The sequence below is a fragment of the Pantoea sp. RIT-PI-b genome, assembly GCF_001187905.1.
Taxonomy (GTDB): domain Bacteria; phylum Pseudomonadota; class Gammaproteobacteria; order Enterobacterales; family Enterobacteriaceae; genus Pantoea; species Pantoea nemavictus.
Window position 1 is genome coordinate 57,672 of sequence record NZ_LGIS01000013.1, and the last position, 41,110, is coordinate 98,781.

Sequence of the window (41,110 nt, forward strand, 5' to 3'; positions counted from 1 at the left end):
GGAGGAACCGTAATGTCAAAAGATCCTTTTCAGGATAGAGAAGCTGAAAAATACGAAAACCCTATTCCGAGCCGTGAGTTCATTCTGGCTCTGCTTGAGAAACGGGAAAAACCAACTAACCGCGACGACATCGCGCAGGAACTGAATATCACCAGCGAAGAGCAGCTGGAAGCGCTGCGCCGCCGTCTACGCGCCATGGAGCGCGATGGTCAGTTGGTGTTTACTCGCCGTCAATGTTACGCCTTACCAGAACGTCTGGATCTGATTCGTGGCAAAGTGATTGGCCATCGTGATGGCTATGGCTTCCTGCGCGTTGAAGGTCAGAAAGATGATTTCTATCTCTCCGCTGAGCAGATGAAGTTCTGCCTGCATGGCGATGTGATTCTGGCACAGCCGGGCAGCGCCGATCGTAAAGGTCGTCGCGAGGCGCGTGTGGTACGCGTGCTGGAGCCACGTAACAGCCAGATCGTTGGGCGCTACTTTACCGATGCGGGGACCGGCTTTGTGGTGCCTGATGACAGCCGTCTGAGCTTCGACATCCTGATCCCGCAAGAAGAGACGCTCAACGCGCGCATGGGCTCGGTAGTGGTGGTTGAGATCACTCAACGTGCCACGCGTCGCAACAAAGCGCTTGGCAAAATTACCGAACTGCTTGGCGATGATATGGGCACCAGCCTTGCCGTGGATATGGCCGTGCGTACCCATGAGATTCCGCATACCTGGCCGGAAGAAGTTGAAAAACAGGTCGCTAAGCTGAAAGAAGACGTGCCGGAAGAGGCGAAGAAAGGACGCGTTGATTTACGTAAGCTGCCGCTGGTTACCATTGATGGCGAAGATGCGCGCGACTTTGATGACGCCGTTTTCTGCGAGAAGAAGCGCGGTGGCGGCTGGCGTTTGTGGGTGGCGATTGCTGATGTAAGTTATTACGTGCGTCCGGGCACGCCGCTGGATGATGAAGCGCATCAGCGCGGCACCTCGGTGTATTTCCCATCGCAGGTTATCCCGATGCTGCCGGAGATTCTCTCCAACGGCTTGTGCTCGCTGAATCCGCAGGTTGATCGTTTGTGCATGGTGTGTGAGATGACCGTCTCCTCCAGCGGCAAGCTCACCGGTTTCAAACACTATGAAGCGGTGATGAATTCGCATGCGCGACTGACGTACAACAAAGTGTGGAACATCCTGCAAGGTGATGCCGATCTGTGTGAACAATACGCAGCGCAGGTTCCCCATCTGCATGAGCTACACAACATGTACCAGGTGCTGGAAACTGCACGTGAGCAGCGTGGCGGCATTTCGTTTGAGACCGACGAAGCCAAGTTTATCTTCAACGCGGAGCGTCGTATTGAGCGCGTCGAGCGCACCTCACGCAATGATGCGCACAAGCTGATTGAAGAGTGCATGATTCTCGCCAACATCGCCTCAGCGCGTTTTGTTGAGAAAAATGAAGAGCCTGCGTTGTTCCGCGATCACGATCGTCCAAGCGAAGACAGCATCAAGAGCTTCCGTACCGTGCTGAACGAGCTGGGCTTAAGCCTGCCGGGTGGTGCCAAGCCACATCCTACGGATTATGCCGATCTGCTGAAGCAAGTTGCCGATCGTCCAGACGCAGAAATGCTGCAGACCATGCTGCTGCGCTCGATGAAACAGGCGGTCTACGATCCGGAAAACCGCGGTCACTTCGGCCTTGCGCTGGCTTCATATGCGCACTTTACCTCGCCGATCCGTCGCTATCCGGATCTGCTGCTGCATCGCGCCATCAAATATCTGCTGGCGAAAGAGCGGGGCGAAGTGGATGGCATTACTACGCCAACTGGCGGTTATCACTATGATATGCAGCAAATGCTGCAGCTGGGCCAACACTGTTCGCTGACGGAACGTCGTGCTGATGAAGCCACGCGTGATGTTGCCGATTGGCTGAAGTGTGATTTCATGCAGGATCAGGTGGGCAACGTGTTCAGCGGCGTGATCTCCAGCGTGACTGGCTTTGGTTTCTTTGTGCGCCTCAACGATCTGTTTATCGATGGTTTGGTGCACGTTTCGTCGCTGGATAACGACTATTATCGCTTCGATGCGGTGGGCCAGCGCCTGATTGGTGAGTCTGGCGGCCGTACCTATCGCCTTGGCGATGCGGTTGAAGTGCGCGTTGATGCGGTACATATGGACGAGCGTAAAATCGACTTCGCGCTGATCTCCAGCAAGCGTGTTCCACGTGGCGAAGGCAAAACCGAGCGCGAGCGTGAGAAGCGTGGCGGTAAACCGCCAGCCAAACGTCGTCGCGATGCCGGCAAAAAGGGGACTTTCGAGCCTGATTCAGCTTTCCGCGGCGAGAAGAAAAAGCCTGCTGTGGCTGAAAAACCGGCCAAAACCGAGAAAAAAGGCAAAAATGTCTCGGAGAAAACCCGTAAAATCGCCGCCGCCACCAAGGCTAAGCGTGGGTCGAAGAAGAAACCTGGCGAAGCCTGATTGTTTGGTTGTCATTAAAGACGACCGTACAGACCATCGACGTGTTTGTGAAAGGTGCGCATTTATGCGCACCTGAAAAACGGCCTCTGTATTTATGATTCAAATCCAACCTTGAGCAAAGTAATGAGCGAAATAATTTTTGGTATTCATAGCGTGCAGGCGCTGCTGGAACGCGATCCTCAGCGTTTTCAGGAAGTCTTTATCCTTAAAGGCCGCGAAGATCGTCGCCTGCAGCCGCTGATCCTCGCATTGGAAGCTCAGGGAATTCCGGTGCAGGTTGCCAATCGTCAATGGCTGGATAGCCAGGTTGAAGGCGGCGTGCATCAGGGGATTGTGGCGCGCGTGAAACCGGGCAAGCAGTACCAGGAAGGTGATCTGCCGGATCTGCTGCAGAGCCTGGAGAAGCCGTTCCTGCTGGTGCTGGATGGTGTTACCGATCCGCACAATCTTGGCGCATGCCTGCGTAGCGCAGATGCTGCTGGCGTGCATGCCGTCATCGTGCCGAAAGACCGCGCAGCACCGCTGAACGCCACGGCGAAGAAAGTCGCCAGCGGCGCGGCAGAAAACGTACCGTTGATTCGTGTGACGAACCTGGCGCGTACCCTGCGTTTGCTGCAGGAATACAACGTCTGGGTGGTCGGCACTGCGGGTGAAGCCGATCACACCGTTTATCAAAGTAAAATGACCGGCCCGATGGCGCTGGTGATGGGCGCGGAAGGTGAAGGTATGCGTCGTCTCACGCGTGAACACTGTGATGAGCTAATTAGCATCCCAATGGCAGGTAGCGTCTCTTCGCTCAACGTATCTGTGGCCACCGGCGTTTGTCTGTTCGAGGCCGTTCGTCAGCGTCAGGCGTGATCCCCACCGCAAAATAGTTTTTGTACCCGACGTAACTGCACATCCTCTTCATACTTAAAAAATGAGTATGAGGAGGACGATGTATGAATTGGCACACCCACACCGTATTCAATCAGCCCCAGCCGCTCAGCAACAGCAACCTGTTTACCCGCGATAGCGCCTTGTGCGAGGCAGTGGTACGCGAAGGCGCCAGCTGGGACCGCGAATGGCTGGCTTCCGTTGGGCTGCAGCTGGGCAGCGCCGAATCCCTTGAATTAGGGCGATTGGCTAACGTAGAAGCGCCGGAGCTGCTGCGCTACAACGCGCGCGGGGAGCGTCTCGACGAAGTACGTTTTCATCCAGCATGGCATCTGCTGATGCAGGGACTGTGTGCCAGCCGGCTGCACAATCTCAGCTGGCAGCCCGATGTACAGCCGCAGGCGATGGTGGCGCGTGCCGCCAGATTTATCCTGCATGCCCAGGTCGAAGCGGGCTCGCTGTGCCCGGTGACCATGACGCACGCCGCGATTCCACTGCTGCAGAATCATCTGCCAGAACCTTATGCTGACTGGCGCGAAGCCTTGCTCAGCGATCGCTACGATGCGCATCATCTGCCGGGCAATAAGAAACGCGGCCTATTAATTGGCATGGGCATGACGGAAAAGCAGGGCGGTACCGATGTGTTGAGCAACACCACGCGCGCTGAACCGCTTGGCGTGCTCGGGCCGGGCGCAGCGTATCGCATCACCGGTCATAAATGGTTTTTCTCCGTGCCGCAAAGCGATGCGCATCTGATTTTGGCGCAAACCCCGCAAGGACTGAGCTGCTTCTTCCTGCCACGCCTGCTGCCGGACGGCACGCGCAACGCGATTCGCATTGAACGTCTCAAAGACAAACTCGGTAATCGCTCCAACGCCAGTGCTGAAGTGGAGTTTCAGGATGCGGTGGGTTGGCTGATGGGCGAAGAGGGCGAGGGCGTGCGGCTGATCCTGAAAATGGGCGGCATGACGCGCTTCGACTGCGCGTTAGGTAGCCATGGGCAGATGCGCCGGGCGCTATCGATTGCCATCCATCATGCGCAGCAGCGCCAGGTGATGGGCAAAAACCTTATTGATCAGCCGCTGATGCGCGCAGTGCTGGCGCAGCAGGCGCTGCAGCTGGAAGGGCAAACCGCGCTGCTAATGCGTCTGGCTCGCGCCTGGTCTACCCCCGCCAGCGAACATGAACGCTTATATGCCCGCTTGTTCACACCCGCCGCTAAGTTCGCCGTCTGCCAGGCGGGGATGCCCTTTGTGGCGGAAGCGATGGAAGCGCTGGGCGGCATCGGCTACTGCGAAGAGAGCGAACTGCCGCGGCTGTATCGTGAAATGCCGGTTAACAGCATCTGGGAAGGCTCTGGCAACGTCATGTGCCTTGATGTACTGCGCGTGATGGGGCGCCATTCTGAAGTGATAGCCATGCTGCATGATGAATTTGATGCGGTTAAAGGCAGCAATCGCCATTTCGATCGCCGCTGGCGCCAGCTGCGTTTGCAGCTCGCCCATGTGCGAGAAGAGCAGGCGCGAGACGTCACGCGTGAACTGTTTTTACTGGCCAGTGCTGCGATCCTGCTAAAAGTGGCCGAACCGCCGTTGGCTGATGGCTGGTGTCAGCAGCATCTCGATATGCGCGGCAAACGCGCCTTAACTGACGATCTCTGCGCGCGCTTACTGTTGCGCTCCAGTGCTGGCTGATGGCGCACCATACAGAATGGCGGTGGCGTACCAGAAGCTGGGAATAGTGGTCTCATCCAGCATCACAATTTGATAATAGACCGCGCCCGCCTGATTGGCTTTGGCGGCAATGGCACGCTGAGCATCATCCGGCGAACCACGCGTGGTGGCGGTGATGTTGCCCAGTTTTGGCAGACCGAAACTCTGCGCGCGCGAAATTTCCTGCGCCTGACTGCCCGGCGGCGGCGGCGCTTGTGGTGTGGTGGTGAAAGCAGCGCAGCCGCTGAGTAGCAGAGTCAACGTCAGAAAGAGAGTACGCATAGCAACTCCAGAAGGAGGAAGATGGCTCAAGTGTATGCCATCTTCCCCGTGCTTTTAGTCCTTCAGATGAAAAATGCTTACCAGCTGTGTCAGATGATGGCCTTTTTTGCTCAGATGATTAGCCGTGGTTTCCGATTGGTTAATCATATCGCTGCTTTGATGCGTTGCCTGGCTGATGTGATTCATCGCCAGATTAACCTGACCAATCCCCGCCGCCTGTTCCTGCGCAGCGATATTGATCTCACCCATCAACGTCTTGACCTGCTCGATATGATTGACGATATGACTCATCGCATCGCGCGTTTGCTCCGACAGCGTATGCCCGGCCGCCACTTTATCGATTGAGCTGGCAATCAAGCCATCGATCTCTTTAGCCGCCGTTGCACTGCGCTGCGCCAGCGCACGTACTTCTGCCGCCACTACCGCGAAGCCTTTGCCGTGTTCACCGGCGCGTGCGGCCTCAACGGCGGCATTCAACGCCAGAATGTTGGTCTGGAACGCAATCGACTCAATCACATGGGTGATATCGGCGATACTCTGCGACGCCACGCGAATCTCCGACATGGTTTCCACCGAACGTGCCACGGTGCTTCCGCCATGATTCACGGTATTGGCTGCTTCACCCACCAGCGCCATTGCCTGACGCACGTTGGCCGCGGTTTGCGCCACCGTAGCACCAAACTGCTCCATGCTGGCCGAGGTTTCCTCCACGCTGCTGGCCTGGCGACCAATCTGTTCGCTGATGCTAGAGCTGCTGGCGGCGATGGTGTCGGTGCCGCTGCTGATCTCGCGCGCGGCCGAGCGCACCTGGCTGACGACTTTCTCCAATCCATCGCCAATGCCATTAATCGCGCTAACCAGCTGACCGATTTCATCACGACGTGAGGAGTCGAGATGCGCCTGCAGATTACCGGCAGCATACTGTTCCGCCAGATGAATCACCTGCTGTAGCGGACGGGTAATGGCGCGGCGGCTGTACCACATAAAGCTAATGGCAAAGGCAATTACCAGCGCCAGACCCATCGCCATAAACAGGTTGCGGCTGTGGGTGATCGGCGCCAGCAGGCTGGCACGGCTCACTTCACCGGCAATAATCCAGTTCCAGCCCGGCAGCTGCTGCCATGCCAGCAGTTTGGTTTCGCCATCGAGTTCAACCGCCACCACACCTTTCGGCTGGCTGAGCAGTTGCTGCTGCGTAGCGCGATCCCAGCGCGGCAGTTTACCTTCAGCATGACGATCAAACAGATATTGGCCCTGGCTGCTGCCCGGCGCACCATTGAGTACCGAGAAGGTGCCGCTGTCGCCCAAGTGACGCGCCAGCACTTTATCCCGCATCAACGCGTACTGCGCGTCAATCTGTACGCCAACGAACAGGATAGCGATCACTGCGCCGCTGCTATCCTGCACCGGCTGATACTGCGTGATGTAACGGTGGCCAAACAGCGTCGCCAGGCCACGATACACCGTGCCCTGATTGACGCTGCGCCAGGCCGCGCTGCTGCGATCCAGTTTGGTACCAATCGCCCGGCTGCCATCCTCTTTTTTCAGCGAGGTGGAGATACGCACATAATCCTCACCGTCGCGCACGAAGATAGTGGAGACCGCGCCGGTGCGATCGAGGAAGTCATCAACCGCGATTTGATCGAGGTTGAGGGTTTTCAACCCGGCACGCAGCGTTGGCGTACTGAATTCGCCCACCTGAATGCGCTCGCTTTCGTCGCGACTAAAGCGTTTAGGCAAAAAGCTCTGGAACAGTTTGGTGTAATTCGCCACCTCTTCTGACAACGTGGCGTTGAACATGGTGGCCATTTCATTAATGCCTTGCACCTGATTCTGCATATCGTCGATTGCCAACTGTTCCAGCTGACGTGCGGCGTTATGGCTCAGGGTTAAGGTCAGAGTAAATAGCACAATTGCCACGCTCAAAGACGTCAATACAGACAGCTTAAATCCGAGACCCATGGCGCTGAGAGAAAGACGCTTCATAAAGTACCTTTTGAGATTATTGAAGGGGTACAAGATCAACGGCAAAAAGGGCTAAATGTTTAGGGCAGAAATTATTCAAACTTAATGTGAAGTGGCTCGCATTTTGTTCGGCAGCGCTTACACTGATTCCTGTGATAATCATTCTCAATGGAGGCGATATGATTGAGTTGGCGACGGAGAATCTGGCGGGCATCGAATGTATTCACGCAGCACCGGCCGGGCAGCGCCAGGCGCGCTTGCCGACGGTGTTGTTTTATCACGGGTTTACCTCATCGAAAGAGGTTTATAGCTACTTTGCCGTGGCGCTGGCGCAGGCGGGTTTTCGCGTGATCATGCCCGATGCTGATATGCACGGCGCGCGCTATAACGGCGATACCGAACTGCGTATGACGCACTTCTGGGACATTCTTAAAAAGAACATTGATGAAGTGGCGTTGCTGGAAGCGGCGCTGCGTGAGAATGACTGGGTTGCCGATGAGCGTTTTGCCGTGGCGGGTGCATCGATGGGCGGCATGACTGCGCTGGGGGCGATGGCGCGCTATCCGCAGATTCACAGCGTGGCGTGTTTGATGGGCTCCGGCTATTTCATGCAACTGAGTCATACGCTGTTCCCGCCGCTGGTGGCGCGTACGCCTGAGCAGAAAGAGACCTTTGCCGCGCGTTTAGCGCCGCTAGCCCCGTACGATCCCAGTGAACAGTTAGACAAACTGTCGAACCGGCCATTATTGCTGTGGCACGGGGAAGCGGATGAAGTGGTGCCGTTTGCCGAAACGGTACGGTTGGAGAAAGCGTTACGCGAGGCGGGGCTCGATCAGCAAATGACCTCACTTTCTGAAAAAAATATTGGCCACAAGATCACGCCTTCGGCCCTGACCGCGCTGGTCAGTTTCTTTAAACATCATTTATAAAAATGCGGGTTGGCGTGATTGGCGCCAGCCCGTTTAGCCGGACTATAGTTGCGATGACAACCGTTCGGCGGCGCTGGTATTGGCACTGACTGGGTTACTGCTGGCAGGCGCATCCAACCGATTAACGTAGACATAGCCTGACGCCGCGTTGCTGCTGTGACTTCTCATCTGCTGTGCAAAGTCAGCGGAGCTGGCAAGCGCGGGGGTAGACAGGAAGAGACCCAGTAAAGTGGCGATAATGATGGTTTTCATAATCGACTCCTCACTTCAGGGATTACACTCTCAGACGTTACGAAAAAGTTAAATCGTGGCGCCTGTAACTAGTGTAGTTCTTAACCAACTTGCCGCCAGATCGTCCTGTTGAACGCTTTCTTCAGAGAATTTGATGAAACACTCTCTAACTTACTGAAGCACATCACTAAGCACAAAAAGCCGTATTAACTGGCACGATAGTCGCCCTTTGATGAATTGTGCGCTTGAGTTTCCGCAAGGACGCCAGTATGATTACGCGTCAATTTTTCAGCTGCATTCAGAGGTGTGTTTCATTGGTTCAATGATTCGCAACCTATAACGTTCCTTGCTTCCGTGGGCCGCAGCTGACCCTGACAGGAGGCTGAATAATCCGTAAGGAGCTATCGATGCGTCATTACGAAATCGTATTTATGGTCCACCCTGACCAGAGCGAACAGGTTCCAGGTATGATCGAGCGTTACACTGGTGCTATCACCGGTGCACAGGGCACGATTCACCGTCTGGAAGACTGGGGCCGCCGTCAGCTGGCTTACCCAATCAACAAACTGCACAAAGCTCACTATGTTCTGCTGAACGTAGAAGCGCCGCAGGAAGTGATTGACGAGCTGGAAACTAACTTCCGCTTCAACGACGCCGTTATCCGCAGCATGGTTATGCGCGTTAAGCACGCGGTAACTGAAGCATCTCCGATGGTTAAAGCTAAAGACGAGCGTCGTGATCGCCGCGAAGACTTTGCTAACGAATCGGCTGATGACTCAGATGCTGGGGATTCTGAAGAGTAATCCGACATGACGGCAAATCGACTGCGCCTGTCTGGCACTGTGTGCAAGACGCCGGTTCGAAAAGTCAGTCCGTCAGGGATTCCTCATTGCCAGTTCGTGCTTGAGCATCGTTCTGTGCAAGAGGAAGCCGGTTTCCACCGGCAAGCCTGGTGTCAAATGCCGGTGATTATCAGCGGCAGCACCCATCAGGTGATTACTCAACATATAACGGTCGGCACGCAACTCACTCTCGAAGGCTTTATTAGCTGCCATCAGGCACGCAATGGTCAGAGTAGAATGGTGTTACATGCCGAGCAGATTGATTTGATAGATTCTGGAGACTAGCCAAATGGCACGTTATTTCCGTCGTCGCAAGTTCTGCCGTTTCACCGCGGAAGGCGTTGTAGAGATTGATTACAAAGATATCGCTACACTGAAAAACTACATTACCGAAAGCGGTAAAATTGTCCCGAGCCGTATTACCGGTACTCGTGCAAAATACCAGCGCCAGCTCGCTCGTTGCATCAAGCGCGCTCGCTACCTGTCCCTGCTTCCGTACACTGATCGTCATCAGTAATCGGTAGTTGTCCATTAACGACTTTAAGAGGATAAGGTAATGCAAGTTATTCTGCTTGATAAAGTAGCAAACCTGGGCAGCCTGGGTGATCAGGTTAACGTTAAAGCGGGCTACGCTCGTAACTTCCTGGTTCCACAGGGTAAAGCTGTTCCTGCTACCAAGAAAAACGTTGAGTTCTTCGAAACACGTCGCGCTGAACTGGAAGCCAAACTGGCTGACGTTCTGGCTGCTGCTAACGCACGTGCAGAGAAAATCAACGCACTGGGCAACGTAACCATCGCGTCTAAATCAGGCGACGCTGGTAAACTGTTCGGTTCCATCGGTACCCGTGACATCGCTGATGCAGTAACTGCAGCTGGCGTTGAAGTGGCTAAAAGCGAAGTTCGTCTTCCAGAAGGCGTACTGCGCACCACCGGTGAGCACGAAGTTGACTTCCAGATCCATAGCGAAGTCTTCGCTAAACTGGTTGTAACTGTAGTTGCTGAGTAATTGTTACTCTAAATAATTCAAGGTGCAGGAAGGCGGCAAGGGAATGAATCCCCTGAGCTTACTCCGGTAAGTGACTGGGGTGAATGAGCGTAGCCAACGCATCTGTAACCTGGATTATGACGAGTATACTCGGTAATGCGAAAGCGCCGGCCTTGTGCCGGCGTTTTTGTTTCTGCGTTTTACTGGGCGCGGATAAAACTGCCATCCGGCTGACGGGTAAACAGCACCGGACCGTTACTGCCATCCACCGTTAAGCCTGTCACCTCGCCTTGCGCATTCTGACGAATCTTCACCTGCTGGCCATTCTGCAACGCGCTCAACGGCTGTCCATCGCCTTCGACACGCGCCATGGCAAACACATCGTTCACCGGCAGATTATTATCGCGGAACAGCTGCGCTAGCGTCTGGCCTGACGCCACGTTATAGGTGCGCCATTCGCCCTGCGAATCGGTTTTCGGCGGCGTGTTCTGCGATTGATTATTATCGTAAATCTCCGCCTGCATCGGCACTTCTTTAGCGGTATTGTCTGCCGGACGCTCAACCGGATATTGCGGCGTACTGCTCGGCCAGAGAAATGCCAGCACCAGCACCAGCAGCGCAATCACAATGCCGCGACGATGCAGAGCGGGCAGCGGGTCCATCCAGCGCACATTGTCCAACAGATGCCAGACACGTTGCAGTGCGGCGGAAATGCGGGAAGGGTGTTCGGAAGCCATTCGTGAATCCTCCTCGCTGGCAGTTTGGCGCGTAATGCGCGGCAGCCAACGTTGCAACCAAGGTAATAAAGTACGCGGTGCGCGCGTCCTGCGACGTCGTGGGGCAATCTGGCCCATGTATTCTCTCTTGTTTCGACGGTGGCAGGTGAAAACCTCGCCACAGCTATAGTATGAGCAATGCAGACGGGAAGTGCCTGGCAGCATTGAAAAATTTGACCGGTGTATTGTTTCTCTTTCCCTGAGAAATGTCATCTGCGGCGCGCGAGATTTTACGCCAGCCGCCCGCGCTGGTATGCTGCCGGTTCTATTTTTCTCCGGGATTAAGGAATTAAGATGACGACCCCTTCATTCGACAGCGTCGAATCACAAGCAAGTTACGGTATCGGTTTACAGGTAGGCCAGCAGCTGCAAGAGTCTGGACTGCAGGGTCTGCAGCCGGAAGCACTGCTCGCCGGCCTGCGCGACGCGCTGGAAGGGAACTCACCGGCCGTCCCGGTTGACGTGGTACATCGCGCCCTGCGTGAAGTGCACGAGCGCGCTGAAGGTGTACGTCGTGAACGCGTAGAAGCGATGGCGGCAGAAGGTCAGACTTTCCTTGAGCAGAATGCGCAGCGCGAAGGCGTGAGCAGCACCGAAACCGGTCTGCAGTTCAGCGTCATCACCCAAGGCGATGGCCCGATCCCATCACGTCAGGATCGCGTCCGTGTGCATTACACCGGTAAACTGATCGATGGCACCGTATTTGACAGCTCGGTTGCACGTGGCGAACCGGCGGAATTCCCGGTGAGCGGTGTTATCGCGGGCTGGATTGAAGCGCTGACCCTGATGCCGGTTGGCTCCAAATGGGAACTGGCGATTCCACACAACCTCGCATACGGCGAGCGCGGTGCTGGCGCATCCATCCCGCCATTCAGCACTCTGGTGTTTGAAGTTGAGCTGCTGGAAATTCTGTAAGCACTCAAGGGCGGCACTCGCCGCCCTTGATCGTCACTTCTTCTGTAAATCTACCTGCCACAACGCAAAACCTATCTCATCGCTGCCCACCGCTTTCATCGGGTAATCGGCATGCTGTTCGATAAATTTCGTCGCTTTCGCGCCGGGCGCGGTCTCAAAACGGATATTCAGCGGCGTGGTGCTGCTAATCGGTGCCAGGCGCCAGTTGTGATCCGCCTGCGGTTTCACCTCGCCGTGCGCTTTGGTCTCACTGCTGATATAGGCGGCAACCACCGAGCGGTTCTCATCCGGTGATGCGAACGCGACATACTTATCGCCGGTGCCGGCAAACTTACCGCCGTACGCGCGATAGTTGTTGGTGGCGACAAGGAAGGTGGCGTTGGGATCAATCGGCTTGCCTTGCCAACTGAGGTCCTTGATACGTGAGGCCTCTTTATTGATTAATGTGCATTCCGCATCGTAGCGTGCCGGTTGCGTCACATCGATTTGGTAATGCACGCCATCGATCACATCGAAGTTATAGGTGCGGAAGTCCCAGTTGATCAGTGATTGCGGCTTGCTGCTGTGCGCATCGATCTGATTAAACTGCGCGGCAGAACACTCCAGCCACTCCTTCACCTGCGCACCGCTGACTTTCATCACCACCAACGTATTGGGATAGAGATAGAGATCGGCAGCGTTACGGAAGGTGAGATTACCTTTCTCCACCTCGACATAGCTGGCGGGATCGTTCTTACGGCCACCGGCTTTGAACGGTGCGGCAGCAGAGAGCACCGGCAGGCGGCCAAGATCGGGATCGCCCTGAATAAAGTGCTCTACGTAAGCGCGCTGCGCGTTATTAACGATCTGTACTGTAGGATCGTCCTGCACCAGCGACAAATAGCTGTACATCACGTCGGCGGATTTGCCGATCGGCTTAGCAACAAACTCACGCGTAGCGCGATGATCCTGCGCCAGTACTTTCACCAGATTGGCATCTTCAGCCGCCAGTGATTTTTTCGCCGCGCTGTCATAAATCGGACGTGCTTCAGCTTTGCCCTGCGCTACCTGCCATTTGCCGCCGTCATTATTCAGCACTAAATCCACCACGCCGAGATGATCGCCCCACATGCCGGGCATGACGGCGGGAACCCCATTCAATGTGCCTTGTGCAATATCAGCCCCTTTTATGGCGGCGAACTCTTTGCTCGGAAACACGGCATGGGCATGGCCGAACATAATGGCGTTGATGCCTGGAACCTGGCTGAGGTAATAAACCGAGTTCTCCGCCATAGCGTGATAGGGTTCGCTGCTTAATCCGGAGTGTGGAATAGCGACGATTATTTCAGCACCTTTTGCGCGCATTTCCGGCACATAGCGCTTCGCTGTTTCAGTGATGTCATCAACCCGCACTTTTCCCTGCAGATTGTTGCGATCCCACACCATAATCTGGGGGGGAACGAAGCCGATGTAACCAATTTTTAAGCGGTGCGGCGTACCGTCGCGGTCGGTAACCGTGGTTTCCTTAATTAAGTAGGGAGTAAACAGCGGTTTGCCGCTCTTTTCATCGATAATATTGGCATTGACGTAAGGGAAGCGCGCACCGGCCAGCGCGCTTTGCAGATACGGCAAACCATAATTGAATTCGTGATTGCCAAGGTTACCAACCGCGTAATCCAGCGTATTCATCGCTTTATAAACCGGATGTACCTCACCCGGTTTTAGCCCTTTCGCCGCCATGTAATCACCCAGTGGACTGCCCTGAATGATATCGCCGTTATCGACCAGCACGCTGTTCTTCGCTTCGGCGCGTGATTGCTGGATCAAGGTGGCGGTGCGCACCAGGCCAAACTTCTCGGTTGGCGTATCTTTGTAATAATCGAAATCCATCATATTGCTGTGCAGATCGGTCGTTTCCAGAATACGCAGATCTACCGTGGCAGCCTGTACCGTGGCGGCTGTAATACCGAGTGCCAATAACGACATGCTCGCTTTGAACATCGCTTGCTCCTTGTTCAGTCCAATGGGCCTCTCAAAATAATGTAAAACCATGACGAATTATCATTTCAATTTGTGATGGGACTCGGACTTTCATCTAATTTTTGCCAACTGTCCTTCGCATAAACCTATTCAGCATCCCGCCATAGCCGATGCCTTTGAACTATGATATTGATAATCATATACATTGCCGTAGCAGATCGCGCAGTCGCAGGCTGTCGAAACACAACTGCTAAAATGAATACAGATTGGCTGTTGGTGTCTGACAGGCAGAATCAGCGGAAAAGAGGTAAATAATGTTAGATAAAATTTGTCAGCTGGCGCGCGAAGCGGGTGATGCCATTATGCAGGTGTATAACGGCGCCGAGCCGGTGGACGTGGCCCGCAAGTCAGATGATTCGCCAGTCACGGCGGCCGATCTCGCCGCGCATCGCGTGATTTTACAGGGGCTGGCGACGCTTTCTCCGGATGTGCCGGTGCTGTCTGAAGAGGATCCACCGAGCTGGGGCGTGCGCCAGCATTGGCAGAAATACTGGCTGGTCGATCCGCTGGATGGCACCAAGGAGTTCATCAAACGCAACGGTGAATTTACGGTGAATATTGCGCTGATCGACAAGGGTAAGCCGGTGTTGGGCGTAGTTTATGCGCCGGTGTTGGGCGTCATGTATTCCGCTGCAGATAACAAAGCGTGGAAAGAGGAGAAGGGTGAGCGAACGCAGATTCATGCACGTGAAGCGCGTCCGCCGTTAGTGGTGGTGAGTCGCTCGCATTTTGATAGTGATAAAGAGCTGCAAGAGTATCTGCATCAGCTGGGTGAGCATCAAACTACCGCGATCGGCTCTTCGCTCAAGTTCTGCCTGGTAGCCGAAGGTGCCGCACAGCTCTATCCGCGCTTTGGGCCAACCAACATTTGGGATACCGGCGCAGGACACGCGGTGGCGATTGCGGCCGGTGCGCATGTGCACGATTGGCAGGGCAAAACCCTTGATTACACGCCGCGCGAATCGTTTCTCAATCCCGGCTTCCGCGTTTCGCTGTTTTAATATTTGTAGCGGCGCGATAAATCGCGCCGCTACGGAATGTGCAATGATTTGATGCGCTGCTTATCTGATCGACTTTACGTCACTCACTTCTGCAATAACTCATGAATCAGCTTCATCGCCTGCTGCACTTCATCCTGCGTGAGCGGACCATCTTTGACGTAGCGCACGTGTGCGGTGTTATCCAACACCACAATGGCTGAACCGCCTTTCTCCAGCTGCCAGGCCTGACGCGCGCTGCCGTTGCTATCGACGATAAACTGCGACCACGGATACTGCTGCTTGTTGCTCTCAATACTGCTGCGCACAAACATGCTGGTGCCGGGAATGGCATCGTCGGTATTAACGATGGTGGTGGTTTGATAACGATCGTGCGGCAGATGGGCGGCTTTAATGGCTTCAATCAGCGCGGCATTCTGCTCCTTAGCGGAAGATCGGCCAGCAATATGCAAGATGACGCGAACTTTTCCACTCAGCTGCGCGCTATTCCAGGATTTGTAGCTAAACTTATCTTTATCTTGTTGATAAACCAGCTCTCCTCTGTCGTTAACGCCAACGGCGGGTACGCGTTCACCCAGTTTGAATGCCTGTGCTGATGCCAGGACAGGGAGGAGTGCCAGTGCTATCACAGAGTGTACCAAACGCATTTTTCAAACTCCTTGGTGATCCGACCAGTTGTTCATGTTCCTGCAATATTAGGCGTGGATGATGCGTCTGTCGCAATGAGTTAACAGGTTTGCAACCTATGCCACAATTCCATAATGAGTGAAGGTTTATACTGGGTTTCGTGAGGCTGATAACAGAGTATTCTGTAATGATGTGTCAATTCAGTAAAAAATTCACCTTTTCGGAACATTGGTAAGAAAGGATGCTCTATAGTTATGCCTCATTTGCGCTTCATGGGTTCGTACCAAATTTGGTTACGACGGAGCGTATTAAACATTTTAGGAGTTAAACAGCATGAAGATCTTCCAGCGCTATAATCCGCTGCAAATTGCGAAATATGTAAAAACGCTATTTAGAGGAAGGTTGTACATCAAGGATGTGGGCGCGTTCGAGTTCGATAAAGGCAAAGTGATGTTGCCACGCGTCAAAGACAAACAGCATCTCAGCGTGATGTCAGAAATCAATCGCCAGGTGCTGCGACTGCAAGCCGAGTACAACTAAGTAAGCATAAGAAAGGGCGCCGATGGCGCCCTCAGTTTTTGTGCGATTGGTGTGTTAGATGCCATGAATGGCGACCCTACGACGACTCCGATTCATCCAGCGCACTCTTCGTCACATTCAGCACCGGCGGACGTTCATCAATGCGTGTCACCAGCAGCTGGTCGATGCGATAGCTATCAATATCCACCACTTCGAATTTATAGCCGGAAAACTTCACAAAATCGGTACGCTTCGGAATCTTGCGCAGCATATACATCATGAAGCCGCCGATGGTTTCGTAGTTGCCTGACTGCGGGAAGTCATCGATATCCAGCACGCGCATCACGTCATCGATAGGCGTACCGCCTTCCACCAGCCATGAATTCTCATCACGCGCCACAATCTGCTCTTCCTGACCTTGCCCTACCAGGTCGCCCATCAGCGTGGTCATCACGTCATTCAGCGTAATAATACCCACCACCAGCGCATATTCGTTCATGATCACCGCGAAGTCTTCACCGGCGGTTTTGAAGCTCTCCAGTGCTTCGGAGAGCGTCAAGGTGTCCGGAACAATCAGTGCGGAGCGAATCTGCACGCCGCTGTTGAGCGTCAGGCTCTGATTGCCGAGCACGCGCAGCAGCAGTTCTTTGGAATCGACATAACCGACGATATGGTCGATATCGCCATCACACACGATAAATTTGGAGTGCGGATGCTGCGCGATTTTGGTTTTGAGGGTGGTTTCATCTTCGTGTAAATCGAACCACACCACGTTCTCACGCGACGTCATGGATGACGGCACGGTACGTGATTCCAGCTCGAACACGTTTTCAATCAGCTCATGTTCCTGCTTACGCAGCACACCCGCCAACGCGCCGGCTTCCACCACCGCATAAATATCGTCGGAGGTGATGTCGTCTTTACGCACCATTGGCAGTTTGAACATGCGGAAGAACACGTTAGCCAGACCGTTAAACAGCCACACCAGCGGACGTAACACCACTAAACAGAAGCGCATCGGATTGATAATACGCAGCGCGACGGCTTCAGGCGCAATCATGCCGACGCGTTTTGGCGTCAGGTCAGCGAACAGGATGAACAGGCTGGTAACAATGGTGAAGGAGCAGATAAAGCTGAGCTGTTCCGCTAATTCGGGTGCCACGATGCGGCTGAACAGGCTATTAAAGGCGGGAGAGAAGGCAGCATCGCCCACAATACCGCCGAGAATGGCGACGGCATTCAGGCCAATCTGCACCACGGTGAAGAACATGCCGGGTTGTTCCTGCATTTTCAGCACGCGTTGTGCGTTGATGTTGCCTTCGTCAGCCAGCAGCTTCAACTTGATCTTGCGGGCAGCCGCCAGCGAGATCTCCGAAAGAGAAAAAAATGAACTGATTACGATCAGTAAAAGGATGACAAGCAAGCTATCGAGCATAAAAGGTCCGTTGGGTTAATCACTTGTCATTTTTGGCCTGGGCAGCGCGGGAGTGGGCGTACATCCGGTATTTGCCAGTCAAACAGGCTATCCGTGCCAAAAATGTCTGCGCCATATCGACAAGATAAGCTTAACGTCGGGGCAGAAAAAGATGCAGGCGAGGCCTGCTGGTCGCTGATTATAGCAGCAGCGCTTATCATGCCGCCAGCGGCGCGCGCGGTGTGCTCGGATTAATCCGAGTGCGCTGCTCTCTGGCGCGGAACAAGCGCATGCCTGTTGTATCGTTTCCCCCATTTACCGACAATAGCTCACTATTTGGCTTAGTCGCCGTATTTCCGCCGTTGCGGCAAAAAAGAGCGGCTATGCTGATGGGTACACGAGCGGTGGTGATACCCTTCTACAGAATAAACGCCCCTGCGGAATAGGGGCCGGCATTATTAACAGGAGTACGTGTGCCACGATTTCATATTTATTGTCTGGCCAGCCTGTTGCTTGCTGCACCTGCCGTTGAGGCGGCCAAAGTGCGCTTGCAGCTGGACGGATTGACCGGGGATTTGCAGAAGAATGTCAGGGCACGCCTGTCGACGATTGGCAGTGACGAGGTGTCCAATGACGGGCGTTTCCAGGCGCGCGTAGCGGAGGCCATTAAAGAGGGCCTGCGCGCGCTCGGCTATTACGAACCTGAGATCAATTTTGAATCGCGCCCGGCACCGCCACAAGGTGGTCGTCCGGTGCTGATCGCCCACGTAAAACCCGGTGAGCCGGTAAAGATTGGTGGCAGCACCATTGTCATCCAGGGCGAAGCGAGAACCGACAAAGATTATCAAGCCTGGGTTAAGCAGGGCACGCCAAAAGTCGGCACCCAGCTGAATCACGGTGCCTACGACAAATTCAAAAATGGTTTTTCCAGCCTGGCACTGCGTAATGGTTACTTCGACGGTGACTTTAAGCAAAGCCAGCTTGGTGTGTCGGTGGAACGACGTGAAGCGTTTTGGGATATCGATTACGACAGCGGCCCACGCTACCGTTTTGGCGACGTCAGTTTCCAGGGTTCGCAAATCGACGAAGCCTATCTGCAAAATCTGGTGCCCTTCAAAAAAGGCGATCACTACAGCTCGCGCGATCTGGCTGAACTCAACCGCCGCTTGTCAGCGACCGGCTGGTTTAACTCGGTGGTGGTGGCGCCGGAGTTTGATAAAGGTCGTCAAACCAAAGTATTGCCGCTCAATGCTGTTGTCTCACCACGGGTGGAAAACACCATTGAAACCGGTGTCGGTTACTCTACTGATGTGGGTCCGCGCCTGAAAGGCACATGGAAAAAACCGTGGATTAACAGCAGCGGTCACAGCCTGGCCGCCAGCGCCTACGTCTCGGCGCCGGAGCAGCAGCTCGATCTCAGCTACAAAGTCCCGCTGCTGAAAAGCCCGCTGGAGCAGTACTACACCTTCTCCGGCGGCGTGAAGCGTACCGATCTCAATGACACCAAAGCCGATACCACCACGCTGGCGATGTCGCGTAACTGGGACAGCAGCAGCGGCTGGCAGAAGGCGATTAATCTGCGCTGGAGCCTCGATCACTTTACCCAAGCGAGCGTCACCAACACCACCATGCTGCTCTATCCGGGCGTCAGCCTGAACCGCACTCGCTCGCGCGGCGGTTTAATGCCGACGTGGGGCGATTCGCAGCGCTACTCGGTGGATGTGTCGGATACCACCTGGGGATCGGACGTTGATTTCATGATCCTGCAGGCGCAAAACGTCTGGATCCGTACCCTCGCCGATAAGCATCGCTTTGTGGCGCGCGGTAATGTGGGTTGGATCGAAACCAATGATTTCGACAAAGTGCCGCCGGATCTGCGCTTCTTCGCCGGTGGTGACCGCAGTATTCGCGGCTACAAATACAAAGATGTGTCGCCGCGTGATGACAACGGCAAGCTGACCGGCGCCTCAAAAATGGCCACCGGCTCGCTCGAGTATCAATACAACGTGACCGGCAAATGGTGGGGCGCGGTGTTTGTCGATTCCGGTGAAGCGGTCAACGACATCAAACAGAGTAACTTGAAAACCGGCGCCGGCTTTGGCGTGCGCTGGTCTTCTCCGGTAGGGCCGATCAAGTTCGATATCGCGCGGCCAATTGGCGATGACAAGGAGCATGGATTGCAATTTTACGTAGGATTGGGGCCTGAACTATGAAGCTGTGGAAAAAGGTCCTGATTGGCATGGGTATTTTTTTGCTGCTGCTGGTCGGCAGCATCGCCTTTTTGGTTGGCACCACGCCGGGTTTGCATCTGCTGCTGAAAGGCGCCGATCGCTGGGTGCCAGGCTTGTCGATCAAACAGGTTGATGGCGGCTGGCGCGATCTCACGCTTAGCGGCGTGAAGTATGAGATGCCAGGCGTAAGCGTGGATGCAGGACGCTTCCATCTGGCGCTGAATCTGAATTGCCTGCTGCACTCGTCGGTATGCGTTAACGACATTGCGCTGCAGGACGTTAGCGTGGTGGTGGATAGCAAAAAAATGGCGCCCGCCAGCGCACCGCCGCCAGAAGAGGAGAGCGGCAGCACCAATCTCAGCACGCCGTATCCGATCACGCTGAGTAAAGTGGGTCTGCATAACATCAACGTAAAAGTGGATGATACGGCAATTTCCCTGCTGGATTTCAGCACCGGTCTACAGTGGCAAGATCGCGCGCTAACGCTGACACCGACTCACATCCAAAGCTTGCTGATCGCGCTGCCTAAAGCGGCGAAAGTGGTTGATGAGCAAGTGGTACAGCCCAAAGTGCAGCAGCCGCAGCCGGCAGAAAAGCCGCTGGGCGAAACGCTGCAGGCGATGTTTGCCCAGCCGCTGCTTCCGGCACTGCCAGACTTCCAGCTACCGCTGGATATTACCGTGCAGGAGTTGCTGGGAGAGCAGCTGCGCATTACCGGCGATACCGATGTGTCGATTACGCGTCTGCTGCTGAAAGCCAAAACCGCCGATCGCCATCTGCAGCTGGAAACCTTCGATGTTGATTCGCCGCAAGGGCAGCTCAACGCCAGCGGAGAAGCGACCTTAGCCGATAACTGGCCGGTGAATTTTGCGCTGAACGGCACGCTCAATGTTGATCCGATCAAGGGCGAGAAGATCAAAATGAACCTCGGCGGCGCGATGCGTGACGAGCTGAAGCTGGGGCTGAATCTCTCCGGCCCGGTACGCGCGCAGCTGGATGCCACCGCGCAGCCCGCCGTTGCCGGCTTACCGCTGGCGCTGCAGCTGACCAGCCCACAGCTGCGCTGGCCGCTTACCGGAGCGGTGCAGTATCAGGCGGATAATCTCGATTACCAGTTCAAAGGCAAAGCCACCGATTACGTGATGTCGCTGCGCACCGCTGTAAAAGGCGAAGGTGTGCCGCCGGCGACGATTGCGCTGGACGGCAAAGGCAACGAGCAGCAGTTCAATCTCGACAAGCTGCGCGTCGCGGCGCTGCAGGGCAATATCGATCTCACGGCGCTGGTGGACTGGAGCAAGGCCATTAGCTGGCGCAGCGAGCTGACGCTGTCGGGCATCAACACCGCCAAACAGTATCCGGATTGGCCAGCGAAGCTGGACGGTAAAATCGCCACGCGCGGCAGCCTGTACGGCGGCAGCTGGCAGCTCAGCGTGCCGCAGCTGGAGCTGAAAGGTAACGTCAAACAGAATGCGGTGAGCGCGAAGGGCACGTTGACTGGCAACAGCTACAACCAGTGGAAAGTTCCCGGCCTCAACATTGCGCTGGGCCGTAACCATCTGGATGTAAAAGGCGAGCTGGGCGATACGCTCAATCTTGACGCGACGATTGATGCCCCCAATCTGGATAACGCGCTGCCGGGCCTGGGCGGCGTCGCCAAAGGAACCATCAAAGCGCGCGGAACCTTGCAGGCACCGCAGCTGCTGGCCGATCTTACGGCAACCGGTTTACGCTGGCAGCAGCTGCAAATTCGCCGTGTGGCGCTGCAGGGCGATGTGAAATCCAGCGATCAAATCGCCGGTAAGCTACAACTGCGGGTGGAACAGCTGCAGCAGGATGCGCTGAAAGTGAACCTGCTGACGCTGAACGCTGACGGCAACGAAAAGCAGCATCAGCTGAAGCTCGACGTGCAGGGTGAACCGGTTTCTGGCCAGCTGGCGCTGAATGGCAGCTTCGATCGCAAAACCGAGCGCTGGCAGGGTAATCTCAACAATACCCGTTTTGATACGCCGGTGGGTGAATGGCGCCTGACGCGCGCGATGGCGATTGATTACCTCAACAGCAAGCAAACCGCGACCATTGGACCGCACTGCTGGCAGAATCCGAACGCGCAGCTATGCGTGCCGGAACCGATTGAAGCGGGCGCCAGCGGACATGCGCATGTGGTGCTCAATCGTTTCGATCTGGCGATGCTCAAACCGTTCCTCACCGATGCCACCAAACTGAACGGCGTGTTCAGCGGTGATGCACGCGTTAACTGGACCGCTGACGGCGCGCTGCCGACTGGCACCGTGGCGCTGAAAGGCAACGGCGTAAAAGTGGAGCAGGATGTGCAGGGCAACACCTTGCCAATCGCCTTCGACACGCTGAATCTGAATGCGGCGCTGCAAAATGGGCGTGCCCAACTGAATTGGCTGATCCACATCGTTAACAACGGCCAGCTCAGCGGCAACGTGCAAATTGCCGATCCTGAGAACCGTCGTCAGCTGTCGGGTAACATCGGAATCAGCAATATCTCGCTGGCGATGCTCAATCCGGCGCTGATGCAGGGTGAGAAGATCAAAGGCAACCTCAACAGCAATCTGCGTCTGGCCGGTTCGCTGCAGCAGCCGCAGGTATTTGGCCAGCTGGGGCTGAGCGATGTGGATGTCGACGGCAGCTTTATGCCGGTCGATCTCACCGCCGCCAATCTCAACATGGTGTTCAATGGCATGAGCTCAACGCTCAACGGCATGATTCAAACGGCGCAAGGCAATCTTAACCTGAGCGGAAACGCCGACTGGAGCCAGCTGGACAACTGGCGTGCGCGCGTCGCCGCCCAGGGCAGCCGTATACGCGTCACCGTGCCGCCGATGGTGCGCATGGATGTCTCGCCGGATCTGGTGTTCGAAGCCACGCCAGCCGCGTTCAACCTCGACGGCAAAGTGGATATTCCGTGGGCGCGCATCACCGTGCAGGAAGTGCCGGAAAGCGCGACCGGCGTCTCGTCTGATGAAGTGATGCTGGATCAAAATCTCAAGCCGATTGCGCCGAAAACTGCGGCGATCCCGATCAACAGCAATCTGGTGATCCACGTCGGCAACGACGTGCGCCTCTCGGCATTTGGCCTGAAAGCCAAGCTGAATGGCGATCTCAAACTGGCGCAGGATAAAAATGGTCTTGGCCTAAATGGCCAAATCAACATTCCATCTGGCCGTTTCCACGCTTATGGTCAGGATCTGGTGGTGCGCAAAGGTGAGCTGCAATTTGCCGGTCCGCCGGATCAGCCTTACGTCAACCTTGAAGCCATCCGTAATCCGGAGGCAACCGAAGACGATGTTACCGCCGGATTGCGTGTCACCGGATTGGCGGATGAGCCGAAAGTGGAAGTGTTCTCCGACCCGGCCATGTCGCAACAGGAAGCGCTTTCTTACCTGTTACGCGGTCAGGGACTCAACAGCGATGGTGACAGCAACGCATTAACTTCCGCGCTGGTGGGATTGGGGGTTGCGCAAAGTGGTCAGGTTGTGGGTAAAATCGGCGAGACATTCGGTGTCAGTAACCTCGCGGTTGATACCGCTGGCGTAGGTGATAGTCAGCAGGTGCAGGTGAGTGGTTACGTGTTGCCGGGTCTACAAGTAAAATACGGTGTTGGCATATTTGATTCACTGGCGACGTTAACCTTGCGTTATCGCCTGATGCCCAAACTCTATTTAGAAGCCGTGTCGGGTCTCGACCAGGCACTGGATCTGCTCTATCAGTTTGAGTTTTAGCAATGCGAATAATTGTCTATGGCAGTTTACGGCGCAAACAGGGAAACAGTCATTGGATGACGAATGCGCAGTGGCTCGGCGACCACCAGATTGTAGGGTTTGATCTCTACAATCTCGGTCACTATCCGGGTGTGGTGGAAGGAGAAGGCAGCGTCTATTGCGAGGTGTACCGCATTGACGCCAGCACGCTCGGCGAGCTTGATGCCCTGCGTACCAAGAATGGCGAATACAAACGCCAGCTTATTCAGACGCCTTACGGCAGTGCCTGGCTGTATGTCTATCAGCGTTCGATAACCGGGCGCACGCGTATCGCGAGCGGCGACTGGCTAAGGCGCGATGGCGATAGTTAACAAATAAAAACACCGTCCATAGGACGGTGTTTTTTTATGCGTGACAGAAAAAAGCTTATTTCTTCTGGGCGCGCTCGTAGGAAGCAATGATTTCAGCTTTCGCCGCTTCTGCATTGTCCCAGCCGTCAACTTTCACCCATTTGCCTTTTTCCAGATCTTTGTAGTGCTCGAAGAAGTGGGTGATCTGCGCTTTCAGCAGTTCTGGCAGGTCGTTCACATCTTTGATGTGATCGTACTCTTTGCTCAGCTTGGTGTGCGGAACCGCAACCAGTTTGGCATCTTCGCCAGACTCGTCGGTCATTTTCAGCACGCCAACGGGACGGCAGCGGATCACTGAGCCCGGCACCAGCGGATACGGGGTTGGCACCAGCACGTCAACCGGGTCACCGTCCAGAGACAGGGTGTGGTTGATGTAGCCGTAGTTGCACGGGTAGAACATGGCGGTAGACATGAAACGGTCTACAAACAGGGCGCCAGACTCTTTGTCGACTTCATATTTGATCGGATCGGCGTTAGCCGGGATCTCAATGACAACGTAGATATCTTCTGGCAACTCTTTACCTGCAGGCACCTGGTTCAAACTCATCTGGCTTTCCTTCATTAGTCATATGTTGAGTGACGGCTATTATAGCCAACTGACTCTGAAAGTATGCCCCCTTTTTGGCGTTTCGGAATGCTCCACCCCGCTACTTCGCGGTGACAAACAGCGAGACGATGCCGGCAGCAATCAGCGGTCCAACCGGCACGCCACGGAAGAAGGCGACGCCAATCACCGTACCAATCAGCAGTCCACCAATTACCGACGGCTGCACGCTCATAAAGTTCACACCGCGACCGCCCAGCCAGGCAACAAAAATGCCCACCACAATCGCCACGATGGATTGCCAGTTGGCGAAGGATTTCAGCAGCGAAGAGGCCGGCAGCGTGCCGCTGGCCAGCGGTGCCATCACGGCGACGGTAAGGATAATAATGCCGATCTGAATGCCCTGCTTCTCCACATAGGGGAAGAACTGAGACAACGGCGTAAGCTTGATCGCCAGCAGGATCAGTATCGAAATGGTAACGGCGCTGTTATGCACGAAATAGCTGAGGACGGCGAGGCAAACAAGAATGATGGTGGAGGCATAGGCAGCCATGGTTTCTCCCTGAAGATCGATGGGCGCGCTGACAAGTGCCAGCGCTCAGCGTTTTTTTAACGCCCCCATTAATCAACAATCGTCGGGGTTGGCGCAACTGCCTTTGTTAATTGATTGCAACATCAGCGCTTGATTGCGTACCAGGCTGACGCCCTGCGCGCCGACGGAAAGTGCCGCCATGGTGCCCTGGCTGCTGAGGAAATAGCTGCGGCTGGCATCCAGCCAGCTATCGCGATAAGCCAGCCATGCACGCTGGGCGCTACGCAATTTGTCTTTTGGTTCACCGGTTAATTTTTTCATCACTTGGGTGTACTGCGCGTTCATCTCCTTATCCCACGCTTTATTGGCCGTGTCATAGCATTGCGACATGGCGAGCGTGGTGGATTCCCGGTTCATACACTGGTCTAGCTGCTGGTCGATGGGGGAGGTTTGTTGTGCCGTGGCAAAACCACTGACCAGTAAACACGCGATCGGAAGCCATGTTTTCATCGTTTCAATCCTTAAATTTTGTGGCAGCGGACTTCAGTAAAAATGAAGCGTAAGTGATCGTCAGCAGATTGACCATCAACAATGGATAAAGTTTCTGCGATCAACTGCCGATAATCTCTCCGTTTTAGGGCCAGCGGATTTCTGCCTTTTCTTGCAAACGGGGATAATCATGATTAAACAGCTATCAATTCGTACTGCATTACTCACGCTCCTGGCATTTATGACGCTGCTGCTGCTGGCGGTGAGCGCTATGGGCATCTCTGCGATTAACTCAGGCAATCAATCACTGGATGCACTCAACCGCATTCAAGGGGTTGAGCTCAACAGTTTGTATCAAAGCCGTTCGGAGCTGATGCGCGCTCGCGCCAACGCCGCGCTGGCGGTGCGTAAAATTGAAATTGGTTTACTGGATGAGGGTGATGTCGTCACCAAACAAACTCAGGCGGCGGTAGAGAGTTCACACCAGTATTTAAAAGCGTTTGTCGATGCCGGAACGGTGACGGCACATGGAAAAACGCTGGCCGATGCGGTGGTCACAACCTATGGCGCGTATGAGAAAGAGGGCATCACGCCAATGATTGATGCCCTGAAGAAGCAGTACACCGACGAATACTATCAAGTGCTGGAAGGCAAACAATCGGCGCTGGCAGCCACCTACTCTAAAGCCGTCAATGATTTCAGCGTTTATGCCAATGAAGTCTCTGCAGCGCGTCTGGCGCAGGCGGCACGCAATGAACTGCAGCTGAAGATCCTGATTGGTGTTTCAGTGGCGTTGACATTGCTGCTGATTGCGCTGGCCTGGCAGCTGCTGCGTCGTCTGCTGCTGCGTCCTCTCGATAGCGCGATTCTGCATCTGGAGCAAATTGCCGCGGGTGATTTGTCGCAGCCGCTGCCTGCTGCCGGAAAGAACGAGTTGGGCCGTCTCAATCAGGCGCTGGCCAACATGCAGCTGGCACTGAGCAGTTCAGTGAGCCAGGTACGCGAAGCCAGCTTGCAAATTGATGTCGGCAGCCGCGAACTGGCGGCGGGCACCGTGCATCTTTCACAGCGTACCGAAGAGTCGGCCGCCTCGCTGGAGCAAACCGCCGCCAGCATGGAGCAACTGACCGCCACCGTGCGCCTCAACGCCAGCAATGCCAAAGAGGCCAATCAACTCGCCAGCAATGTTTCCGACAGCGCCGATCGCGGTGCCGAAGTCGTCGGCTACGTGATGGAGAAGATGCAGGAGATTACCCAAAGCTCTAACCGCATCGGTGACATCCTCAGCGTGATTGACGGTATTGCCTTCCAGACCAATATTCTTGCACTGAACGCCTCGGTTGAAGCGGCGCGAGCGGGCGAGCAAGGGCGCGGTTTTGCCGTGGTCGCCAATGAAGTGCGCACGCTGGCGGGCCGAAGCGCGACCGCGGCTAAAGAGATCCGTGAGCTGATTGCGGAATCACAAACGCGGGTGAAAGAGGGCAGCGACATGGCCACGCGCGCCGGTGAAACCATGGATGAGATCTCCAGTGAAGTGATGCGCGTCACCACGCTGATGAAAGAGATCTCCATCGCGTCGGAAGAGCAGAGTCGTGGCATCGAACAGGTGAATCAGGCGGTAACGCAGATGGATGAGGCTGCGCAGCAGAACGCCGCGTTAGTTGAAGAAGCCAGCGCCGCGACACAATCACTGGAAGCGCAGTCGCAGCAGTTGCAGGAATCAATGGCACAATTCCGCGTGGTTGCGGCGTAATAAAACAATGAGGTCGCTAGAAATAGCGACCTAATAATCAACTTATTGCCGCGCATATTAATACGCGGCACATTAATAAGCCTTTATTTATTCTTTTGATGCGTGCGAATCTTTTCCGCTAGCTCATCATCTTCTTCATAAAAATAGGAGGGTGAGACGTCAAGCACCTCTGCCAATCGCTGCGCTGTATCCAAATCAGCCTGATGAATTCCTTTCTCGTAACGATTAATTCGCGTACTGGCAACAAACTCATCAATTCCTGCGGCAATTCCCAATCTTTTCTGCGACAAGCCTTTAGCCAGACGCGCTTGTTTCAGGCGTTTCTGGAAGGTTTGATTGAGAGGGCAGGTCGATTTCATGACTACGAGAATCGTAGATTTACTGCTTGTCAGATACTACGAGTAACGTAGTATCGTTAATTGAACAGATAAGCGGACTAAGGAGAGTGACGTGAATAATTCAAAACAAGACTGGCACCCCGCCGATATTATTGCTGCCCTGCGAAAGAAAGGAACTTCAATGGCGGCAGTATCACGACAATCCGGTTTATGCTCCACCACACTCGCCAATGCATTAGTGCGGCCGTGGCCCAAAGGGGAATTATTAATTGCCGAAGCGATTGGTATTCCGCCCGCCGAAATCTGGCCAAGTCGATATTATGCGGAGGACGGCGCGCTTATTAATCGGCAGGCAAAGATCAGAAATATGAAAACAAAAAGCCCGCACTAAGGCGGGCTTTGCACGGCGTGACGATGGCTTACGCTGAATGATCGTCCGGGTATTCACGGATGAAACGTTCAACGTCACCGACCATTGAGTCGTTGCCGCAGAAGAACGGGCAGCGCTGGTGCAGGGTTTCTGGCTGAATATCCAGAATGCGATTGGCGCCATCGCTGGCTTTACCACCCGCTTGCTCTGCCAGGAATGCCATTGGGTTGCATTCATACAGTAGGCGCAGCTTACCTTGCGGATGGCTGGCAGTGCTTGGGTAAAGATAGATGCCGCCTTTCAGCAGGTTACGGTGGAAATCGGCCACCAGTGAACCAATGTAGCGCGAGGTATATGGGCGCTTAGTAGCGATATCTTCTTCCTGACAGAACTTCAGGTATTTCTTCACGCCCTGTGGGAAGCGAATGTAGTTACCTTCGTTGATGGAGTAAGTGTAACCCTTCTCCGGGAAGGTCATACGCTCGTGGCTCAGGCAGAACACACCGAGCGACGGATCGTAGGTAAACGCATGCACGCCCACGCCGGTGGTATACACCATCATGGTTGAAGAACCGTAAACCACGTAACCCGCAGCAACTTGTTTGTTGCCTGGCTGCATGAAATCGGCTTCGGTGATTGGCGTGCCGGGCTCACTGATACGGTGATAGATGGAGAAAATGGTCCCGACGGAAACGTTAACGTCGATGTTCGAAGAGCCATCCAGCGGATCCATCAACACCACGTATTTGCCATTCTCTGAGCCTTCAAAGATGACGAACTCGTCTTCTTCTTCAGACGCGATACCGGCCACCACTCCGCGCGCTTTCAAAGCGGCTTTCAGCTTTTCGTTAGCGAACAGGTCGAGCTTCATCTGCTGCTCGCCCTGCACGTTTTCCACGCCGCTGGCACCCAGAATATCCACCAGACCCGCTTTATTGATGTCGCGGTGGATAATTTTAGCGCCAAGCTTAATGGAAGAAATCAGCGCCGTCAGTTCACCTGTGGCGTGTGGAAAGTCGTGTTGCTTCTCGACGATAAATTCGCCTAACGTTTTCATAACACATTCCCTGCATCTACGATGGAGTGGCAGCAGCTGTAACAAGCTACCAACGTATGAGCGCAGTTTAGCCGATTGAACTTTAAAAACCATAGTCCTAATCCGTTTCTTCCCTTTCAACTCGGCGTTACACTGTGCGCCGAACTTTTGAGTAATGGATCTCTTTATGCGTATTCACATCCTCGGGATTTGTGGCACTTTCATGGGCGGACTGGCGATGCTGGCACGCTCGCTGGGACACGAAGTGACCGGCTCAGACGCCAATGTCTATCCGCCGATGAGCACATTGCTGGAGCAGCAAGGCATTGAATTGACAGAAGGTTACGATGCCAGCCAGCTTGACCATCAACCGGATCTGGTGATCATTGGTAACGCGATGACGCGCGGCAATCCCTGTGTCGAAGCGGTGCTGGAGCGCAACATTCCTTACCTCTCTGGCCCGCAGTGGCTGCACGATTTCGTCTTGCGCGATCGTTGGGTGCTGGCGGTAGCCGGAACGCACGGTAAAACCACCACAGCCGGCATGGCAGCGTGGATTCTCGAGGCTTGCGGCCTTGAACCCGGCTTCATCATCGGTGGGGTGCCAGGAAACTTCGACGTTTCGGCAAAATTAGGAAAAAGTCCATTCTTCGTCATCGAAGCGGATGAGTACGACAGCGCGTTCTTTGATAAGCGTTCCAAGTTTGTGCATTACTGCCCGCGCACGCTGATCCTCAACAACCTCGAATTCGATCACGCGGATATTTTTGACGATCTGCGTGCGATCCAGAAGCAGTTCCATCACCTGATCCGCATCGTGCCGGGCCAGGGAAAAATCCTGCTGCCGGAACACGATAACAACCTCAAGCAAGTGATGGCGATGGGCTGCTGGAGCGAGCAGGAAACCGTTGGCGATAACGGTCACTGGCAGGCGAAAAAGCTGACGCCCGACTCCTCACATTGGGAAATCTGGCTCGACGGCGAGAAAGTCGGCGAAGTGAACTGGGCGTTGGTGGGCGAACACAACATGCATAACGGGCTGATGGCGATTGCGGCCGCACGTCATGTCGGTGTGAAACCGGTGGATGCCGGTGAAGCGCTGAGCAGCTTTATTAATGCCCGGCGTCGTCTTGAGCTGCGTGGTGAAGTGAATGCCATCAAGGTGTATGACGATTTTGCTCACCATCCAACCGCGATTCTCGCCACGCTGGCGGCGCTGCGCAGTAAAGTGGGCGGCACGGCGCGCATTCTGGCGGTACTCGAACCGCGCTCCAATACCATGAAGATGGGTGTGAGCAAGAATGAGCTAGCGCCTTCGCTGGGCCGTGCAGATGAAGTGTTCCTGTTCCAGCCGCACCATATTCCGTGGCAGGTTTCCGATGTGGCAGAAGCATGCATCCAACCGGCGCAGTGGAGTGCGGATATCGATACGCTGGTCGAGATGGTGGCGAAAAAAGCCCAGCCAGGCGATTCAATTCTGGTGATGAGTAACGGCGGGTTTGGTGGTATTCACCAGAAACTGCTGGAGCGGTTAGGGCGGTAATTGTGTGGGTTTCCCCTCATCCCAACCTTCTCCCGCCTGCGGGAGAAGGGGCCGATCGAGCTCCGATGTGACAATGAAGTTCCACCTAAACATTCCCTCGCCCGCTTGCGGGAGAGGGTTAGGGTGAGGGGAAAAGCGCAGAGAACTTAAGCTTCTGCCAGCTCGCGCAGATACTGGAAAATCAGGCGGGCGGATTTTGGTGGTTTGTTCGCGGCTTTCTCTTTCTGCGCATTACGGATCATGCTGCGCAGTTGCTGACGATCGGCATGCGGATAGAGGTTAAACACCTCAGCTACGGCATCATCACCCTTCTCGATCAAACGATCGCGCAATATCTCAAGTTTGTGGAACAGCGCAACCTGTTGGTTGTGACGGTTCTTCAGCTTATCCAGCGCCTGACGAATCGGATCTTCATCGCGGGAGCGCAGCATCTTACCGATCAGCTGCAGCTGACGGCGACGGCCTTCTTTCTTAATACGCTGCGCCAGTTCAATCGCGTCGCGCAGCTGTTCGTCGAGCGGGATTTTGTCGAGCGAGTTTTTCCCCAGGTCAACGAGCTCGGCGCCAAGGCGTTTTAGCTCTTCGGCATCGCGTTTGATTTCGCTTTTGCTGACCCAGATAATCTCTTCATCTTCTTCGTCATTATTATCCGGCACATCGTCGAGCCAGTCTTCGGGCTGCTTGGTCATCTCATGGCTCCCTAAAAAAAAGAGGCTAATCCTACCAGTTTATCGGGCGACTGCGAAATTGTTCTCTGAGTCTGATAGACTCAATTCATTCATACTTAAGATTAGACGGCAGGTCGATGAACGTATCTACTCAGGTTGCAGAACAACGTAAAGTGTTGGAACAGGCTGTCGCGCAGGCGTTGGAATTGGCAAAGGCCAGCACCGATGGCGCTGAAGTGGCGGTCACGAAAACCACCGGCATCGGCGTCAGTACCCGCTATGGCGAAGTGGAAAACGTCGAATTCAACAGCGATGGTGCGCTTGGCATCACCGTCTACCATCAAAATCGTAAAGGCAGCGCCTCCTCAACCGACCTCAGCCCGGATGCCATCAAACGCACCGTGCAGGCGGCGATCGATATTGCGCGCTACACCTCGGTGGATCCATTCGGCGCACCGGCCGATCCGGATCTGCTGGCATTTGACGCGCCGGATCTTGATCTCTACCACCCGTGGGAGATCGATGCCGATCGCGCGATCGAACTGGCGGCGCAGGCGGAGCAAGCTTCACTGCAGGCCGACAAGCGCATCACCAATACCGAAGGCGGCAGCTTCAACAGCCACGTCGGTATCAAAGTCTTTGGTAACAGCCACGGCATGCTGCAGAGCTACTGCTCGAGCCGCCATTCGCTCTCCAGCTGCGTCATTGCTGAGCAGGACGGCAATATGGAGCGCGATTACGCGTACACCATTGGCCGCTCGTTTGACGATCTGAAAAGCGCAGATTGGGTCGGTGCAGAGTGCGCCCGTCGTGTGCTGGCACGTCTGGCACCGCGCAAGCTCTCCACCATGAAGGCGCCGGTGATTTTCGCGCCGGAAGTAGCGACCGGCCTGTTTGGCCATCTGGTTGGCATGATCAGCGGCAGCAGCGTCTATCGTAAATCCACCTTCCTGCTCGATTCACTCGGTAAGCAGATTCTGCCAGAGTGGCTGACGATTGAAGAGCACCCACATCTGCTGAAAGGATTGGCTTCCACGCCGTTCGACAGCGAAGGTGTGCGCACCCAATCGCGTGACATCATTAAAGATGGCGTGCTGCAAAACTGGCTACTGACCAGCTACTCGGCGCGTAAGCTGGGCTTGCAAAGCACCGGTCATGCTGGCGGCATCCACAACTGGCGCATTGCCGGTCAGGGCCATAGCTTTGACGACATGCTGAAGCAGATGGGCACCGGTTTAGTGGTCACCGAGATGATGGGTTCCAGCATCAACGGCATGACCGGTGACTATTCACGCGGCGCGTCAGGCTTCTGGGTCGAAAACGGTGAGATTCAATACCCTGTGAGCGAGATCACAATCGCCGGTAACCTCAGGGATATGTGGCTCAATATGGTAACTGTCGGTAACGACATTGAAACCCGCAGCAATATACAATGCGGTTCGGTGCTGCTGCCGGAGATGAAAATCGCCGGACAATAAGAGTCATCGCTTCCTGAAAGCAGCCCAAGAGGCTGCTTTTTTTTGGCCCGACAATAATAAAAGGAAATACCAATGCGTAATAAGCATGTGATTGCAATGTTGTCTTTGTCGCTGTTGTTCTCCTCGGCTAGTGTGTTTGCGGCCGATTTAGAAAAAGATATGGACGCGCTTAAGGATGGTCTGAGCGTGGTAAAGAAAACCTCTGACGCGCAGGAGATGCATACCGCGCTGGGCAAAATGCGCCAGGCGGCAACGGATGCAAAACAGTCTACGCCAGAGAAACTGGAAGGAAAGGCTGCCGATAGCGCGGAGATCAAGGATTATCATGCCGGCCTGGATTCGCTGATTGCACAGATCGATGTGGTCGATCAGCTGGCGCAAGCTAACAAGCTGGATGAAGCCAAAACCGAAGCGAAGAAACTGGAAGATATTCGCAACGCCAACCATAAGAAATTCCGCTGATAACCCGGCCAGCCCAGTGGCTGGCCTTATTTCTTCCCACCGTCCCTGTCCGTTTCACCGCTTTAGTCGCTATAAATCCCTCACATCCTGCATTTTGTGACCGATCTCGCACACTCTGTGCGTCCTGAGATCTGGCGCACACTCGCCCGTGGGATTTCCACTTTGAGGTGGAAAAGATGCGTCTCAACAGCCTGTAGTGGAAAGCGTAATTTCTTTTCAACGCGAATTATCTGTAATTGTCCGCTGTAAACAGGAGTAACAAGGTGAGGAGTGAAGCTGTCCCGCTGAAACAGAGCACGCCGGAAGCGATTCAGGCGCTGGCGGATAAGGTGTTAAGCCAAATTGCAGCAATCTACGCCACGCACCATATCGAAGCCAACGCCGTACAACAGCAGATGCTGGCTTCACATGTCCGTGCGATGGCATCGCGCTCCCTGACGGGAGAAGCGTTGCCAGAGGTGGAAGCTGAACTGTTTGAAGATATCTCGCCGGAAACCATGGCGCTGGCGCAGCAGGTCGTTGATCTGTTTGGCAATCTGCCAAAAGAGGAAGCCTGGCTGTTATCGGTCCATATCGAAGTGGCGAAATCCAACGAAGCATAATTTAAGCGAATGACGCGCTTACCGCGCGAATGAAGCGTGAATCGAGAGGAATTGAACATGGTAACTGTAGTGATTGGCGATCGTCTGGGTAAAGGTCAGAAAGTAGCGGCGGGTATCGAAAAAGCCGGTGGTCGTGCGGTAGTCGTCCCAGGCGTGGCAGCCGACATGAAGCTGGGTGACGTGATGAAAGCCGAAAACGCCGATTTCGGCATCTCCTTTTGCGGCAGCGGCGGTGCCGGTGCGATTACCGCGCAGAACAAATATGGCTACAAAGCCAAACACGGTATGCGTTCGATTGACGAAGGCGTCACCGCCATCAACGAAGGTGCCACCGTGCTGGGCTTCGGCTTTATGGATAAAGAAGAGCTGGGTGAGCGTCTGGTGCTGGCCTGGAACAAAAAATACGGCAGCTAAGTATGAAACAGCAATACGAGACCCAGGTAACGGTGCAGGGCAAAGGCGACAGTAAAGCAAAAGCCTTTGCCGATGCGCTGAGTAAGGTGCAGCAGCAAGTGCTGCGCACCAGCCAAAAGATTCTGTTGCGCATTGAACCCATGGATGTGCGGGTGCTGCGCGCGCAGGAGAGCGTGCGAAAGGAGAAGTTTCTGTTCTTCTTCCTCGCGCGCGAGCGACGGAATTACAGCGTTGAGCTGGAGATTACCGTTAGCGTCACCGTGATCGACACCGAGAAGGTTGAATTTACGGCGACCTAAAAGAACCGCCCGACATCGCATGTGTAGGGTAAAAACGACAACAAAGGGTCAACAATATGTTTTTAATCATTTTGTTTAAGTCGTTAATCATTGGTGGATTGGTTGGCGTCGGAGTAGGAGCGGGCGCAGCGCGCATGTTCCACGCACCGACCACCCAAGGTATGGGCGCATTCCGTACCCTGGGTGAACTCAATTCCTGTGAAGGCGATCCGGCATCGCACTTCTCCTTTGGTCTCGGCTTCTTCTTTAACGCCTGGGCATCATCTGTAGCAGCAGGCTCCTTCACGCAGGACGTCGATCACCGCATTCTGCCGAACTGGGGCGCGGCGGCATTGATGGTGAAAAATCGCAACGTGGCAGAAACCCTGCACAACCCGAAACGCATGGCAATCGCCTGCGGCATCATCGGCATGATTGTGGTGGCCTTCCTGAATAGCACCGCATCAGCGGTTCCGGCGGCGCTGCAGGTTACGGCAGTCAAAGTGCTGGTGCCCGCGGCTAACCTGCTGGTGAACACCGTGATGCCGGTCATCTTCTGGCTGGCGGCCATTGATGCCGGTAAAAAATCAGGCTTCTGGGCGACCATTTTTGGTGGTCTGGCGCAGCTGATCATGGGTAACGCAGTGCCAGGTTTGGTGCTTGGCATCCTGATTGGTAAAGGCGTGGAAGAGAGCGGCTGGAACAAAGTCACCAAAGTAATGATGTTCGCCATCGTGCTGCTGTTTGCTTTGAGCGGCTTCTTCCGCGGTTTCGACATGAAACTGCTGCAATCCTTCCAGCTGGGTATTCCGGGCTGGCTGGATATGATCCACAACAGCGTCAGCGGCAAATAAGGAGCCATCAGCATGAACGAGAACGAAAACAAAGGGTTCTGGTACGCCGACTGGTCTTTCCCGATTTTTGTTGGCCTGCTCTCATCCGGCGTGTTTGCCGGTACGCATATGTATTACCTGTACGGCATCGGTGCGTTTAACGAAGTGGCGTTTGTGTCGATGCTGCGTTCCGGTATGGAAACCGGCGTGTATGGCGCGGTCGCGGCATTTGGCGCCAGCTTCCTGTTCGCGCGCATTATCGAAGGTTCGCTGGTGGGGATTCTCGATATTGGCGGCGCGATCCAGACCGGCGTCGGCCTTGGCGTGCCGGCACTGCTGCTCGGTGCCGGTATCGTGTTTCCGGTAGCGAACTTTGCCGCCTCACTGGCAACCGGTTTGGTGGTGGGTTTAGCGATTGGTTATCTGATCATCCTGGCGCGTAAGTTCACCATCAACCAGAGCGATTCAACCTACGGCGCGGACGTAATGATGGGCGCGGGTAACGCGTCAGGTCGCTTCCTTGGGCCATTGATTATCCTCTCCGCAATGGCCGCGTCGATCCCCATCGGTCTCGGTTCGCTGGTGGGTGCGCTGTTGTTCTACCTGTGGAATAAGCCAATTACCGGCGGCGCGATTCTTGGCGCGATGGCGCTGGGTGCGATGTTCCCGATTTCGCTGTAATGCGGCTGATTGGACGGTCGCCATAAATGGCGACCCTACATGTTGGGTGCGCATTTGTAGTTATGTAGGGTGCGCATTCATGCGCACCTGGCAACAATCGCAGTAAAGGAGTGAGCATGTTTGATCTGATTCTGCGCCGCGCACGACTGTGCGACGAACAGCTGGTGGATATCGCCATTCAGCACGGCAAAATTGCCGCCGTCGGCGAAGTGAGCGGCGCGGCACAGCAGGAGCGCGATCTTGCGGGACGCTACTACGTCAGCGCTGGCTGGATTGACAGCCACGTGCACTGTTATCCCAAATCCCCGATTTATCACGACGATGCCGATACCATTGGCGTAGCGCAAGGCGTTACCACCGTAGTCGACGCCGGCAGCACCGGCGCCGGTGACATCGACGACTTTTACCAGCTCACGCGTTCGGCGACCACCCAAGTACGCGCGCTGATCAACATTTCCCGCACCGGCATTGTGACGCAAAACGAGCTGGCCGATATGGCGCAGATCGATGGCGATGCGGTGGTACAGGCGGTGAAACGTCGCCCCGACTTTATCGTCGGCCTGAAAGCGCGCATGAGCAGTAGCGTGGTAGGCGAAAACGGTATTCAGCCGCTGGTGCGCGCCAAAGCCATTCAGCAGGCGGCGGGTAATCTGCCGTTGATGGTGCACATCGGCAACAATCCGCCGGTGCTGGAGGAGATCGCCGATCTGCTGACGTCTGGTGACATCATTACCCACTGCTTCAACGGCAAACCAAACCGCATCTTATCGCCGCAGGGTGAGCTGAAAGCAGCGGTGAAAAACGCGATGGCGCGCGGCGTGAAGCTGGATATCGGCCACGGCGGAGCCAGCTTCAGTTTCGACGTCGCGCGTCAGGCGATCGCGCAGGGCATTCTGCCCGACACCATCAGCTCCGACATTTACTGCCGCAACCGCATTAACGGCCCGGTGCATAGCCTGGCGCACGTGATGTCGAAATTCTTCAGCATTGGCATGACGCTGCCGCAAATTATCGCGTGCGTTACCGCGAATGCTGCCGTGGGCCTGCGCCTGGCGGGCAAAGGGCGCTTAACCGCAGGTTATGACGCCGACCTGACCATTTTTACCGTCAAAGAGGAAATCCGCCCGTTCGTTGATGCTGAAGGCGAACAGGTTTTGGGTGAGCAACATGTGCTGCCGCTGGCCGTGGTTGTCGCGGGTCACTGGCATTTGACTGACGAAGGGAAAGCCAATCATGTCTTCGATTTATGAAAAATATGACCTGAAACAGGTCATCAATGCGTCTGGCCGTATGACGATTCTTGGCGTTTCCACGCCGTCTGCTGATGTGGTTGATACCGTTAGCTATGGCTTGAATCACTACTTTGAGATGAAAGATCTGGTCAACAAGACCGGCGCTTACATCGCCAAACTGCTGGAGGTGGAAAACGCGGTGGTGGTGTCGTGCGCCTCGGCGGGCATCGCGCAGAGCGTGGCGGCGGTGATCGTTAAGGACAACGACTGGCTGCTGGAGAATCTGCACGCCGCGCCGCTCAGCGTACCGCACGATATCGTGGTGCCAAAAGGGCACAACGTGAACTTTGGCGCACCGGTTGGCACCATGGTGGCCCTGGGCGGCGGTCGCCTGATCGAAGCCGGTTACAGCAACGAATGTTCGCCAGAGCAGCTGGCGGCAGCGATCACGCCGACCACGGCGGCGCTGATGTATATCAAATCGCACCACTGTGTGCAGAAAAGCCATCTCAGCGTGGAGCAGGCGGCGGTCGTGGCGCGCCAACATGGCATCCCATTGATCGTCGATGCGGCAGCTGAGGAAGATTTGCAGTGCTACTACCAAATGGGCGCTGACTTGGTGATTTACAGCGGTGCCAAGGCGATTGAAGGGCCAACCAGCGGTTTGGTGATTGGCCGCACGCAATACGTTGAGTGGGTGAAGCGTCAAAGCAACGGCATTGGCCGCGCGATGAAAGTCGGCAAAGAGGGCATTCTCGGTCTGACACAAGCGATTGAAAACTATCTGGTGCAGCCGAAAACCACCGGTGCCGAGATGGTGGCTAACATGACGCCCTTTATCGATAACCTCAACACCCTGAACGGCGTAAGCGCACGCGTGGTGTGGGATGCGGCGGGACGCGATATCGCGCGTGCCGAAATTAAGTTCGATGAAGCGGTCACCGGTTGGCCAACCGGCGAACTGGTGCAGGCGCTGAAAACCGGCGACATCGCCATCTATTTCCGTGGCTACAAAGCCAATGAAGGCATTATCGAAGCCGATGTGCGCAGCGTCAGCGCCGATCAGCTACACATCATCTTTAGCGCTATCCAGGCGTTGATCAACGGAGGAGCGCGCGCATGAGTCTCAACCCAAATTTCTATCAGGGCCGCCTGTGCCTTAACGTGCTGGCCGGTTCGAAACAGAATGCGCATGAAATCTGGCAGGCTGCCGAAGGCCATGTGTTGGTTGGCGTGCTGTCAAAAAACTACGCCAGCAATGAAGAAGCGATTGCCGACATGCGTGAGTACGCGGCGCTGATCGACAATGCGCTGTCAGTGGGCTTAGGCGCGGGCGATCCGAATCAGTCGGCGATGGTGAGTGAAATCTCGGCAGTTTTGCAGCCGCAGCACGTTAATCAGGTGTTCACCGGCGTGGCGACCAGCCGTGCGCTGCTCGGCCAGAGCCAAACCGTGGTGAATGGCTTGATTTCACCTACCGGCACGCCGGGCTTGGTAAAAATCTCCACCGGTCCGCGCAGCTCGCAGGGCACCGACGCGATTGTGCCGATTGACAGCGCCATCGCCATGCTGCAGGACATGGGCGGCAGCTCGGTGAAGTACTTCCCGATGGGCGGCCTGAAAGCGGTGAATGAGTATCGCGCGGTGGCGGAAGCCTGTGCGCGTCACGACTTCTGGCTGGAGCCAACCGGCGGCATCGACCTCGCTAATTTCGAAGAGATTGTGCGTATCGCGCTCGACGCGGGCGTCAGCAAAGTGATCCCGCACGTCTACAGTTCGATTATCGATAGCGCAACGGGCGACACGCGCATTGACGATGTGCGTCAGCTTCTGGCAACGTGCAAGAAACTGCTGTAACAAATGAGTAACAGGTGAGCTCCGTGAGATTTCCCAATCAGCGTCTGACCCAGCTTTTCGCTGCGCTGCAAAATGAAACGCTGCCGCAGGATGAGCTGGCACGCCGCTTTTCCGTTTCAACGCGCACGGTGCGCACCGATATCACCGCGCTAAACGCGCTGCTGGAGCAGCACGGCGCCCAGTTTGTGCTGGCGCGCGGCGCGGGATATCAGCTCAAAATTGACGATGCGGCGCGTTTTGGCCGGCTGCAGGAGGAGAGCGCCACGCCGCTGCGGGTGCCGCGCACCTCACAGGAGCGGGTGCGCTATCTGCTGACACGCTTTCTCACCGCCGCTTATTCCATCAAGCTGGAAGATCTGTCGGAAGAGTGGTTTGTCAGCCGCGCCACGCTGCAAAGCGACATGGCGGAAGTACGCGAATGGCTGGGCCGCTATCACCTCAATATTGAAACCAAACCGCATTACGGCATGAAGCTGTTTGGCAGCGAGGCGGCAATCCGCACCTGCTTAACTGATTTGCTGTGGCAAATCGACCAGGAGACGCCAGACAGTCCGCTGCTGACGGTGGAAGCGCTGCACAGCGGCATTCTGGCTCAGCTTGAGCCATTGCTGCAGCAGTGCTTTGCCCAACATGCCATTCGCCTCAGTGATGAGGGCGATCGCTATCTGCAAATCTACTGCGCGGTGGCGGTGCGACGCATCAGCGAAGGCTTCCCGCTCAACGATCCGGGCGCGGAAGATGTGGGCGACGAAGTGCGCGAAGCGGCGCAGGATCTGATCAATCTGATGCGTCCGTTGGTCGGCAAGCCGATTTCACAGGCGGAAGAGAACTGGCTGCGAGTCAACATCGCCGCGCGTCAGATTCAGGCGCTGGCACCCAGCACCATCAACGCCGATGATGCTGATGCGCTGGTCGATTACCTGCTGAATTACATCAATACCCATTACAACTATCGGCTGCAGCACGATGAGCAGCTACGCGCCGATCTGCTCACTCATATCAAAACCATGATCACCCGGGTGCGTTATCAGATTCATATTCCCAATCCGCTGCTGAGCAACATTAAACAGCACTATCCAATGGCCTACGATGTGACGTTGGCAGCAGTGACCAGCTGGGGAAAATACACGCCTTACACCATCAGTGAGAACGAGATCGGTTTCCTGGTGCTGCATATCGGCGTCGGGCTGGAGCGGCATTATGACGTCGGCTATCAGCGCCATCCGCAGGTGCTGCTGGTGTGCGACAGCGGCAACTCGACGCTGCGTATGATTGAAGCGCTACTGTTGCGTAAGTATCCGCAGCTGGTGGTGACAGCGCGGCTATCACAGCGCGACTATGAGCTGCGCCAGCATATCGATGAAGACTTTGTGATCTCTACCGCGCGGCTGACGGAGAAGAACAAGCCGATTGCCGTGATGTCGCCATTCCCCACTGAATACCAGCTTGAGCAGCTTGGCAAGCTGGTATTGGTGGATCGTACGCGTCCTTACATGCTGGAGAAGTACTTCGACGCGCAGCACTTTATGGTGCTGGATAAGCCGATGGCGCAGTCGGATCTGTTCCGTCTGCTGTGCGATCAGCTGCAAGCTGAAGGCTATGTCGATGCGGATTTCTTTCCATCGGTTGAGGAGCGTGAAGCGATCGTCAGTACCATGCTGGGCGAAGGCATTGCGCTGCCGCACTCGTTGGGTTTACTGGCGCAGAAAACCGTGGTGTATACGGTACTGGCCCCGCACGGCGTAAGCTGGGGCGAGGAGACGGCATCGGTGATTTTCCTGCTGGCGATCAGCAAGAGCGAATATGAAGAGGCGATGGCGATTTACGATCTGTTCGTCACCTTCCTGCGCGAAAGGGCGATGGCGCGTCTGCGTGATTGCGCCGATTTTGTCAGTTTTAAAGCGGTGGCGATCGATTGTTTGAGCCGGTTGTGAGGGATTGTGCCCGCCGTCCCCCATCCCGGCCTTCCCCCGCAAGCGGGGGAAGGAGACGCTGCCACATGCAGCTTCAGCACTGACATATGGCAGTATCTTCCTCCCCCATTTATGGGGGAGGAAGATACTGCCATATGTCAGAAC

At 55.3% G+C, this 41,110-nt stretch carries 41 protein-coding genes; 28 read left to right on the plus strand and 13 right to left on the minus strand.

Annotation, left to right across the window (positions count from 1 at the left end):
• Nucleotides 1–12 precede the first annotated feature (12 nt).
• The 3 genes from rnr (at nt 13) to AC790_RS06235 (ending at nt 5,033) form a co-directional block, all read left to right on the plus strand.
• The gene (gene rnr / locus AC790_RS06225; protein ID WP_007892017.1) at nt 13–2,463 is read left to right on the plus strand and encodes a ribonuclease R; all 2,451 of its coding nucleotides are present in this window, start codon (nt 13–15) and stop codon (nt 2,461–2,463) included.
• Between the two features lie 123 nt (nt 2,464–2,586).
• On the plus strand, nt 2,587–3,321 hold the full coding sequence (gene rlmB, locus AC790_RS06230) for a 23S rRNA (guanosine(2251)-2'-O)-methyltransferase RlmB (protein WP_007892019.1): 735 nt from the start codon (nt 2,587–2,589) through the stop codon (nt 3,319–3,321).
• Nucleotides 3,322–3,404: 83 nt separating this feature from the next.
• Entirely contained in the window at nt 3,405–5,033 is a 1,629-nt protein-coding gene (locus tag AC790_RS06235) for an isovaleryl-CoA dehydrogenase (protein WP_049851243.1), read from the plus strand.
• Here AC790_RS06235 and bsmA read toward each other — a convergent pair.
• Complete coding sequence (gene bsmA, locus AC790_RS06240; RefSeq protein ID WP_049851244.1) at nt 5,007–5,333, minus strand: biofilm peroxide resistance protein BsmA; 327 nt, start codon at nt 5,331–5,333, stop codon at nt 5,007–5,009. The two genes, AC790_RS06235 and bsmA, sit on opposite strands and share 27 nt — an antisense overlap.
• 54 nt (nt 5,334–5,387) lie before the next feature.
• Nucleotides 5,388–7,319 carry a methyl-accepting chemotaxis protein gene (locus AC790_RS06245; protein WP_049851245.1) on the minus strand — a complete coding sequence of 644 codons (1,932 nt, stop codon included), beginning with the start codon at nt 7,317–7,319 and terminating at the stop codon, nt 5,388–5,390.
• A gap of 158 nt (nt 7,320–7,477) precedes the next feature.
• On the opposite strand from AC790_RS06245, the gene yjfP reads away from it, so the two are divergent.
• Nucleotides 7,478–8,227, plus strand: coding sequence for an esterase (yjfP, locus tag AC790_RS06250; protein ID WP_049851246.1), 750 nt, complete (start codon nt 7,478–7,480; stop codon nt 8,225–8,227).
• A gap of 42 nt (nt 8,228–8,269) precedes the next feature.
• On the opposite strand, the gene AC790_RS06255 is transcribed toward yjfP, so the two are convergent.
• Nucleotides 8,270–8,479: a hypothetical protein gene (locus AC790_RS06255; RefSeq protein WP_049851247.1), complete on the minus strand. Its 210-nt coding sequence runs from the start codon at nt 8,477–8,479 to the stop codon at nt 8,270–8,272.
• A gap of 386 nt (nt 8,480–8,865) precedes the next feature.
• Here AC790_RS06255 and rpsF point away from each other — a divergent pair, with 386 nt between their 5' ends.
• The 4 genes from rpsF to rplI are packed head-to-tail and all read left to right on the plus strand — an operon-like array spanning nt 8,866 to nt 10,306.
• Entirely contained in the window at nt 8,866–9,261 is a 396-nt protein-coding gene (gene rpsF / locus AC790_RS06260) for a 30S ribosomal protein S6 (RefSeq protein WP_007892026.1), read from the plus strand.
• A gap of 6 nt (nt 9,262–9,267) precedes the next feature.
• Complete coding sequence (gene priB, locus AC790_RS06265) at nt 9,268–9,585, plus strand: primosomal replication protein N (RefSeq protein WP_007892027.1); 318 nt, start codon at nt 9,268–9,270, stop codon at nt 9,583–9,585.
• 4 nt (nt 9,586–9,589) lie between these two features.
• Nucleotides 9,590–9,817 (plus strand): 30S ribosomal protein S18, encoded by a 228-nt coding sequence (gene rpsR, locus AC790_RS06270; RefSeq protein ID WP_002210155.1) that lies wholly within the window; start codon nt 9,590–9,592, stop codon nt 9,815–9,817.
• A gap of 39 nt (nt 9,818–9,856) precedes the next feature.
• Entirely contained in the window at nt 9,857–10,306 is a 450-nt protein-coding gene (gene rplI / locus AC790_RS06275; RefSeq protein ID WP_007892139.1) for a 50S ribosomal protein L9, read from the plus strand.
• A gap of 179 nt (nt 10,307–10,485) precedes the next feature.
• Here the strand turns inward: rplI and AC790_RS06280 are convergent, their stop codons facing one another.
• Complete coding sequence (locus AC790_RS06280) at nt 10,486–11,139, minus strand: LysM-like peptidoglycan-binding domain-containing protein (RefSeq protein WP_152929117.1); 654 nt, start codon at nt 11,137–11,139, stop codon at nt 10,486–10,488.
• Nucleotides 11,140–11,355: 216 nt separating this feature from the next.
• Between AC790_RS06280 and fklB the strand changes: the two genes are divergently transcribed.
• Complete coding sequence (gene fklB / locus AC790_RS06285; protein ID WP_007892143.1) at nt 11,356–11,976, plus strand: FKBP-type peptidyl-prolyl cis-trans isomerase; 621 nt, start codon at nt 11,356–11,358, stop codon at nt 11,974–11,976.
• Nucleotides 11,977–12,009: 33 nt separating this feature from the next.
• Here fklB and AC790_RS06290 read toward each other — a convergent pair whose 3' ends face one another.
• Nucleotides 12,010–13,956 (minus strand): bifunctional 2',3'-cyclic-nucleotide 2'-phosphodiesterase/3'-nucleotidase, encoded by a 1,947-nt coding sequence (locus AC790_RS06290; RefSeq protein WP_049851249.1) that lies wholly within the window; start codon nt 13,954–13,956, stop codon nt 12,010–12,012.
• A 293-nt stretch (nt 13,957–14,249) separates the two neighbouring features.
• On the opposite strand from AC790_RS06290, the gene cysQ reads away from it, so the two are divergent.
• On the plus strand, nt 14,250–14,996 hold the full coding sequence (gene cysQ / locus AC790_RS06295; protein WP_049851250.1) for a 3'(2'),5'-bisphosphate nucleotidase CysQ: 747 nt from the start codon (nt 14,250–14,252) through the stop codon (nt 14,994–14,996).
• Between the two features lie 83 nt (nt 14,997–15,079).
• Here cysQ and AC790_RS06300 read toward each other — a convergent pair whose 3' ends face one another.
• Nucleotides 15,080–15,640 carry a YtfJ family protein gene (locus tag AC790_RS06300; RefSeq protein ID WP_007892148.1) on the minus strand — a complete coding sequence of 187 codons (561 nt, stop codon included), beginning with the start codon at nt 15,638–15,640 and terminating at the stop codon, nt 15,080–15,082.
• A 313-nt stretch (nt 15,641–15,953) separates the two neighbouring features.
• On the opposite strand from AC790_RS06300, the gene AC790_RS06305 reads away from it, so the two are divergent.
• A complete protein-coding gene (locus AC790_RS06305; protein WP_007892150.1) occupies nt 15,954–16,160 on the plus strand; it encodes a DUF1107 domain-containing protein in 207 nt (68 codons plus the stop codon).
• 76 nt (nt 16,161–16,236) lie between these two features.
• On the opposite strand, the gene AC790_RS06310 is transcribed toward AC790_RS06305, so the two are convergent.
• Nucleotides 16,237–17,574 (minus strand): hemolysin family protein, encoded by a 1,338-nt coding sequence (locus AC790_RS06310; RefSeq protein WP_007892151.1) that lies wholly within the window; start codon nt 17,572–17,574, stop codon nt 16,237–16,239.
• A 452-nt stretch (nt 17,575–18,026) separates the two neighbouring features.
• Between AC790_RS06310 and AC790_RS06315 the strand changes: the two genes are divergently transcribed.
• Genes AC790_RS06315 through AC790_RS06325 form a run of 3 tightly spaced genes read left to right on the plus strand, consistent with a single transcriptional unit; the run spans nt 18,027 to nt 23,883 of the window.
• On the plus strand, nt 18,027–19,766 hold the full coding sequence (locus AC790_RS06315; RefSeq protein WP_007892153.1) for an autotransporter assembly complex family protein: 1,740 nt from the start codon (nt 18,027–18,029) through the stop codon (nt 19,764–19,766).
• Complete coding sequence (locus AC790_RS06320; RefSeq protein ID WP_049851251.1) at nt 19,763–23,533, plus strand: translocation/assembly module TamB domain-containing protein; 3,771 nt, start codon at nt 19,763–19,765, stop codon at nt 23,531–23,533. Before AC790_RS06315 ends, AC790_RS06320 begins: the two co-directional genes overlap by 4 nt.
• A gap of 2 nt (nt 23,534–23,535) precedes the next feature.
• Nucleotides 23,536–23,883 (plus strand): gamma-glutamylcyclotransferase, encoded by a 348-nt coding sequence (locus tag AC790_RS06325; protein ID WP_007892163.1) that lies wholly within the window; start codon nt 23,536–23,538, stop codon nt 23,881–23,883.
• 55 nt (nt 23,884–23,938) lie between these two features.
• On the opposite strand, the gene ppa is transcribed toward AC790_RS06325, so the two are convergent.
• The 3 genes from ppa to AC790_RS06340 form a co-directional block, all read right to left on the minus strand.
• On the minus strand, nt 23,939–24,469 hold the full coding sequence (gene ppa / locus AC790_RS06330) for an inorganic diphosphatase (protein ID WP_007892166.1): 531 nt from the start codon (nt 24,467–24,469) through the stop codon (nt 23,939–23,941).
• Nucleotides 24,470–24,569: 100 nt separating this feature from the next.
• Complete coding sequence (locus AC790_RS06335) at nt 24,570–25,019, minus strand: DUF441 domain-containing protein (RefSeq protein WP_007892168.1); 450 nt, start codon at nt 25,017–25,019, stop codon at nt 24,570–24,572.
• Nucleotides 25,020–25,091: 72 nt separating this feature from the next.
• Nucleotides 25,092–25,508, minus strand: a complete 417-nt coding sequence (locus AC790_RS06340) for a lysozyme inhibitor LprI family protein (RefSeq protein ID WP_007892170.1) — start codon at nt 25,506–25,508, stop codon at nt 25,092–25,094.
• A gap of 172 nt (nt 25,509–25,680) precedes the next feature.
• Between AC790_RS06340 and AC790_RS06345 the strand changes: the two genes are divergently transcribed.
• On the plus strand, nt 25,681–27,240 hold the full coding sequence (locus tag AC790_RS06345; RefSeq protein WP_049851257.1) for a methyl-accepting chemotaxis protein: 1,560 nt from the start codon (nt 25,681–25,683) through the stop codon (nt 27,238–27,240).
• Between the two features lie 83 nt (nt 27,241–27,323).
• Here the strand turns inward: AC790_RS06345 and AC790_RS06350 are convergent, their stop codons facing one another.
• Nucleotides 27,324–27,599: a helix-turn-helix domain-containing protein gene (locus tag AC790_RS06350; protein ID WP_007892175.1), complete on the minus strand. Its 276-nt coding sequence runs from the start codon at nt 27,597–27,599 to the stop codon at nt 27,324–27,326.
• Nucleotides 27,600–27,690: 91 nt separating this feature from the next.
• Between AC790_RS06350 and AC790_RS06355 the strand changes: the two genes are divergently transcribed.
• The gene (locus AC790_RS06355) at nt 27,691–27,969 is read left to right on the plus strand and encodes a helix-turn-helix transcriptional regulator (protein ID WP_007892176.1); all 279 of its coding nucleotides are present in this window, start codon (nt 27,691–27,693) and stop codon (nt 27,967–27,969) included.
• A 28-nt stretch (nt 27,970–27,997) separates the two neighbouring features.
• Here the strand turns inward: AC790_RS06355 and fbp are convergent, their stop codons facing one another.
• Nucleotides 27,998–29,005: a class 1 fructose-bisphosphatase gene (fbp, locus tag AC790_RS06360; protein ID WP_007892178.1), complete on the minus strand. Its 1,008-nt coding sequence runs from the start codon at nt 29,003–29,005 to the stop codon at nt 27,998–28,000.
• A 166-nt stretch (nt 29,006–29,171) separates the two neighbouring features.
• Between fbp and mpl the strand changes: the two genes are divergently transcribed.
• On the plus strand, nt 29,172–30,527 hold the full coding sequence (gene mpl / locus AC790_RS06365) for a UDP-N-acetylmuramate:L-alanyl-gamma-D-glutamyl-meso-diaminopimelate ligase (RefSeq protein ID WP_007892179.1): 1,356 nt from the start codon (nt 29,172–29,174) through the stop codon (nt 30,525–30,527).
• A gap of 146 nt (nt 30,528–30,673) precedes the next feature.
• On the opposite strand, the gene yjgA is transcribed toward mpl, so the two are convergent.
• A complete protein-coding gene (gene yjgA / locus AC790_RS06370) occupies nt 30,674–31,216 on the minus strand; it encodes a ribosome biogenesis factor YjgA (RefSeq protein WP_049851252.1) in 543 nt (180 codons plus the stop codon).
• 116 nt (nt 31,217–31,332) lie between these two features.
• Here yjgA and pmbA point away from each other — a divergent pair, with 116 nt between their 5' ends.
• The 11 genes from pmbA (at nt 31,333) to AC790_RS06425 (ending at nt 40,966) form a co-directional block, all read left to right on the plus strand.
• Nucleotides 31,333–32,673, plus strand: coding sequence for a metalloprotease PmbA (gene pmbA, locus AC790_RS06375; protein WP_007892182.1), 1,341 nt, complete (start codon nt 31,333–31,335; stop codon nt 32,671–32,673).
• A 72-nt stretch (nt 32,674–32,745) separates the two neighbouring features.
• Nucleotides 32,746–33,135: a cytochrome b562 gene (gene cybC / locus AC790_RS06380; RefSeq protein ID WP_007892184.1), complete on the plus strand. Its 390-nt coding sequence runs from the start codon at nt 32,746–32,748 to the stop codon at nt 33,133–33,135.
• Between the two features lie 263 nt (nt 33,136–33,398).
• Nucleotides 33,399–33,737 (plus strand): glycine dehydrogenase, encoded by a 339-nt coding sequence (locus tag AC790_RS06385; protein WP_049851253.1) that lies wholly within the window; start codon nt 33,399–33,401, stop codon nt 33,735–33,737.
• A gap of 51 nt (nt 33,738–33,788) precedes the next feature.
• Entirely contained in the window at nt 33,789–34,151 is a 363-nt protein-coding gene (locus tag AC790_RS06390; protein WP_085982498.1) for an SFCGS family glycine-rich protein, read from the plus strand.
• A 2-nt stretch (nt 34,152–34,153) separates the two neighbouring features.
• On the plus strand, nt 34,154–34,450 hold the full coding sequence (locus AC790_RS06395; RefSeq protein WP_007892189.1) for a DUF4312 family protein: 297 nt from the start codon (nt 34,154–34,156) through the stop codon (nt 34,448–34,450).
• Nucleotides 34,451–34,506: 56 nt separating this feature from the next.
• A complete protein-coding gene (locus AC790_RS06400; RefSeq protein WP_007892190.1) occupies nt 34,507–35,283 on the plus strand; it encodes a DUF4311 domain-containing protein in 777 nt (258 codons plus the stop codon).
• A gap of 12 nt (nt 35,284–35,295) precedes the next feature.
• Entirely contained in the window at nt 35,296–35,943 is a 648-nt protein-coding gene (locus tag AC790_RS06405) for a DUF4310 family protein (RefSeq protein ID WP_007892191.1), read from the plus strand.
• A gap of 116 nt (nt 35,944–36,059) precedes the next feature.
• The gene (locus tag AC790_RS06410; RefSeq protein WP_049851254.1) at nt 36,060–37,193 is read left to right on the plus strand and encodes an amidohydrolase/deacetylase family metallohydrolase; all 1,134 of its coding nucleotides are present in this window, start codon (nt 36,060–36,062) and stop codon (nt 37,191–37,193) included.
• Entirely contained in the window at nt 37,177–38,298 is a 1,122-nt protein-coding gene (locus AC790_RS06415) for a DgaE family pyridoxal phosphate-dependent ammonia lyase (RefSeq protein WP_007892193.1), read from the plus strand. Before AC790_RS06410 ends, AC790_RS06415 begins: the two co-directional genes overlap by 17 nt.
• Entirely contained in the window at nt 38,295–39,032 is a 738-nt protein-coding gene (locus tag AC790_RS06420) for a KDGP aldolase family protein (protein WP_007892194.1), read from the plus strand. The genes AC790_RS06415 and AC790_RS06420 overlap by 4 nt, the downstream gene beginning before the upstream one ends.
• Before the next feature lie 23 nt (nt 39,033–39,055).
• Nucleotides 39,056–40,966, plus strand: a complete 1,911-nt coding sequence (locus tag AC790_RS06425; protein WP_049851255.1) for a transcription antiterminator — start codon at nt 39,056–39,058, stop codon at nt 40,964–40,966.
• Nucleotides 40,967–41,110 lie beyond the last annotated feature (144 nt).

What these genes read in the sequence shown, in the direction of transcription:
- AC790_RS06300 (WP_007892148.1), bottom strand. Translation starts at nt 15,640, where the DNA reads ATGCGTTTGGTACACTCTGTGATAGCACTGGCACTCCTCCCTGTCCTG.
- rpsF (WP_007892026.1), top strand. Translation starts at nt 8,866, where the DNA reads ATGCGTCATTACGAAATCGTATTTATGGTCCACCCTGACCAGAGCGAA.
- AC790_RS06325 (WP_007892163.1), top strand. Translation starts at nt 23,536, where the DNA reads ATGCGAATAATTGTCTATGGCAGTTTACGGCGCAAACAGGGAAACAGT.
- AC790_RS06395 (WP_007892189.1), top strand. Translation starts at nt 34,154, where the DNA reads ATGAAACAGCAATACGAGACCCAGGTAACGGTGCAGGGCAAAGGCGAC.
- AC790_RS06340 (WP_007892170.1), bottom strand. Translation starts at nt 25,508, where the DNA reads ATGAAAACATGGCTTCCGATCGCGTGTTTACTGGTCAGTGGTTTTGCC.
- ppa (WP_007892166.1), bottom strand. Translation starts at nt 24,469, where the DNA reads ATGAGTTTGAACCAGGTGCCTGCAGGTAAAGAGTTGCCAGAAGATATC.
- rpsR (WP_002210155.1), top strand. Translation starts at nt 9,590, where the DNA reads ATGGCACGTTATTTCCGTCGTCGCAAGTTCTGCCGTTTCACCGCGGAA.
- AC790_RS06290 (WP_049851249.1), bottom strand. Translation starts at nt 13,956, where the DNA reads ATGTTCAAAGCGAGCATGTCGTTATTGGCACTCGGTATTACAGCCGCC.
- rlmB (WP_007892019.1), top strand. Translation starts at nt 2,587, where the DNA reads ATGAGCGAAATAATTTTTGGTATTCATAGCGTGCAGGCGCTGCTGGAA.
- AC790_RS06420 (WP_007892194.1), top strand. Translation starts at nt 38,295, where the DNA reads ATGAGTCTCAACCCAAATTTCTATCAGGGCCGCCTGTGCCTTAACGTG.
- AC790_RS06335 (WP_007892168.1), bottom strand. Translation starts at nt 25,019, where the DNA reads ATGGCTGCCTATGCCTCCACCATCATTCTTGTTTGCCTCGCCGTCCTC.
- AC790_RS06400 (WP_007892190.1), top strand. Translation starts at nt 34,507, where the DNA reads ATGTTTTTAATCATTTTGTTTAAGTCGTTAATCATTGGTGGATTGGTT.
- yjfP (WP_049851246.1), top strand. Translation starts at nt 7,478, where the DNA reads ATGATTGAGTTGGCGACGGAGAATCTGGCGGGCATCGAATGTATTCAC.
- cybC (WP_007892184.1), top strand. Translation starts at nt 32,746, where the DNA reads ATGCGTAATAAGCATGTGATTGCAATGTTGTCTTTGTCGCTGTTGTTC.
- AC790_RS06310 (WP_007892151.1), bottom strand. Translation starts at nt 17,574, where the DNA reads ATGCTCGATAGCTTGCTTGTCATCCTTTTACTGATCGTAATCAGTTCA.
- AC790_RS06415 (WP_007892193.1), top strand. Translation starts at nt 37,177, where the DNA reads ATGTCTTCGATTTATGAAAAATATGACCTGAAACAGGTCATCAATGCG.
- rplI (WP_007892139.1), top strand. Translation starts at nt 9,857, where the DNA reads ATGCAAGTTATTCTGCTTGATAAAGTAGCAAACCTGGGCAGCCTGGGT.
- AC790_RS06280 (WP_152929117.1), bottom strand. Translation starts at nt 11,139, where the DNA reads ATGGGCCAGATTGCCCCACGACGTCGCAGGACGCGCGCACCGCGTACT.
- bsmA (WP_049851244.1), bottom strand. Translation starts at nt 5,333, where the DNA reads ATGCGTACTCTCTTTCTGACGTTGACTCTGCTACTCAGCGGCTGCGCT.
- AC790_RS06405 (WP_007892191.1), top strand. Translation starts at nt 35,296, where the DNA reads ATGAACGAGAACGAAAACAAAGGGTTCTGGTACGCCGACTGGTCTTTC.
- AC790_RS06235 (WP_049851243.1), top strand. Translation starts at nt 3,405, where the DNA reads ATGAATTGGCACACCCACACCGTATTCAATCAGCCCCAGCCGCTCAGC.
- AC790_RS06320 (WP_049851251.1), top strand. Translation starts at nt 19,763, where the DNA reads ATGAAGCTGTGGAAAAAGGTCCTGATTGGCATGGGTATTTTTTTGCTG.
- yjgA (WP_049851252.1), bottom strand. Translation starts at nt 31,216, where the DNA reads ATGACCAAGCAGCCCGAAGACTGGCTCGACGATGTGCCGGATAATAAT.
- pmbA (WP_007892182.1), top strand. Translation starts at nt 31,333, where the DNA reads ATGAACGTATCTACTCAGGTTGCAGAACAACGTAAAGTGTTGGAACAG.
- AC790_RS06305 (WP_007892150.1), top strand. Translation starts at nt 15,954, where the DNA reads ATGAAGATCTTCCAGCGCTATAATCCGCTGCAAATTGCGAAATATGTA.
- fklB (WP_007892143.1), top strand. Translation starts at nt 11,356, where the DNA reads ATGACGACCCCTTCATTCGACAGCGTCGAATCACAAGCAAGTTACGGT.
- priB (WP_007892027.1), top strand. Translation starts at nt 9,268, where the DNA reads ATGACGGCAAATCGACTGCGCCTGTCTGGCACTGTGTGCAAGACGCCG.
- fbp (WP_007892178.1), bottom strand. Translation starts at nt 29,005, where the DNA reads ATGAAAACGTTAGGCGAATTTATCGTCGAGAAGCAACACGACTTTCCA.
- mpl (WP_007892179.1), top strand. Translation starts at nt 29,172, where the DNA reads ATGCGTATTCACATCCTCGGGATTTGTGGCACTTTCATGGGCGGACTG.
- rnr (WP_007892017.1), top strand. Translation starts at nt 13, where the DNA reads ATGTCAAAAGATCCTTTTCAGGATAGAGAAGCTGAAAAATACGAAAAC.
- AC790_RS06350 (WP_007892175.1), bottom strand. Translation starts at nt 27,599, where the DNA reads ATGAAATCGACCTGCCCTCTCAATCAAACCTTCCAGAAACGCCTGAAA.
- AC790_RS06255 (WP_049851247.1), bottom strand. Translation starts at nt 8,479, where the DNA reads ATGAAAACCATCATTATCGCCACTTTACTGGGTCTCTTCCTGTCTACC.
- cysQ (WP_049851250.1), top strand. Translation starts at nt 14,250, where the DNA reads ATGTTAGATAAAATTTGTCAGCTGGCGCGCGAAGCGGGTGATGCCATT.
- AC790_RS06410 (WP_049851254.1), top strand. Translation starts at nt 36,060, where the DNA reads ATGTTTGATCTGATTCTGCGCCGCGCACGACTGTGCGACGAACAGCTG.
- AC790_RS06245 (WP_049851245.1), bottom strand. Translation starts at nt 7,319, where the DNA reads ATGAAGCGTCTTTCTCTCAGCGCCATGGGTCTCGGATTTAAGCTGTCT.